The organism is Mesorhizobium sp. M7A.F.Ca.MR.176.00.0.0 (assembly GCF_004023165.1).
Classification (GTDB): Bacteria; Pseudomonadota; Alphaproteobacteria; order Rhizobiales; family Rhizobiaceae; genus Mesorhizobium.
The window spans coordinates 1-44927 of the sequence record NZ_RZTC01000030.1; the positions used below are offsets into that span (position 1 = coordinate 1).

43 protein-coding genes and 1 other RNA gene are annotated in these 44927 nt (G+C 63.4%); 14 read left to right on the top strand and 30 right to left on the bottom strand.

Annotation, left to right across the window (positions count from 1 at the left end; genetic code table 11):
* The 16 genes from ftsZ to mraZ form a co-directional block, all read right to left on the bottom strand.
* Positions 1-835 (bottom strand): cell division protein FtsZ (ftsZ, locus tag EOB59_RS12595; RefSeq protein ID WP_128288463.1); only part of this gene is annotated, 835 nt, incomplete at its 3' end.
* A 68-nt stretch (positions 836-903) separates the two neighbouring features.
* Positions 904-2211, bottom strand: coding sequence for a cell division protein FtsA (gene ftsA / locus EOB59_RS12600; protein WP_027034934.1), 1308 nt, complete (start codon positions 2209-2211; stop codon positions 904-906).
* Positions 2208-3149: a cell division protein FtsQ/DivIB gene (locus tag EOB59_RS12605; protein WP_128288464.1), complete on the bottom strand. Its 942-nt coding sequence runs from the start codon at positions 3147-3149 to the stop codon at positions 2208-2210. The genes ftsA and EOB59_RS12605 overlap by 4 nt, the downstream gene beginning before the upstream one ends.
* Complete coding sequence (locus EOB59_RS12610) at positions 3137-4063, bottom strand: D-alanine--D-alanine ligase (RefSeq protein WP_127328876.1); 927 nt, start codon at positions 4061-4063, stop codon at positions 3137-3139. Before EOB59_RS12610 ends, EOB59_RS12605 begins: the two co-directional genes overlap by 13 nt.
* A 448-nt stretch (positions 4064-4511) precedes the next feature.
* The gene (gene murB, locus EOB59_RS12615) at positions 4512-5477 is read right to left on the bottom strand and encodes a UDP-N-acetylmuramate dehydrogenase (protein ID WP_127322152.1); all 966 of its coding nucleotides are present in this window, start codon (positions 5475-5477) and stop codon (positions 4512-4514) included.
* On the bottom strand, positions 5474-6880 hold the full coding sequence (gene murC / locus EOB59_RS12620) for a UDP-N-acetylmuramate--L-alanine ligase (RefSeq protein WP_023813140.1): 1407 nt from the start codon (positions 6878-6880) through the stop codon (positions 5474-5476). The genes murB and murC overlap by 4 nt, the downstream gene beginning before the upstream one ends.
* Positions 6877-8004 carry an undecaprenyldiphospho-muramoylpentapeptide beta-N-acetylglucosaminyltransferase gene (murG, locus tag EOB59_RS12625; protein WP_128288465.1) on the bottom strand — a complete coding sequence of 376 codons (1128 nt, stop codon included), beginning with the start codon at positions 8002-8004 and terminating at the stop codon, positions 6877-6879. The genes murC and murG overlap by 4 nt, the downstream gene beginning before the upstream one ends.
* Before the next feature lies 1 nt (position 8005).
* The gene (ftsW, locus tag EOB59_RS12630; protein WP_128288466.1) at positions 8006-9157 is read right to left on the bottom strand and encodes a putative lipid II flippase FtsW; all 1152 of its coding nucleotides are present in this window, start codon (positions 9155-9157) and stop codon (positions 8006-8008) included.
* On the bottom strand, positions 9157-10557 hold the full coding sequence (gene murD, locus EOB59_RS12635) for a UDP-N-acetylmuramoyl-L-alanine--D-glutamate ligase (protein ID WP_128288467.1): 1401 nt from the start codon (positions 10555-10557) through the stop codon (positions 9157-9159). Before murD ends, ftsW begins: the two co-directional genes overlap by 1 nt.
* Before the next feature lie 8 nt (positions 10558-10565).
* Positions 10566-11648 (bottom strand): phospho-N-acetylmuramoyl-pentapeptide-transferase, encoded by a 1083-nt coding sequence (gene mraY, locus EOB59_RS12640; protein WP_013530954.1) that lies wholly within the window; start codon positions 11646-11648, stop codon positions 10566-10568.
* Between the two features lie 19 nt (positions 11649-11667).
* Positions 11668-13146 carry a UDP-N-acetylmuramoylalanyl-D-glutamyl-2,6-diaminopimelate--D-alanyl-D-alanine ligase gene (locus EOB59_RS12645; protein WP_128288468.1) on the bottom strand — a complete coding sequence of 493 codons (1479 nt, stop codon included), beginning with the start codon at positions 13144-13146 and terminating at the stop codon, positions 11668-11670.
* Positions 13143-14597 carry a UDP-N-acetylmuramoyl-L-alanyl-D-glutamate--2,6-diaminopimelate ligase gene (locus EOB59_RS12650; protein ID WP_128288469.1) on the bottom strand — a complete coding sequence of 485 codons (1455 nt, stop codon included), beginning with the start codon at positions 14595-14597 and terminating at the stop codon, positions 13143-13145. The genes EOB59_RS12645 and EOB59_RS12650 overlap by 4 nt, the downstream gene beginning before the upstream one ends.
* Positions 14598-14651: 54 nt before the next feature.
* Positions 14652-16361: a penicillin-binding protein 2 gene (locus EOB59_RS12655; protein WP_027034944.1), complete on the bottom strand. Its 1710-nt coding sequence runs from the start codon at positions 16359-16361 to the stop codon at positions 14652-14654.
* The gene (locus EOB59_RS12660) at positions 16358-16753 is read right to left on the bottom strand and encodes a hypothetical protein (protein ID WP_127271473.1); all 396 of its coding nucleotides are present in this window, start codon (positions 16751-16753) and stop codon (positions 16358-16360) included. The genes EOB59_RS12655 and EOB59_RS12660 overlap by 4 nt, the downstream gene beginning before the upstream one ends.
* A gap of 4 nt (positions 16754-16757) precedes the next feature.
* Complete coding sequence (rsmH, locus tag EOB59_RS12665; protein WP_128288470.1) at positions 16758-17807, bottom strand: 16S rRNA (cytosine(1402)-N(4))-methyltransferase RsmH; 1050 nt, start codon at positions 17805-17807, stop codon at positions 16758-16760.
* A complete protein-coding gene (gene mraZ, locus EOB59_RS12670) occupies positions 17804-18262 on the bottom strand; it encodes a division/cell wall cluster transcriptional repressor MraZ (RefSeq protein WP_128288471.1) in 459 nt (152 codons plus the stop codon). The genes rsmH and mraZ overlap by 4 nt, the downstream gene beginning before the upstream one ends.
* Positions 18263-18672: 410 nt before the next feature.
* Between mraZ and EOB59_RS12675 the strand changes: the two genes are divergently transcribed.
* Positions 18673-19788, top strand: coding sequence for a cystathionine gamma-lyase (locus EOB59_RS12675; RefSeq protein WP_128288472.1), 1116 nt, complete (start codon positions 18673-18675; stop codon positions 19786-19788).
* Positions 19789-19797: 9 nt separating this feature from the next.
* On the opposite strand, the gene EOB59_RS12680 is transcribed toward EOB59_RS12675, so the two are convergent.
* The 7 genes from EOB59_RS12680 to EOB59_RS12710 all read right to left on the bottom strand — a co-directional run bounded on the left by EOB59_RS12680 (position 19798) and on the right by EOB59_RS12710 (position 23843).
* Complete coding sequence (locus EOB59_RS12680; RefSeq protein WP_127809986.1) at positions 19798-20100, bottom strand: type II toxin-antitoxin system RelE/ParE family toxin; 303 nt, start codon at positions 20098-20100, stop codon at positions 19798-19800.
* Complete coding sequence (locus EOB59_RS12685; protein ID WP_027034949.1) at positions 20097-20372, bottom strand: type II toxin-antitoxin system ParD family antitoxin; 276 nt, start codon at positions 20370-20372, stop codon at positions 20097-20099. Before EOB59_RS12685 ends, EOB59_RS12680 begins: the two co-directional genes overlap by 4 nt.
* A 175-nt stretch (positions 20373-20547) precedes the next feature.
* Positions 20548-20957, bottom strand: an RNA gene (gene rnpB, locus EOB59_RS12690) — RNase P RNA component class A.
* 50 nt (positions 20958-21007) lie between these two features.
* Positions 21008-21736, bottom strand: a complete 729-nt coding sequence (locus tag EOB59_RS12695; protein ID WP_127809985.1) for a transglycosylase SLT domain-containing protein — start codon at positions 21734-21736, stop codon at positions 21008-21010.
* Positions 21737-21946: 210 nt separating this feature from the next.
* Positions 21947-22702, bottom strand: a complete 756-nt coding sequence (locus EOB59_RS12700; RefSeq protein ID WP_128288473.1) for an N-acetylmuramoyl-L-alanine amidase — start codon at positions 22700-22702, stop codon at positions 21947-21949.
* On the bottom strand, positions 22699-23418 hold the full coding sequence (locus EOB59_RS12705) for a DnaJ family molecular chaperone (protein ID WP_127268668.1): 720 nt from the start codon (positions 23416-23418) through the stop codon (positions 22699-22701). The genes EOB59_RS12700 and EOB59_RS12705 overlap by 4 nt, the downstream gene beginning before the upstream one ends.
* A 164-nt stretch (positions 23419-23582) precedes the next feature.
* Positions 23583-23843, bottom strand: coding sequence for a hypothetical protein (locus EOB59_RS12710; protein ID WP_081734943.1), 261 nt, complete (start codon positions 23841-23843; stop codon positions 23583-23585).
* A gap of 194 nt (positions 23844-24037) precedes the next feature.
* Here EOB59_RS12710 and EOB59_RS36220 point away from each other — a divergent pair, with 194 nt between their 5' ends.
* From EOB59_RS36220 to EOB59_RS12735, 6 genes are all read left to right on the top strand, one after another.
* Positions 24038-25816 (top strand): hydantoinase/oxoprolinase family protein, encoded by a 1779-nt coding sequence (locus EOB59_RS36220; RefSeq protein WP_245486608.1) that lies wholly within the window; start codon positions 24038-24040, stop codon positions 25814-25816.
* Positions 25767-27815 (top strand): hydantoinase B/oxoprolinase family protein, encoded by a 2049-nt coding sequence (locus EOB59_RS36225; RefSeq protein WP_245486609.1) that lies wholly within the window; start codon positions 25767-25769, stop codon positions 27813-27815. The genes EOB59_RS36220 and EOB59_RS36225 overlap by 50 nt, the downstream gene beginning before the upstream one ends.
* A gap of 31 nt (positions 27816-27846) precedes the next feature.
* Positions 27847-29145 carry a DUF3419 family protein gene (locus EOB59_RS12720; protein ID WP_128288474.1) on the top strand — a complete coding sequence of 433 codons (1299 nt, stop codon included), beginning with the start codon at positions 27847-27849 and terminating at the stop codon, positions 29143-29145.
* Positions 29142-29825 (top strand): class I SAM-dependent methyltransferase, encoded by a 684-nt coding sequence (locus EOB59_RS12725; protein WP_128288475.1) that lies wholly within the window; start codon positions 29142-29144, stop codon positions 29823-29825. Before EOB59_RS12720 ends, EOB59_RS12725 begins: the two co-directional genes overlap by 4 nt.
* Before the next feature lie 110 nt (positions 29826-29935).
* Positions 29936-30232, top strand: a complete 297-nt coding sequence (locus tag EOB59_RS12730) for a type II toxin-antitoxin system RelE/ParE family toxin (protein ID WP_128288476.1) — start codon at positions 29936-29938, stop codon at positions 30230-30232.
* Positions 30233-30241: 9 nt separating this feature from the next.
* The gene (locus EOB59_RS12735) at positions 30242-30550 is read left to right on the top strand and encodes a HigA family addiction module antitoxin (protein WP_023813159.1); all 309 of its coding nucleotides are present in this window, start codon (positions 30242-30244) and stop codon (positions 30548-30550) included.
* A gap of 17 nt (positions 30551-30567) precedes the next feature.
* Here EOB59_RS12735 and EOB59_RS12740 read toward each other — a convergent pair whose 3' ends face one another.
* Positions 30568-31947: a serine hydrolase gene (locus EOB59_RS12740; protein WP_128288477.1), complete on the bottom strand. Its 1380-nt coding sequence runs from the start codon at positions 31945-31947 to the stop codon at positions 30568-30570.
* A gap of 227 nt (positions 31948-32174) precedes the next feature.
* Between EOB59_RS12740 and EOB59_RS12745 the strand changes: the two genes are divergently transcribed.
* Both EOB59_RS12745 and EOB59_RS12750 read left to right on the top strand, forming a co-directional pair.
* Positions 32175-32975, top strand: coding sequence for a GH25 family lysozyme (locus EOB59_RS12745; protein WP_127321779.1), 801 nt, complete (start codon positions 32175-32177; stop codon positions 32973-32975).
* A gap of 409 nt (positions 32976-33384) precedes the next feature.
* Positions 33385-34566 (top strand): lytic murein transglycosylase, encoded by a 1182-nt coding sequence (locus tag EOB59_RS12750; protein WP_128288478.1) that lies wholly within the window; start codon positions 33385-33387, stop codon positions 34564-34566.
* A 91-nt stretch (positions 34567-34657) separates the two neighbouring features.
* Here EOB59_RS12750 and EOB59_RS12755 read toward each other — a convergent pair whose 3' ends face one another.
* Positions 34658-35878, bottom strand: coding sequence for an alanine racemase (locus EOB59_RS12755; RefSeq protein WP_013530936.1), 1221 nt, complete (start codon positions 35876-35878; stop codon positions 34658-34660).
* Positions 35879-36078: 200 nt separating this feature from the next.
* On the opposite strand from EOB59_RS12755, the gene EOB59_RS12760 reads away from it, so the two are divergent.
* Positions 36079-36996: a DMT family transporter gene (locus EOB59_RS12760; protein WP_128288479.1), complete on the top strand. Its 918-nt coding sequence runs from the start codon at positions 36079-36081 to the stop codon at positions 36994-36996.
* A gap of 474 nt (positions 36997-37470) precedes the next feature.
* Here EOB59_RS12760 and metF read toward each other — a convergent pair whose 3' ends face one another.
* Positions 37471-38388: a methylenetetrahydrofolate reductase [NAD(P)H] gene (gene metF / locus EOB59_RS12765; protein ID WP_023813165.1), complete on the bottom strand. Its 918-nt coding sequence runs from the start codon at positions 38386-38388 to the stop codon at positions 37471-37473.
* On the bottom strand, positions 38388-39395 hold the full coding sequence (locus EOB59_RS12770) for a metalloregulator ArsR/SmtB family transcription factor (protein ID WP_023813166.1): 1008 nt from the start codon (positions 39393-39395) through the stop codon (positions 38388-38390). The genes metF and EOB59_RS12770 overlap by 1 nt, the downstream gene beginning before the upstream one ends.
* 122 nt (positions 39396-39517) lie before the next feature.
* On the opposite strand from EOB59_RS12770, the gene tsaA reads away from it, so the two are divergent.
* Positions 39518-40057, top strand: a complete 540-nt coding sequence (gene tsaA, locus EOB59_RS12775) for a tRNA (N6-threonylcarbamoyladenosine(37)-N6)-methyltransferase TrmO (RefSeq protein ID WP_128288480.1) — start codon at positions 39518-39520, stop codon at positions 40055-40057.
* On the top strand, positions 40054-40368 hold the full coding sequence (locus EOB59_RS12780; protein ID WP_127322835.1) for a DUF2293 domain-containing protein: 315 nt from the start codon (positions 40054-40056) through the stop codon (positions 40366-40368). The genes tsaA and EOB59_RS12780 overlap by 4 nt, the downstream gene beginning before the upstream one ends.
* A 6-nt stretch (positions 40369-40374) precedes the next feature.
* Here the strand turns inward: EOB59_RS12780 and EOB59_RS12785 are convergent, their stop codons facing one another.
* A complete protein-coding gene (locus tag EOB59_RS12785; RefSeq protein ID WP_128288481.1) occupies positions 40375-40878 on the bottom strand; it encodes a hypothetical protein in 504 nt (167 codons plus the stop codon).
* Positions 40879-41028: 150 nt separating this feature from the next.
* Between EOB59_RS12785 and EOB59_RS12790 the strand changes: the two genes are divergently transcribed.
* Together EOB59_RS12790 and EOB59_RS12795 are read left to right on the top strand one after the other, a co-directional pair.
* On the top strand, positions 41029-41991 hold the full coding sequence (locus EOB59_RS12790; RefSeq protein ID WP_127809975.1) for a D-amino acid aminotransferase: 963 nt from the start codon (positions 41029-41031) through the stop codon (positions 41989-41991).
* 132 nt (positions 41992-42123) lie between these two features.
* Positions 42124-42969, top strand: coding sequence for an SDR family oxidoreductase (locus EOB59_RS12795; RefSeq protein ID WP_127272444.1), 846 nt, complete (start codon positions 42124-42126; stop codon positions 42967-42969).
* A gap of 56 nt (positions 42970-43025) precedes the next feature.
* Here EOB59_RS12795 and EOB59_RS12800 read toward each other — a convergent pair whose 3' ends face one another.
* Positions 43026-43643, bottom strand: a complete 618-nt coding sequence (locus tag EOB59_RS12800) for an MOSC domain-containing protein (protein WP_127809974.1) — start codon at positions 43641-43643, stop codon at positions 43026-43028.
* 273 nt (positions 43644-43916) lie between these two features.
* Positions 43917-44927, bottom strand: a 1011-nt coding sequence (locus EOB59_RS12805) for a beta-ketoacyl-ACP synthase III (RefSeq protein ID WP_245486610.1), incomplete at its 5' end; no start/stop codon positions are given.

Genomic DNA, 44927 nt, shown 5'->3' on the forward strand with positions numbered 1-44927 from the left:
CTTCGAACAGCGTCAGGTCGCGGCCGCCGGTGATCGAGATCAGCAAGCCCTTGGCACCCTTCATCGAGGTCTCGTCGAGCAGCGGGTTGGCGATCGCCGCTTCGGCGGCGGCCATCGCGCGGCCCTCGCCGGAAGCCTCGCCGGTGCCCATCATCGCCTTGCCCATCTCGCGCATGACGGAACGGACGTCGGCGAAGTCGAGATTGATCAGGCCTTCCTTGACCATCAGGTCGGTGATGCAGGCGACACCGGAATAGAGCACCTGGTCGGCCATGGCGAAGGCATCGGCGAAGGTGGTCTTGTCATTGGCCAGCCGGAACAGGTTCTGGTTGGGGATGACGATCAGCGTATCGACGCATTTCTGCAATTCCTCGATGCCGAAGTCGGCCGTCTTCATGCGGCGCTGGCCTTCGAAGTGGAACGGCTTGGTGACGACGCCGACCGTGAGGATGCCCTTTTCGCGCGCTGCGCGGGCAACGACCGGAGCAGCACCGGTACCGGTGCCGCCGCCCATGCCGGCGGTGACGAAGCACATATGGGTGTTGGTCAGGTGATCGAGGATTTCATCGATGCACTCTTCCGCCGCCGCACGGCCGACCTCCGGCTGCGAGCCGGCGCCAAGGCCTTCGGTGACGTGCGCGCCGAGCTGGATCAGGCGGCCGGCCTTCGACATGGTCAGCGCCTGCGCGTCGGTGTTGGCCACCACGAACTCGACACCGCGCAGACCGGCGGTGATCATGTTGTTGACGGCATTGCCGCCGCCGCCGCCGACACCGAACACGGTGATGCGCGGCTTAAGCTCGGTGATGTCCGGCTTTTGCAGATTGATGGTCATTGTCTCCGTCCTTTGCCTTTCACGCCGCTTCGCCGCCGCGGCCGCCTATGGGGCTGTCCCCGTCAATTTTAGAAACTGTCTCTCAACCACTGACTCATGCGATGCAGTTTTCCGCCCGTTCCGGTCATTTTGAGACCGGAAATTCCTTTCGCCGGATGGCTCTCGAAGCTCGCCATCTGCGGATAGATCAGAAGCCCCACCGCAGCCGAGAAGGCCGGCCCCTTCGCCGCTTCCGGCAGACCGGCCACGCCGAGCGGGCGGCCGATGCGCACATTGCGTCCCAGGATGCGGCGCGCCGCCTCCGGCAGGCCGGCAAGCTGGCTGGCGCCACCGGTAAGAACCACACGCTTGCCCACTGCATTGCCATAGCCGGACTTGTTCAGCCGGTCGCGCAGCAGTTCGAGCGTCTCGTCGATGCGGGCGCGCACGATGCGCGTCATCACCGAGCGCGGGATCTGCAAGGGCACGTCACCGTCGTCGCCGATCGGCTGGATCGAGACCAGGTCGCGGTCGTCGGCGCTGCCCGGCAGTGCCGAGCCATGCATCACCTTCAGCCGTTCGGCGGCATCGAGCGAGGTCGACAGCCCCTTGGCCATGTCCATCGTGACGTGGTTGCCGCCGATGGCGATGGCGTCGCCATGGACGAACTTGCCTTCCGAAAACACCGAGATCGTCGTCGTGCCGCCGCCCATGTCGATGCAGGCGGCGCCCATTTCCAGCTCGTCGTCGACCAAGGCCGCCAGGCCGCTGGCATAGGGCGTCGCCACCATGCGCTCGACCGACAGATGCGAACGGTTGATGGAAAGCTCCAGATTGCGCATCGGCGCGGCGTCGCCGGTCAGCACATGCATGTCGACGCCGAGTGCGTCGCCGACCATGCCCCGCGGATCGCGCACGCCGCGTTCGGCATCCAGCGAGAAACCGACGGGAAGCGAATGGATCACCTCGCGCTCGGCCTTCAGCGCCTGCTTGGCGCCAGCGCCGAGAACGCGCTTGATGTCGGCCTCGTCGGCCTCGTGACCGCCAAGATTGATGGTGGCGGAGAAGGCTTCGCTCTTCAGCCGGCCGGCGGTCATGTTGACGATGAGAGAATCGACCGTCAGCCCGGCCATGCGCTCGGCCGCGTCGACGGAAAGGCGGATGGCATGTTCCGCCCTATCGAGGTCAACCACGACACCCGACTTCACGCCTTGCGACTTCTGATGGCCGATGCCGATCACCTGGATCCGGTGCGAGCGGCCGCGCAGCAGCTTGCCGTCATCGCATGGCTTCAGCTTGGCCACCATGCAGCAGACCTTGCTCGAACCGACATCCAGCACCGTCAGGGTGCCGGACCGGCGCGACGCGGCATCGCCAGGACCGCCAAGCCAGCTCATATCTTCGTCTCCGGCTTGCGCTTCAGGCTCTTGGCTTTCTCGTTGAGGGCGGCTTCGCGCTGCGTCGCCGCTTCCGCCGTCAACTGCACGACCAGCCGGTCCGTCAGGCGCATGTCGACGGCGGCGATGTCGCGCGACAGCAAGCCGTTATCATGATCCATCTTGACGAGTTCGGCGAGCGCCTGTTCCTCGTCATCCTCGGGAAGCTTGATGGTGATGCCATTGTCCAGCTTCAGGTCCCAGCGCCGCTCGCCGACGCGGATATAACCTTTGATCCGGCTCGCGAGTTCGGGATATTTTTCGACCTTGGCCAGGAAATCGGGCGCGCTCGCCGGCGCGCCGGTGCCGATCAGCAGCGGCAGGAGCACCTGCTTGCCGCCCGAGAACGGCGCGATCATGGCGCCATTCCTCTCGATGACCGAAAGCGCGTCACCCTGCTGCCAGAGAGCGAAAGCCTCACGCTCCTCGACGCGCACTTCCAGAGTATGCGGGTAGACCTTGCGGACGGCCGCAACCTCGATCCACGGCAATGTCGCAATTCGTTCCCGCGCGGCCTCGGCATTAAAGCCGATCAGCGACGTCCAACCGTCGAGCTCAAGCCTGTCGAGTATGTCGATTTCCGAGGTCTGGCGATTGCCGACCACCTTAACCTGATCAACGGCAAATCCGGTACGGGCGGTGATGCTCTGCACGATACCCTCGACATGACCGCCGAGATAGGCGCCATAGGCACTGCTCGAGAAAATCAGCACGGCCGACATCATGGCCGCGGAAAAGCGCGGCGCCTGGAATTCCCCGACGCCCAGGCGCGCCAGAATGCGCACCGGGCGGCGCAGCATGCGCGGCAGCACGAAATGGCCCGACGACAATGGCAGGCCGAACAGCGCCGGCCCCGCCGCGCCCCTCTCCCAACCTTGTCTCCATTTCAACGCAGGCACGAAGCGTCCTCCACCATCCAACTCAACAAATCGCCAAACGAGTGCCCAGCCTGGGCGGCGATTTCAGGCACCAAGGACGTCGGCGTCATACCCGGCTGGGTGTTGACCTCGAGCCAGACAATCTCGCCGTTTTCGGAATGACGATCGTCATAACGGAAGTCCGAACGGGAAACGCCGCGACAGCCGATCGCTTGGTGAGCCTTGAGCGCCAGTGTTTGTATTTTTTGGTAAATATTCGGTGAAACTTTTGCGGGGCATTCGTGCTTTGATCCCCCGGCGACATATTTTGAATCATAGTCATAGAAGGAATGGCCGGTCGGGATGATCTCGCAGACCCCCAGCGCCACATCGCCCATCACCGCGCAGGTCAGCTCCCTGCCGTGGATGTAGCGCTCAACCATGACGGTATCGCCATATTTCCACTCGGACGAGCCGATCACCTGCGGCGGATGCGACTGGCCCTCATGCACGATGACGACACCGAAGCTCGAACCCTCATTGACCGGCTTGACCACATAGGGCGGCTTCATCGGATGCTTGCTCTGGATGGCGAAGCGGCTGGCGACCTTCGATTCGGCGACCACGATGCCGACCGACTTGGCAACCCGCTTGGCCTGCTCCTTGTTCATGGCCAGAGCCGAGGCGAGCACGCCGGAATGGGTGTAGGGAATGCCGAGATATTCAAGGATGCCCTGAATGGTGCCGTCCTCGCCAAAAGGGCCGTGCAGCGCATTGAAGGCGACATCGGGCTTGAGCTCGGCAAGCACGGAGCCGACATCGCGCCCGACATCGACACGGGTGACCTGGTAGCCTTCCTTCTCGAGTTCATCGGCACAAGCCTTTCCCGACGATAGAGACACGGGCCGCTCGGACGAAAAACCACCCAGCAGGACGGCCACATGCTTGTTTTTCATTCCCCGGCATCCCCTCTCTCACGGCGGACCAAAACCAGATTTTCCGCAACATTGAGTCAGAGTCTCCCGGCAGGTTGCCCCCCCCCAGACGGAAAACGCTGAAAACGCGTCGAACGACTCAAATCAGGAAACGCTTTCGAGCAGAGAATCAGAGAGTTGATTCACTGGCAAGTGCTTACGATTCCGAGAGATTCACTTTCTGAGAAAATGGATGCGAAAAGCGTGTCGTTGAGTCTTTGCGGCAACGGTCGCGGACCGTGTCGGCCGTGTTAAAGTTCATGCATCACATGAACTTCAACTCGCGCGAAGGTGTGTTGAGATTCAGGTCAGGCCGAGTCGAAAACGATGGCTTTCGAGAACCGGAGCGGAGCGTACTCAAAGTACGTGAGCACCGGAAGCGCAGGAAGCCGTCGTTTGCAGGCCGGCATCACCTGAATATCAACACACCTTAAAGGAGCTGCCCGAGAAACTCCTGAACCGCATGTCCCGGCCGGAAATTGCCGATGCGCTTGATTTCCCATTGCAGCCGGATACCGGAATTCTCCAGCACCCGCGTGCGCACCGTCTCGCCGAGATATTCTAGGTCGTAGCCGGTCGCGGTTCCCGTGTTGATCATGAAGTTGCAATGCATCGGCGACATCTGGGCGCCGCCGATCATCAGGCCGCGGCAGCCCGCTCTGTCGATCTCCTTCCAGGCCGACGTGCCTTCCGGATTCTTGAAGGTCGAGCCGCCGGTCTTCTCGCGGATCGGCTGCACGGTCTCGCGATGGTTCTGCACGGCCTCCATCGCCGCCTTGATCGCCGCTCTGTCCTCGGCAAAGCCCTCGAACACGGCCGAGGTGAAGATCAGCCCGGCAGGCGCCGCCGAATGGCGATAGGCGTAACCCATATCGGCATTGCTCAGCGTCTGCACATTGCCCTTGCGGTCGAGCGCTCGCACTTCGACGACCCGCTCGCGCGTCTCGACGCCGTTGGCGCCTGCGTTCATCCGCAGCGCACCGCCGATTGCACCCGGAATGCCGTGGTAGAAATGAAAGCCGCCAATGCCGGCCTCGAGCGCCACCGCTGCGACGCGCTTGTCGGGGGTCGCGGCTCCCGCCTTGATCCTGATCGGCGAAATCACCTCGGCCTCGCCGAAGCCCTTGGCTGAAAGGCGGATGACAAAGCCCTCGATGCCGCCATCGCGGACCAGAAGGTTCGAGCCGACGCCGACGACGGTCAGTGGTATCTCTTCGGGAACGGCTTTCAGGAACACCGCAAGATCTTCCTCGTCGGCCGGCTGGAACAGCACCTCAGCCAGACCCCCTGCACGGAACCAGGTGATCTTGTCCATCTCGGCGTTCGGCGTCAGGCGACCGCGCAGGCCGGCAAGCCGGTCGCCCAGTCTGTCGATCAGGGCCTGGCCGTGCATCATGAGACGGTCCCGCCAAGCTCCTTGGGCAATGCATAGGCCCATTGGGTGATGTTGCCGGCGCCCAGGAAGACGACGAAGTCACCCGGCTTTGCCAGATCACGGATGACGGGCGCGATCGCCGCCGGACCCTCGATGTAGCGTGCGTCGCGATGGCCGCCGGCGCGGATGCGCGACACCAGCGCGTCCGAGCTGACGCCGTCGATCGGCTCTTCGCCGGCCGCGTAGACCGGCGCCACCATCACTGTGTCGGCGTCGTTGAAGCAGGTGGAAAACTCGTTGAACAGATCATGCAGCCGGGTGAAGCGATGCGGCTGGGCAATGGCGATGACGCGACCTTGGGTGGCGCTGCGCGCCGCCTTCAGCACCGCCGAGATCTCGACCGGATGGTGGCCGTAATCGTCGAATATTTCGACGCCGTCCCACGAACCGGTATGGGTGAAGCGGCGCTTGACGCCGGCGAAGGACGACAGGCCCTTCTTGATCGCCTCGGCCGACAGGCCGAGCTCATGCGCGACCGCGATCGCTGCCGTCGCGTTGGAGACGTTGTGGCGGCCGGGCATCGGCAGGCGCAGGCCTGCTATGACAGTCTGACCGCCTGTCTTGCGGTCGCGGATCACCACGTCGAATTCCGAAATGGCACCTGCCATGCGGTGATTGGTAAAGCGCACGTCGGCCTGCGCATTCTCGCCATAGGTGATGACCCGGCGGTCCTCGATGCGGCTGACCAGTGCCTGCACCTCGGGGTGGTCGGTGCACATCACGCCAAAACCGTAGAACGGCACGTTCTCGACGAACTGGCGGAACGCCTCGCGCACCTTGTCGAAGCTGCCATAGTGATCGAGATGCTCGGGATCGATGTTGGTGACGACCGCGATCTCCGCCGGTAGTTTCAGGAAAGTGCCGTCGCTCTCGTCGGCCTCGACCACCATCCATTCGCCGTCGCCCATGCGCGCATTGGTGCCATAGGCATTGATGATGCCGCCATTGATGACGGTCGGATCGAGCCCGCCGGCATCGAGCAAGGTCGCCACCATCGAGGTCGTCGTCGTCTTGCCATGCGTGCCGCCGATCGCCACCGCCTGGCGAAAGCGCATCAGTTCGGCCAGCATTTCGGCCCGGCGCACGATCGGCAGCAGCTTTTCGCGCGCGGCCTTCAGCTCCGGATTGGATTTCTTGATCGCCGTCGAGACGACCACCACCTCGGCATCACCGAGATTTTCGGCCCTATGGCCGACGAAGCATTCGATGCCCTTGTCGCGCAGCCGCTGCACATTGGCGCTTTCGGCCTGGTCGGACCCTTGCACCTTGTAGCCGAGATTGTGCAGCACTTCGGCAATGCCGCTCATGCCGATGCCGCCAATGCCGATGAAATGCACAAGGCCGATGGTCTGCGGCATCTTCATGCTTGCGTCCCCTTCCTGAAATCCGAAACGGTTTTTTTGGACGCAATAGCCTCTGTAAGATCAGCGAGCAACCGTGCCGCGTCCGGCCTCCCGGCCGATTTCGCACCCGCCGCCATCGCCGTCAGCCGATCGGGGTCTTCCATCAGCTCGCCGATGAGCGCTGCGATGCGTTCGGACGAGAGCGAGGATTGCGGATGCACTTCGCCGCCGCCGGCAGCGGCAAGGGCCGCCGCGTTCGCCGCCTGATCGTGGTCGAGCGCATAGGGGTAAGGCACCAGCAGCGCCGGCCGGCCGATGACGGCGATCTCCGAGACGGTCGAGGCGCCGGAGCGCGAGATCACCAGGTGCGCAGCCGCCATGCGCTGCGCCATGTCGGTGAAGAAGGGCGAGACCTCGACGGCGACGCCAAGCGCGGCATAGGCTGCCTTGACCCGCGCCACGTCATCCGCGCGCGCTTGTTGGGTGATCACCAGCCGCTTGCGCTGTGCGTCGGAAAGCAGCGCGATGGCTCCCGGCACGGCATCGGAAAAGAACTGGGCGCCCTGGCTGCCGCCGAACACCAGCAGGCGGAACGGCTGTTCCCCGGTCGATGCCGCATAATTCATCCTGGCCGCTTCCAGCACGGCCGGCCTGACCGGATTGCCTGTCGTCACCGTCTTCACACCGGCAGCACTGGTGTCCTGCGGCAGGAAGCCGCCGGCGATGGCATCGACACGGCCGGCCAGCGCCCGGTTGGCGCGCCCCATCACCGCGTTCTGCTCATGGATCAGCGTCGGCACCTTGCGCCGTGTCGCCGCGTAGAGCGGCGGCAAGGTTGGATAGCCGCCGAAGCCGACGACGGCATCCGGCTTGATCCTGCCGATGACGGCGGAAGCCTGGCGCACGCCGCGCCAGATTTTCCAGAAGGCACCAAGCAGGGCAAAAGGGTTTTTCGAGCCCATCGTCGCCGACTGGATCGGGTGGACGGCGGCGGCCGGAAAATGGCCGGCGAAACGCTCCGCACGGTCGTCGGTTGCCAGATGCACCGACCAGCCGCGCTCGTTCAACTCATGCGCCAGCGCCTCGGCCGGGAAAAGATGCCCACCGGTGCCGCCTGCCGCGAGAAGGATGACGCCTCTGGCCATATCACTCCGCCGGCATGGCGCGTTGCGACAGGCCAAAGCCCACCTGCTTGCGCTTTTCCGGCCGCTTGCGTGTCAGCGCCAGCACCATGCCCATCGAGATGGCGATGGCGATCTGCGAGGAGCCGCCATAGGAGATGAACGGCAGCGTCATGCCCTTGGCCGGCACGAGCTGGAGGTTGACGCACATGTTGATGACCGCCTGCAGGCCGAACACGGTGACGAGACCGCCGACCGCATAGCGGGTGAAATCGTCATGCTCCTTCAGCGCCGTGTTGAGGCCGCGCAGAACGATGAAGGCGAAGATCGACATGATGAAGAAGCACATGATCAGCCCGAACTCTTCGCCGGCAACCGAGAAGACGAAGTCGGCATGGCTGTCGGGGATGACGCGCTTGACGGTGCCCTCGCCCGGTCCGACTCCGAACCAGCCGCCATTGATCAGCGCTTCGCGCCCCATGTCGACCTGGAACGTGTCGCCCTCGCCGGTGAGGAACTTGTCGATACGCAGGGCAACGTGCGGGAACACCGTATAGGCGGCAAAGACGCCGCCGACGCCGGCCGCACCCAGCGCGACGATCCACAGCCAGGGCAGCCCGGCCATGAAGAACATGATGCCCCAGGTGCCGGTCGTCAGCATGGTCTGGCCGAGGTCCGGTTGTGCCACCAGCAGCGACACGACCAGCACCAGCAGCAGCATGGCGAACAGATTGCCCGGAATGTCGGGCTGGCGCTTGTGCTCGGCGAAAAGCCACGCGCACATGATGACGAAGGCCGGCTTCAGGAATTCCGACGGCTGGATCGACAGGCCGGCAAGCGACACCCAGCGGCGCGCACCCTTCACCTCGACGCCGATGTAGAGCACCGCCACCATCAGCACCAGCATCAGGCACAGGATGACCAGCGCCATGCGCCGGATCTGCCTGGAATCGAGGAAGGAAACTGCCAGCATCACACCGAGCGCCGGCACGGTGAAGATGATCTGCCTGGTGGCAAAGTGGAAACTGTCGAGGCCGATGCGTTCGGCCACCGCCGGACTGGCGGCGAAGGACAAGACGATGCCGAGCCCCATCAGCGACAGGAACGCCGCGAGGAACCAGCGATCGATCGTCCACCACCAGGTTGCCACCGGGCTTTTGTCGAGACGGCTTTGCATTATCGTGCCCCTCCGATGGGTTTCACACCCTCGATAGCATCCGCAGCTTGCCTGAAGGCTTCGCCGCGGACTTCGAAATTCTTGAACTGGTCGAAACTGGCGCAGGCCGGCGACAGCAGCACCACCGCCTCGCCGCTGTCGTCCTTAGCGGCATCATGCGCGGCGTGCTCGACCGCGGCGGCCAGCGTGCCTGAGATCTCGTAGGGAACTGCCTCGCCCAGCGTCGCCGAAAAGGCCGGCGCCGCCTCGCCAATCAGATAGGCCTTGGCGATGCGCGGAAAGAAGCCGCGCAACGGCTCGATGCCGCCTTCCTTGGGCAGGCCGCCGGCGATCCAGTAGATGCGCGTAAAGCTGGATAGCGCGGGTGCTGCGGCATCGGCATTGGTCGCCTTGGAATCGTTGATGAACAGCACATGGTCCTTGCGGCCGACCTGCTCCATGCGGTGAGCGAGGCCGGGAAAGCTTTCCAGCCCCGACTGGATTTCGCCAAGCTCCAGTCCGACCTTGAGGCAAGCGGCGACCGCCGCCAGAGCGTTCTGGGCATTGTGCTGGCCGCGCAGCGAACCGATGCCTTCGAGGAAGGCGACACGGCTGTAACGGCCGTGCACGGCTTCCATCAGATTGCCGCCATCGGCGAAATAGCCATCGGTCAGCGGCAGGCGCTTGGAAATGCGGATGACAGGCCGGCCCGCCCGCTCCAGCCGCTCGGCGATCTGCGCACACCAGGAATCGTCGATGCCGACGATCGCCGTCTCGCTGCCGGCTACCAGCCGCTCCTTGATCGCGGCGTAGTGCTGCATGGTGCCGTGGCGGTCGAGATGATCGGGCGTCAGGTTAAGCAGGATGCCCGCCGTCGGATTGATCGAAGGCGCGAGGTCGATCTGGTAAGACGAGCATTCGACCACATAGTGCCGATCGGGCTCGGGCGGATCGAGCGTCATCACCGCGCGGCCGATATTGCCGCCCATCTGGGTATCGCGTCCCGCGGCCTTCAGGATATGCGCGGTCAGCGCGGTGGTCGTCGACTTGCCGTTGGTGCCGGTGATGGCGATGAAAGGCGAATTTGGCGCGCTCAGCGTCCGCTCGCGGCAGAAAAGCTCGATGTCGCCGATGATCTCGACGCCTGAACCGCGCGCCAGCTCCACCGTCCAATGCGGCTTGGGATGCGTCAGCGGGACGCCCGGCGACAGCACGAAAGCCGAGAATTTCGCCCAGTCGGCGCCGCGCAAATCAGCGGTCGCAATACCGGCAATAGCGGCCTTGGCAACGCTTTCGGGATTGTCGTCCCAGGCCAGCACGTCCGCGCCGCCCTCGATCAGCGCGCGCGCCGTCGCAATCCCAGAGCCACCGAGCCCGAAGAGGGAAACGCGCTTGCCTGAAAAGGATGCGGCGGGGATCAAAGGGCTTCCTATCTCAGCTTGAGGGTCGACAGGCCGACCAGCGCCAGGATGACGGCGATGATCCAGAAGCGGATCACCACCTGGCTTTCGGTCCAGCCGAGCTTTTCGAAATGATGGTGGATCGGCGCCATCAGGAACACCCGCTTGCCGGTCATCTTGAAGTAGCCGACCTGGATGATGACCGACAGGATTTCCACGACGAACAATCCGCCGACGATGACCAGCACGATCTCGTGCTTGGTGGCGACCGCGACGGTGCCGATCAGGCCGCCCATGGCCAACGATCCGGTGTCACCCATGAAGATCGCCGCCGGCGGCGCGTTGAACCAGAGGAAGCCGAGGCCGGCGCCGATGACCGCGCCGAGCACGACCGCCAGTTCACCGGTGCCGGGCACGAAATGTATCTGCAGATATTCGGCGAACACGGCGTTGCCTGAGAGATAGGCGATGACGCCGAAGGAGGCCGCCGCGATCATGATCGGCACGATCGCCAGCCCGTCCAGACCGTCGGTGAGGTTCACAGCATTGCCTGCTCCGACGATGACGAAGCAGGAGAACGGGATGAAGAACCAGCCGAGATTGACGATGAATTCCTTGGCGAAGGGAAATGTCAGCGAAGAAGAGAACGGCGCCTGGCCATTGTGCATGATCACCCAGGCGGCGATGCCGGCAATGACGAATTCCAGCGCCAGCCTTGCCTTGCCGGAAAAGCCGAGATGCGACTGCTTGGTCACCTTCAGATAGTCGTCGTAAAAGCCGATCGAGCCGAAGCCCAGCGTCACCAGCAGCACCACCCAGACATAGATGCTCGACAGGTTGGCCCACAAAAGCGACGAGCCGATAATGCCCGACAGGATCATCAGCCCGCCCATGGTCGGCGTGCCGGCCTTCTTGAAATGCGTCTGCGGTCCGTCGGCGCGGATCGGCTGGCCCTTGCCTTGCCGCAGCCGCAGCGAATTGATGATGGTCGGCCCGAAGATGAAGACGATCAGCGCCGACGTGATCAGCGCCCCGCCGGTGCGGAAGGTGATGTAGCGGAAGACATTGAAGACCGAGACCTTGTCCGCAAAATCGACGAGCAGTGTAAACATGCGCTTTTCGTCCCCCGACCTAGGTCTGTTTGGCTGTCGATTCAGCCGGGAATTTGCCCAGCAGCGCATCGACCAGTTTTGCAAAGCCGATGCCCTTCGACGATTTGATCATCACCACATCGCCCGGCTTCAGCGCGGCAAGCAGCACCGGCTTCAGCTCCTCGACACCGGCGCGGTATTCCGTCTTGATCTCAGCCGGCAGCGCTTCGGCCAGCGCCCGCATTTCCGGGCCGCCGAGAAAGACGGTCCGCGTGCCCGTGCCGACGATGAGATCGGCAAGGGCTGCATGCAGCTTGGCCGAGTGGTCGCCAAGTTCGAGCATGTCGCCGAGCACGGCGATGCGGCGGCCCTCGCCCGTCACAGGCGTCGCGTTGAGCAATGCCATGGCAGCAGCCATCGATGCCGGATTGGCGTTGTAGCTTTCGTCGATCAGCGTGATCAGTCCACCTGGGTAGCTCGAAGTCGAGCCACCTGGGTGGCTCGAAGTCGAGCCACCGGGATGGCGCAGCACATGGCGCTTGCCGCGCCCGCGTTCGGCCGAAAGATCGGCCAGTGCTGAAGCCACCTTGTCGAGATCGGCGCCGACCAGATGCGCCGCACCCAGCACCGCCAGCACGTTCTGCACCATATGGCGGCCGGGCGCGCCGATCCGCGCCGCCACTTCGTGGCCGCCGATCCTGGCGATGATGTCGGAATGATCCGCATGCAGTTCGCATTTGGTGAGCTTGAAGGTAGAGCGCGCATTCTCGCCGAAGCCGTAGACGTGCTCGACACCGGCGGCATGGGCCATCTTGTCGAGCAGCTTGAAGCGCGCATCGTCGCGGTTGAGGATGGCGGCCCCCTCGGGCTCCAGCCCTTCGAAAATCTCGGCCTTGGCCTTGGCAATCTCGTCGAGATTGCGGAAAAAGCCGAGATGCGCCGCCGCGATCATGGTGACGATGGCGACATGCGGCCTCACCATTTTTACCAGCGGCCGGATTTCGTCGGGATGGTTCATGCCGATCTCGAATACGGCATAGTCGCAATCATCAGGCATGCGCGCCAAGGTCAGCGGCACGCCCCAGTGATTGTTGAAGGACTGCGCCGAGGCATGCACCTTCCCGACGGCTTGAAGCACATGGCGCAGCGCTTCCTTGGTGGTGGTCTTGCCGGCCGAACCGGTCACAGCGATGATTTTCGCGCTCGAGCGGGCGCGCGACGCAACTCCAAGCTTTTCCAGTGCGACCAGCACGTCCTCGACGACGATGATCGGCGCTGTCAGCCGCCCGAGCGACGGCAGCTTGCCTTCGGCAACCACCAGCACGCCGGCGCCGGCCTTGATGGCCGCGGTGGCGAAATCATGGCCGTCCATCGCCTCGCCCTTGATGGCGAAGAAGGCGTCGCCCGGCTGCAGGCTGCGGCTGTCGATCGAAATGCCGGAAATGCCTTCCGGCATCGGCCCCAACGGCCGCCCGTCCATGGCGGCAACCAGCGCCTCGCAGGACCACAGCAAGCTCATGCGGCACGCTCCGTAAGTGCCGCGCGAACTTCCTCGTGATCGGAGAAATGCAAGGTTTCGGAGCCGATCGTCTGGCCTTCCTCGTGGCCCTTGCCGGCCACGATCAGCGTGTCGCCGGCATGCAGCATGGCGACCGCCTCGTGGATCGCCATGCGCCGGTCGCCGATCTCGATGGCGCCGGGGGCGGCGGCCAAAATAGCGGCGCGGATCGTTTCCGGCACTTCGGAGCGCGGATTATCGTCGGTGACGATGACGACATCTGCAAGTCGCGTCGCAATCTCGCCCATGATCGGTCGCTTGCCGCGGTCGCGGTCGCCGCCGCAGCCGAACACCACGATAACGCGGCCGGTGGTGAATGGGCGCACCGAGGACAGCACGTTTTCGAGCGCGTCGGGCTTGTGGGCGTAATCGACATAGACCGGAGCGCCATTGCCGGTGGTGCCGACGAGGTCGAGCCGGCCCGGCGCGCCCTTCAATTTCTCCAACGCTAGCAAGGCCTTGGCGACAGGTGTTCCCGTGGAAATGGCAAGACCCGCCGAAACCAGCGCGTTCGAAATCTGGAAATCACCGGCCAGCGGCAGGTCGATCTCGTAGAGCACGCCATCGGCCTCGACCTCGGCCCGCTGGCGGTGGCGCTCGTGCTCGACCCGCTTCAGCCTGAGGAAATCGCCATGGCGGCCAACCGTCAGCACTTCGAGCCCGGCGGCCCGCGCCGCCTGAAAAGTCGGTGCCGACCATGGATCGTCGGCGAAGATGACGGCCGGTGCGCCTTTCGGCAGCAGCGCGTCGAACAGACGCAGTTTGGCGCGGTGATAGTCCTCGATGGTCGGATGATAGTCCATATGGTCCCGGCCGAGATTGGTGAAGCCGCCGGCCGCCAGCTTCACACCGTCCAGACGGCGCTGGTCGAGCCCATGGCTGGAGGCCTCCATCGAAGCGTGGGTAACGCCGGCATCCGCCAATTCCCGCAGCAATTGATGCAGGGCGACCGGATCGGGCGTCGTCAGCGAGCCATAATCGTTGCGCCCAGGCGCCACCACGCCGGTGGTGCCGATCGAAGCGGCGGCATAACCGGACTGCTCCCAGATCTGCCTGGTGAAAGCCGCGACCGAGGTCTTGCCGCTGGTGCCGGTCACCGCGACCATGATCTCAGGCTGCTTGCCGAAATAGCGGGCCGCACTCAGCGCCAGCGCCAGGCGCGGATCGTCGACCGCCAATACCGGGACCGACAGCCCGGCAATGGTGCTGCCCTTGCCCGCCACGATCGCGGCCGCACCGCGCGCGGCGGCGTCGGCGGCATAAACGGCACCGTCGGCCTTGGTTCCCGCGAGCGCAAAGAAGACAACACCCGCTTTTACCTGGCGGGAATCCGAAGAAATCCCTGTAACCTCCAGATCGACGGAAGCTATTCCCTCGACGGGCAGGATACCGGCTAGATCTCTGAGCTTCATCGAGTCCCGTTCACCGCAACAAAATAGCGCGCTGTTGCCGGCGCGCCCTAAGAATCACTGATAGGAAACCAGCGTTGCACCATTTTCATGGCTGAAATCTGGCTTCACGCCAAGCATGGCAGCTGAACGCCTGATGATATTGCCGGCCATGACCCCCGCATTTGCGGCCGCGACATCCGTCATGCCGGGCTTTTCAGGGTGCGGGGCATCGGCAATGGTAAACACCAGATACTGCGGATCGTCCATCGGGAAGGCGGCGACGAAAGTGTTGAAATTCAAGTCCTTGGAGTAGCGGCCATTGACGACCTTCTCGGCCGTTCCGGTCTTGCCACCAACGCGGTAGCCGGGGACTCTGGCGTTTCGGGCAGAGCCCTTCTCGGCATTGAGCGAATAGAGGTAGCGCATGCCTTCGACGGTCTTTTCGCTCACCACTTTCTTGGCGGTGGCCATCGCTTCCGCCTGCGTGCGCACCAAAAAGGTAGGGTTCATCAGGAAGCCGCCATTCATCAACGCCGCGCAGCCCACAGCCGCTTGCAGCGGCGTCGTCGACACGCCGTGGCCGAAGGCGATGGTGAATGAATTGACCTGTTTCCAGACCTTCGGTTCAGTCGGACGGGCAGTCTCCGGCAATTCGGTCTGCATCCTGTCCAGAAGGCCAAGGCGATGCAGGAATTCGCGATGCCCCTCGATGCCGACCATCTCGGCTTCCCTGGCCGAGCCGATGTTGGACGAGTAGAGGAACACCTCCGGCAACGACAGCACACGGTTCTTGCCGTGGAAATCGTGAATGGCCTGATGGCCGACCCGGATTGGATGCGAAGCATCGAAGCGGCTCGCCATCGTCGCCTTACCGGAATCGAGCGCCATGGCTGAGGTGAAGCTCTTGAAGGTCGAGCCCATCTCGTAGAGGCCCGCCGACATGCGATTCAGCCGGTCCTTGTCCTGTGCATTGTAGGGATTGTTCGGATCGAAATCCGGCACCGAGGCCATGGCCACCACTTCGCCGGTCTTGACGTTGAGCACGACGGCGCCGGCGCCCATGGCACGATAGCGCTCCAGGCCGGCGGCGATCTCGTCGCGCACCACATGCTGCACGCGCAGATCGATCGAAAGCTTTACCGGCTTGAGATCCTTGGCAATGGCAAGGCCCGATGCCTGCAGGTCGCTCAAGCCTTGCTCGTCGACATATTTCTCCATTCCGGAGATGCCCTGGTTGTCGATGTTGGTGAGGCCGACAATGTAGGACGAGGTCTCGCCGCTCGGATAGAAGCGGCGCTTTTCGGTACGGAAGCCGAAACCGGGAATGCCGAGCTGCATGATGTCGGACTGTTGCTTGGGCGTCAGCTGCCGCTGCAGCCAGACGAAACCGGCGCCGCTCTTCAGCTTGTGGTAGGTCTGCTCATAGTCGATGTCCGGAAGCACCGTCGACAGCTTCTCGATCGCCTCGTCGGCGTCGACAATCCGGCGTGGTTCTGCAAACAGCGACGCCGTCTTGATATCCGTGGCCAGCACTTCGCCGTTGCGGTCGACGATGTCGGGCCGCGATGCCGTCACCCGGCTCTGCGGACCGCCCGACATGTCGGGGGTCTGGAAGCCGAGATAGACCAGCCGCCCTGATATGGTCGAGAAGATACCGAAGAACACCGCCATGGTCATGACGATGCGCGTCCTGCCCTTGCCGCCGGTCGCCTTGCGGGCGCCCTCGACCACGATCGATCCATCTTCACTCGTCCTGGCGCGACGCTTCAGCAGTTTGCCGATCATTGGGCGATGCCTCCGGTCACGACGGGATCCTTACTGTCCGAAGGCGCTTGGTCGGAATTGTCGGCCATGCCTCCCTGGCGTCCCGACAGGATGTCCTGGATGTCAAGGGATTTGGCCGGCAGGTCGCCGATGCCGCCGATCTGGCGAGCGCTGACCGGCTCGAGTTCGAGCTGCGATTTGTAGAGTTCGGCGAGCTTCTGCAGCCGCGACGGCTGGGTAAGCAGGCTCCAGTCGGCCTTGAGCAGGTCGATCGTGTCCTCCTCATAGCGTATCTGCGCATGGATCTTCTGCACCGCGGCCAATTGTTCCTCGGCCTCGCGCTTGGCCTTGTAGGTAAGGGCCGCGACCGCAACCATGACGGCGATCAGGACAATGTCGCTGGTACGAAACACTTAGCTACCTCTCCCCCGGCCGGCCTGTGCCGGGAAGTGTTGGGCCGGGAAGTTTTGGAAGGCCGAAAATCGAAAAATCGCTGCTGCGCGCTGGCGCATCCGTGCGGATTGCCGCGCGCAGCCTGGCCGAACGGGCGCGCGGATTGGCCGCCACCTCGGCGTCGCCGGCAGTCACGCCGCCACCCGCCTTGCGGAACGTCGCGGTGCGGGCATGCGCCTCGGGCAAATGCCGCGAGCCGGTCGCGACATCGGCCCGGTCGGCGATGAAACGCTTGACGATGCGGTCTTCCAGCGAATGGAAGGTGACCACGGCGAGCCGTCCGCCCGGCTTCAGCGCGCGTTCGGCCGCGAACAGGGCCTTGGCCAGTTCGCCAAGCTCGTCATTAACGAAGATGCGCAGCGCCTGGAAGACGCGCGTCGCCGGATGGATCTTGTCCTTCGGCGCACGGCCGATATGCGTCTCGATGGCGTCGGCCAGTTCCAGCGTGCGCTCGAACGGGCGCTTTTCGCGGCGAGCCTCGATCATGCGGGCGATGCGCCCGGCATGACGCTCCTCGCCGAGGAAGCCGAAGATGCGGGCAAGATCGCCCGGCTTGAAGGAATTGACGACGTCGGCGGCGCTGAGGCCCGATTGCGCCATGCGCATGTCGAGTGGCCCGTCGGCGCGGAACGAAAACCCGCGCTCCGCCTGGTCGAGCTGCATCGAGGACACACCGATGTCGAGCACGATCCCGTCGGCGCTCTCGACATGTTCGTCCAGCGTCGAGAACGGCGCCTGCACCAGCCGCAGCCGGCCGCCCGACTGCACTTCCAGATCGCGCCCGGCCGCAATGGCATCCGGATCGCGGTCGATCGCCACCACGGAAGCGCCCGTCGCCAGAATGGCCCTGGTGTAGCCGCCGGCGCCGAACGTGCCGTCGATGATGAGGTCGCCCTGCGCCGGCGCCAACGCTTCGAGCACCTCGGCAAGGAGGACCGGAATGTGGCGAGCCGATCCGCCAACGGCGTGCCCATCTACGGCGCGAGGAAGGTCATCGCCGTGGCCTGCCGTCATTCCGGTCGCTCCCCAGGCTTCGTCCCCTGCCGAAGCTGCAAAAGCCGTGCCCGCGCCTGCGCCCCATAGGCGGCAAGCCGTCCCGGCTCCCAGATCTGAAAGAAATTGCCGCGCCCGACAAAGGCCACTTCCGCCGAAATGCCGGTGTGTTCGCGAAGGAAATCGCTCATCGTGATGCGGCCGTCCTGGTCGAGTTTCAAGAAGGTTCCGTCGCCATGGCAGAAGAACGACATGTCGTCCGCCGTCTGCAGGAAGGGATCCTCGAGCGCGATGCGCTGCTCGTAGCGGTCGAGCAGATCGAGCCCGCCGACATCCATCGCCGGCAGATCCAGGCAGCGCAGCGCATAAAGTTCCGAATAGCCGCGCTTCTGCACGACCGCACGGAAATGCGCGGGAACGGACACCCGTCCCTTCGCATCGATCCTGCTCACCGTGGTTGACAGAAACCGGTCCATTAAACGCTACAGCCGCTTGCGCCGCCGCACCCCTCTCCATCTTGTCGCACGCGCCGCCGCAGCGCGCTCCCTGCCCCGTATCAGCCTCGTCCGCACGGGCAAAAACCGGCAAACGCGCAGCCGCCGCGGCTGCCCGATTGGCGTACGCTTTACCCTGACACGGAACGAAGGCTTTGATGTCTAGATGGGATATCATGGGGCACTATGGGCGTCAACGGGATTAGGCTTCACAAACACGCGCGCCGCGACCAATGAGAGCAGCCTCGCCGACACGTCTCGTCTTTATGGTCTATTAAGCCTAACGAACCGTTTAGAGCCGCCTGGCCCAACCGGACGCGCCTTGCCGAGCGCCGCTGCCGGGCATAGCGTCTCGCCACATCTCGTCGGTCGCAACCAGGGTTGGAAATTCGATGTCCGAAACTGCAAAGTCACGCGCTGCAGCGCTTCCTCACCTGCGTCGCAGCGGGCTTGCCATGGGCGATTCCATTCCCCTGCCACTGACCATGGCCGCCATCTTTCATGCGCCCGGCGACGCCACCGGTTTCAACCAGTACGGGCGATTCAGTAACCCGACCTGGGACGCGGTCGAACATATGCTGGCCCATCTGGAGGACGCGCCTTGCGTCGCCTTCCCTTCAGGAATGGCGGCAATCTCGGCGGCGTTTTTTACCGTGCTCAAGACTGGCGACCGTATCCTGCTGCCATCGGACGGCTACCACACGACAAGAGCGCTGGCCGATCGCTTCCTCAAGCCGCTCGGCATCGTCTACGATGTCAGGCCTACCTCGACCTTCCTCGACGGCGGCTTCGATGGCTATCGCCTCGCCTTTGTCGAAACCCCCGCCAATCCGGGGCTGGATATCTGCGATATCGCTGCCGTTGCCGATGCTGTTCACAAAGCCGGCGCGATCCTTGTGGTCGACAACACGACTATGACACCCTTCGGCCAGCGGCCGCTCGACCATGGCGCCGATATCGTCGTTGCCGCCGACACCAAGGCACCCAACGGCCATTCAGATGTGCTGTTCGGCCATGTCGCCAGCCGCAATGCCGAGATCATCGCCGCCGTGACCGGCTGGCGCGAAGTTTCCGGCAGCATTCCCGGACCATTCGAAGCCTGGCTGGTGCATCGCGGCCTGGAGACACTGGATGTGCGCTTCGATCGCATGTGTTCCTCGGCGGAAGTCATCGCGCGGCGGCTGCAGGGCCACCGGGCAATCAGCGGCCTGCGTTATCCCGGACTGGAAGGCGATCCGTCGCACAACCTTGCCCGTGCCCAGATGGAGCGCTTCGGCTTTCTGATCTCTTTCGAGCTCGCCTCGGAGGACAAGGCCGAGGATTTCATCAACAATTGCGCCTTGATGCAGGCCGCGACATCCTTCGGCGGCGTCCACACCTCCGCCGAGCGGCGCTTGAAGCGAGGCGATGCCGTTGCCGCCGGCTTCGTTCGCCTCTCGGTCGGCTGCGAGCCGGTGGAAGAGCTCTGTAAGGCAATCGAGACGTCGCTGGACAAGATCGGCGGCTGACCGGACCGATCACGGGCCGAGATCGTCGGCTTCTATGTTGCGATGGCCGTGCAGTACACGAATGATCTCGATCGCGTCGTCACCTACACGATACAAGGTGAGATAGTCGCCAACGAGCAGATGACGGATGCCGGGCGCGATGTCATCGCGCGGCGCGCCGGAGAAGGGATAGGTCTCCAGTTGCTGCCACCGTGCCTCGATGCGATCGAGCAACCTATCCGCTGCGACCTCGCTATCGCGTGCAACATGAAGCCAGATCGCGATCAAATCGTCTTCTGCGCGCGCGTTCCGGACGATGAATAGCGAATTCATGCTGCGTCGTCAGATCGCAAGCGCCTCCGCGCCTCGGCCTTGATTTCATCCATCGACGCAAATCGTCCCGGCCCGCTGTCTATCCCTTCCTGCACCAGCTTGCGCAACTCATCGAGCGTATAGCCGAAGAGATCGCGCCGATCCTTCCATTGCCGCAGCGCATCGCGGATCACTTCGCTGGCGGAGGCATATTCGCCGGCGGCGACGACATCATCCACCGCCTGCGCCAGTTCCGGCGACAGCGTGATGCTGCGTTTGTCGACCTGTCCCATGAGAGGCTCCCGATACCATTTCCCGATTCACGGTACGATTTAATCGCACCGGTTTCAAGCAATGGCCGACTCTCGCTCGCACGGATGAACGGCCGGGCAGGCTTGAATCAACAGGCGCGCCCGAGGGCGCAACCTGCTGAATTCAAGAGACTTCTCTTGATATCGGGGGAGAGAAATTGCCAGCTGGCCTGTAAGCCGGGTTCTGTATGGCCCCCGCCCCTTGCGGGGCGAGAACGTGGCGGCCATTCATCTTGGGCGCATGTTGCCATGCGCCTCACGCAACCTACCCGGACGGTGAGCCGGAAACAGCCCTCGAGGGTTTCCCCTCGCACCGCCCCTATTCGGTCTTGCTCCCGGTGGGGTTTGCCGTGCCGCTCCTGTTGCCAGTCGCGCGGTGGGCTCTTACCCCACCCTTTCACCCTTGCCCCGAATCCGGCAAGCCGGATCGTGGCGGTTTGCTTTCTGTGGCACTTTCCCTGGGGTCGCCCCCGCCGGCCATTAACCGGCACCGTGTTTCCATGGAGCCCGGACTTTCCTCACCCGCGGCCTTTCGGCGTTTGCGGGTGCGGCCGCCCAGCCAGCTGGCAGAGCGTATAAAGGGGTTCACGCCCGAAAACGCAAACGAAAAAGCAGACTTATGCGGGCGATCCAAGCGCAGCCATCTGCACCTTGACCTTGCCGCAATAGGCGGCCGACACCGGGTTCATCCGCGTTGCGGCGTGTCCGGCATTGTATTTCAGAATCGTGCCGCAGGTCGTGCCGCCGCCGAGGCTCCGCGCCATGGCAAGGTATTTCATGCCGTATTTGATGTTGGTGTCGGGATCGAACAGGCCCTTTGCGGAGCCGCTATAGCCCATCATCCGAGCCGTGGCCGGCTTGATCTGCATCAGGCCGATCTCGCCTGCGCCGCCGACGATGTTGGGCCGGTAGTTGCTTTCGATCTGGATGACCGCCGTGGCGAGCGACACCGGCACGCCTTCGATCGCCGCATAGCGGGCAACGATAGCGGAATACTGCCCACTGCTGGCCACCGCCGCCGTCGATGCCGCCGCGTTCTGGACTCCGATCGACGCTGTTCTCGTCATGTCGATGGTCTTTCGGCCACGCTTCGTCTGCTTTCTGGCGGACTTCTTCGGCTTGGACCAGCTTGCTTTTTCCATTTTCGCGGAAGCCCGCTTCGTCTCCGCTTTGGCGGAAGCCCGCTTTGTTGCCTTGGCGTCGTGGCCTGCCTTGCCGCTTTTCGCGGATACCACGGGAAACCCTTGATCGGCCCGCGGGCTGAATGATGCTGCATGCGCCGCACTGAAGGCAAAAGTCATTACACCGGCAGCAAGAGCTGCCGTTAAAACGGTAAATTTCTGCATGTGATCCTGTTCTGTCTGAACCGCGCGAAGATGTTCGCGCAGCAACGCCTAACCAACGTCGGAACAACCCGGGGGGCTTGGGGTCCGACATCTACACGTCAGCCGTTTGACGCCCGAATTGGTGTCAAACAAGGCCAGGCAAGTCACTTTGAGTGACAGCTTGTAACTTAAGGATGGGAAAGAATTGCTTGAGAGAGGCTCTCCCGGGGGTCAGCGCCTCACGGAAGCAAGCAGCCTTTGCAGCGTCCGCAGCGTCGAGCCGTCGGCAACGCCGTCCACCTTGCGCGGCCGGAAATGGCGCTGGAAGGCCTCGACCACCGCCTCCGTCTGCCGGTCGAAAACGCCGGATATTTCAACGCCATAGCCGTAGAGGGCCAGCATCGACTGCAACGCTTCGACGTCGCCGCCGGTATCGCCGGTTGTCAGAGTGGCGCCTCGCCTGACGGGCGCGGCCGCCACGAGATGGCCAACACCGGCCTCGAACAGCGTCCGCCACGGAAACTTCTCGCCGGGATCGATCTTGCGCCCCGGCGCAACATCGGAATGCGCGAGTACCCGCTCGGCGGCGATCGAATGCCGACCGGCGATCCCACGGCACAGCGCGATCACCGCATCGATCTGCCGCCGGGGAAAACCGGGATAGCCCAGCGAATGCCCTGGATTGACGATCTCGATGCCGACCGAACAGGAATTGATGTCGGCCCGTCCGAACCACGAACTCTTGCCGGCATGCCAAGCGCGGTCGCTTTCCCTGACCATCTGCACGATATGGCCATTCTCGTGGACGAGATAATGTGACGAGACCTCGCTGGCCGGGTCGCAAAGCCAGGCCTCGGCCCCGGCGCCGGTCGCCATACCGGTGTAGTGCAGCACGATCATGTCAGGCCTGGGCGTCTCGCGCCGCGGGCCGAAATTCGGCGATACCCTGACTTCGGCACGTGGCTCGTCGGGCAGAAAGCCGCTCATGCGTGGCGCAGGCCCCGCTCGATCATCTCGTAGGCAACGTTGATCGCCGCCACCCTGGTGGTCGCGATCTTGATGAATTCCTGAGGCAGGCCGCGCGCGATCAGCCGGTCCGGATGATTGTCGGAAACCAGCTTGCGATAGCGCTTCCTGACCTCTTCGAACGGCTTGCCGCGCTCGATGCCAAGCACGACATAAGGATCCCCGGCGCCCAGGTTGACATGTCGCGCCATGATGGTCTCGTAATGCGCTTCGTCGATGCGGAAAATCTCGGCGATGCGGTGCAGGAAATGGCCTTCGCGCTCGTGCACCAGCCCGTCGGCCTTGGCGATGTGGAACAGACCGTCGAGTATGTCTTCCAGCATCACACAATTGGAATGCCCGGAACCGCACATCTGCGCCATCCGCTCGGCATAGGTCTCGAAACCGGCCACGTCGCGCTGGGCGAGATCGAACAGACGCGCCACATTGCGCGTCTCCTTCGGCGGCACTTCGAATATTTCCTGGAAGGCGCGCACCTCGTCCTGGGTGACGATACCATCGGCCTTGGCCATCTTGGCCGACAGCGCGATCATCGCCACCGAAAAGGCGACACGCCGGCGCAAATCCGCATCGCCGGCGAAAACCGTGCGCACGGCCTCGACCACGTCGGCGACACCCGACGAGGCTGAGGATGAAACGCGGGTGATGAATTCGCCGAGGCGATCCCAAATGGACATGGCCTGCTTCTTAGAGCCACCGCCCGCTCCTATCAAGCCGGGACAGTGCCGCAGGCTTTGCGCGACAAATCGATCGGACTCCAACGCCATGGCGCTCGGACAATATGAGAAAGGCCAGCGCGAGCCGGCCTTTCTCATTCATCACACGAAGTACTGCTTGCTCACTACTGCGCGGGCGCAGGAGCTGGTGTTGCCGGAGCCGGCTCGGCAGGCTTCTCGGGTGTGATGCTCTTCGTGGTAGAATTATCCGTTGCCGGAGGCGTCGCGGCCGGCGGCGTGGCTTCCGGAGTAGCCGGCTTCATCGGTTCCTCGGCAGCCGGCGGATTGGTGCTCTGGGTAGTGGTATTGTCCGTACCGCTGTCACTGCAGGCGGCGACGCCAAGCAAGGCCAGAGCGGAAACGGAAGCGAGAATGAGCTTTTTCATTTGTCTCTCCTTCAACACACGCTCACGTTGCCGTGAGCGGTCGAAGGACAAATGCGTCAGACGGCCATGAGTTTCGTAACGTTGCGTTTCGACATGTAACATCGTCTGGTTCATTTGCGATTGCCGCTCAGGCCGTGGCGAACTAACAGAATGTGCCGAACCACCGATCGAACGTAAAAGCGCCAGGGGCTGTCATGACCGAAAAATGGGATTTCTGGATCGACCGCGGCGGCACATTCACCGATATCATCGGCCGAGATCCGGAAGGCGGGCTGCACCCGCGCAAGCTTCTCTCCGAAAATCCCGAAGCCTACAACGATGCTGCCATCCAGGGCATTCGCGACCTTCTTGGCTTGTCGGCCGGCGACACGATCCCGAGCGGCCTGATCGGCGACATCAAGATGGGCACCACGGTTGCAACCAATGCGCTGCTGGAGCGCAAGGGCGACCGCGTGCTTTTGCTCATCACCAAGGGCTTTCGCGACGCGCTGAAGATCGCCTACCAGGCGCGTCCGGACATCTTCGCCAAGGAGATCATCCTTCCCGAACAGCTCTACGAGCGCGTCATCGAAATCAACGAGCGCGTGCGCGCCGATGGCCGCGTCGAACAATTGCTCGACATCGCCGCCTGCCGGCCGGCGATCGAACAGGCCAGGGCCGATGGCATCGATGCGGTCGCCATCGTCTTCATGCACGCCTGGAAATACCCCGACCACGAGAAGGCGGTGGCAAAAGTCTGCCGCAAACTTGGTTTCAGCCAGGTCTCGGTCAGCCACGAAGTCTCGCCACTGATCAAGCTGGTCGGCCGCGGCGACACCGCGGTGGTCGACGCCTATTTGTCGCCGATCCTGTCGCGCTATGTGCAAAGGGTGGCGGGAGAGCTGGGCGCGGCGCCAAGCTCCCCCCTTGTGGGGGAGATCGGCCAATCGCCCCGCCTGATGTTCATGATGTCGTCGGGCGGTCTCACCGCTGCCGACATGTTCCAGGGCAAGGACGCACTACTGTCAGGACCGGCCGGCGGCGTCGTCGGCATGGTCGAGACGGCCAGGCTCGCCGGCTTCGACAAGGTCATCGGCTTCGACATGGGCGGCACCTCCACCGATGTCGCCCACTATGACGGCGAATACGAACGCGCCTTCGACACCGAGGTCGCCGGCGTGCGCATCCGCGCGCCGATGATGCGCATCCATACCGTCGCCGCCGGCGGCGGCTCGATCCTGCATTGCGAGGCCGGTCGCTTCCGGGCCGGACCTGACTCGGCTGGCGCCAATCCCGGCCCGGCAGCCTACCGGCGCGGCGGCCCGCTCGCCGTCACCGACGCCAACGTCATGCTTGGCAAGCTGCAGCCCGATTTCTTTCCGGCTATATTCGGACCCGGCCAGGACGAGCCGCTCGACGTCGAGACGGTGCGAGCAAAATTTGCGGCACTCGCCGCCGAAATCGGCGATGGCCGGTCGCCCGAGACTGTCGCCGAAGGGTTCGTCACCATCGCCGTGGAGAACATGGCCAACGCCATCAAGAAGATCTCTGTCCAGCGCGGCTACGACGTCACCGAATATCTCCTGAACTGTTTTGGCGGCGCCGGCGGCCAGCACGCTTGCCTGGTCGCCGATGCGCTCGGCATGGAGGCGGTGCTGATCCATCCCTTCTCCGGCCTGCTGTCGGCCTATGGTATCGGCCTGTCATCGGTCTTTGCCTCGCGCCAGCAGGCGCTGCTGAAACCGCTTGCCGAAGAGTCCAGAATGGAGATCGGCAACCTCATTGCCATTTTGAGAAAAGCCGTTGTCGCCGAACTCGCGGCGCAAGGCATCGGCGAGGATACGGTCGCCACGAAGCCGGTGCTGCACATTCGCTATGACGGCACCGACACGACACTGCCGGTGAATTTCGAGGCGGATTCGATTTTCCAGGCCAGGCGCGATTTTGAAAGCGCCCACAAGGCGCAGTTCGGTTTCGTCGGTTTTCGTCTATGACGACAAGCCGATGATCGTCGAGACCGTCGGCGTCGAAGGCACGGACACCGGCGGCACCGGGCGCGACGAAACTGAATCGCGAACCGAAGACCTTGCCGTAAGCCCTTCGCAAACCCGCGAAATCTTCACCGAGGGAGAGTGGCGCACTTCACCCATCTTCCGCCGCGAAGCGCTGAAGCCGGGAAACAGGGTTGCCGGACCTGCCTTGATTATCGAGCCGAACCAGACGATCGTCATCGAGCCGGGCTGGCTGGCCGAAATCACCGCCAGGAACCATGTGCTCCTGCGCCGTGTCGAGAAAAAGCGCCGGCAGGCAGCGCTCGGCACGGAGGCCGATCCGGTCATGCTGGAGGTCTTCAACAACCTGTTCATGTCGATCGCCGAGCAGATGGGCGTGACGCTGCAGAACACCGCCTATTCCGTCAACATCAAGGAAAGGCTGGATTTTTCCTGCGCCGTCTTCGATCGCCATGGCGCGCTGGTCGCCAATGCGCCGCACATGCCGGTGCATCTGGGCTCGATGGACCGCTCGGTCGAAACCATCATCCGGCTGAATTCCGGCGACATCCACCCCGGCGACGTCTTTGCCCTCAACGCGCCCTACAATGGCGGCACGCATCTGCCCGACATCACCGTGGTGACGCCGGTGTTTTCCCTCCCCCTCGAGGGGAGGGTGGCCGCGCAGCGGCCGGGTGGGGTCCTCTCGGAAGGCACCGCAAGAGCGTCGAACCCGGTCGATCCGACCCCCTCCGGCGGCTTCGCCGCCACCTCCCCCTCGAGGGGGGAGGAAATCCTGTTCTGGGCCGCCTCGCGCGGCCATCATGCCGATATCGGCGGCACGGCACCCGGCTCGATGACGCCGCTCGCCACCACGGTCGACGAGGAAGGCGTGCTGTTCGACAATTTCCGCATCGTCGACCGCGGAAAATTCCGCGAGAAGGAGCTGGAAACGCTGCTCACCGACCACCGCTATCCAGCTCGCAATCCGCACCAGAACATCGCCGACCTCAAGGCGCAGATCGCCGCCAACGAAAAGGGCGTCGCGGAACTGCGCAAGATGGTCGTGCATTTCGGCCTCGATGTCGTCGAGGCCTATATGGGCCATGTCCAGGACAATGCGGCCGAAAGCGTGCGCCGCGTGCTGGAGCGGCTGCCCGACAGTTCGCAGTACGAATACCCGACCGACACCGGCCAAATCATCAAGGTGAAGATCACGGTCGACCGGCAAAAGCGCGAGGCGACCGTCGACTTCACCGGCACCTCGCCGGTGATGAAGAACAATTTCAACGCGCCGGAACCCGTCGCCCGCGCCGCCGTGCTCTATGCCTTCCGCGTCATGGTCGAGGACATGATCCCGATGAATGCCGGGTGCCTGCGGCCCATCAACATCATCATTCCCGACGGCTGCATGCTGAAACCCGCCTACCCCGCCGCCGTCGTCGCCGGCAATGTCGAGACCTCGCAGCACGTCACCAACGCGCTGTTCGGCGCCATGGGCGCCATGGCCAACGCGCAAGGCACGATGAACAACCTGACCTTCGGCAACAAGACATACCAGTATTACGAGACGATCTGCTCCGGCTCGCCGGCCGGCCAGATGAATTCCGGCCGCGGCTTTGCCGGCACCTCCGGCGTCCACACCCACATGACCAATTCGCGCCTCACCGATCCGGAAGTGCTGGAGCTGCGCTTTCCCGTTCTGCTCGAGGATTTCCACATTCGGGAAGGATCCGGCGGCAAAGGCAAATGGAGCGCCGGCGACGGCACCAGGCGCACCATCCGCTTCCTCGAAAAGATGGAATGCGCGATCCTGTCCTCGCACCGCAACCGGCCGCCGCAAGGGCTGGACGGTGGCGGCGATGGCGAGGTCGGGTCGACCAAGGTCCGCCGCAAGGACGGTGCGATCGACGTGCTAAAAGCCTGCGACCAGACCCTGCTTCAGGCCGGCGACGCCGTCATCCTGACGACGCCGACGCCGGGGGGATTCGGCAAGCTGTAAGAAGGCGTCAACAGGCTGTCACCGGGCTGTCATGCCCCTGCGCTACCCGCTTGCGGCAAAGCAAATGGGGAATCATCTTGCCATGACGGACGTTTCCGCAGATCTGGTTTTTCGCCGCGGCAAGGAAGTTGGAAAGGCCGTCTACCAGAACCGCCCGCTGTCGAAGGCCGGCATTTCGGAGCGGCTGTTCGCCTTCCTGTTCTCCGGCCTCGTCTACCCCCAGATCTGGGAAGACCCCGATGTCGACATGGAGGCGATGCAGCTTGGCCAGGGCCACCGCGTCGTCACCATCGCCTCCGGCGGCTGCAACATTCTGGCCTACCTCACGCGCTCGCCGGCCCGGGTCGACGCCGTCGACCTCAACACCGCGCACATCGCGCTGAACCGCATGAAGCTGGAGGCGGTGCGCCGCCTGCCATCGCAGGGCGACCTGTTCCGCTTCTTCGGCGCCGCCGACACCAGCCACAATTCGAAATCGTATGACCGTTTCATCGCGCCGCATCTCGATCCTGTCAGCCGTCACTACTGGGAGCGCCGCAACTGGCGCGGTATCAGGCGCATCACTGTGTTCGACCGCAATTTTTACCAGACCGGCCTGCTCGGCCTGTTCATCGCCATGGGCCATCGCACGGCAAAGTTCTTCGGCGTCAATCCAGCCGCCATCATGCAGGCCAGGAACATCGGCGAGCAGCGCCGCTTCTTCAACGAGGAGCTGGCGCCGGTCTTCGACAAGAAGCTTTTGAAATGGGCGACGTCGCGCAAGGCCTCGCTATTCGGCCTCGGCATCCCGCCGGCGCAGTACGATTCGCTGATCACTTCTGGCGACGGCACCATGGCCAGCGTGCTGAAAGCCCGGCTGGAAAAGCTCGCTTGCGATTTTCCGCTTGAGAACAACTACTTCGCCTGGCAGGCCTTCGCCCGGCGCTATCCGAACCCCGGCGAGGCCGCCCTGCCCGCCTATCTCGAAAAACAGAATTACGAGACCATCCGCGGCAATGTCGACCGCGTCGCCATCCACCATGCCAATCTGATCGAATTCCTCGCCGGCAAGGATGCAGGCTCCGTCGACCGCTTCGTCCTGCTCGACGCGCAGGACTGGATGACCGATGACCAGCTCAACGCGCTGTGGGCGGAGATCACCCGCACCGCGTCAGCCGGCGCCCGCGTCATCTTCCGCACCGCCGCCGAACCCAGCCTGCTGCCGGGTCGCGTCTCCAACTCGCTGCTTGAGCAGTGGGATTATCAGGACGAGGCTTCGCGCGAATTTTCGGCCCGCGACCGCTCGGCCATCTATGGCGGCTTCCACCTCTACCTAAAGCGCGCGGCATGAGCACCAGCGAGCTGCCGGCCAGCCCCGAATTCAAGGCCAACCACGCCGAACTGATGGACGGCGTCTACCGCTGGCAGCGCCATATCTACGACCTGACCCGCAAATACTACCTGCTCGGCCGCGACCTAATGATCTCGGGGCTCGACGTGCCTGTCGGTGGTACCGTGCTGGAGCTCGGCTGCGGCACCGGCCGCAACATCATCCTGGCTGCCCGCCGCTATCCCGATGTCCTCTTCTACGGCCTCGATATCTCGGCCGAAATGCTGGAAACGGCCGGAAAGGCGATCGACCGCGAGGGCCTGTCCGGCCGCGTCGTGCTGGCAAGGGGCGATGCCACCGATTTCGATGCCCGTGCACTCTTCGGTGTCGAACGCTTCGACCGTGTCTTCGTGTCCTATTCGCTGTCGATGATCCCCGGTTGGGAAAAAACTGTGTCGGCAGCGCTTGCCGCCCTGTCGCCGAACGGTTCGCTGCACATCATCGATTTCGGCCAGCAGGAAGGCCTGCCCGGCTGGTTCCGGACCTTGCTGCGCGGCTGGCTGAAAAAATTCCACGTCGCGCCGCGTGAATCGTTGCGCGAAGTGCTGGAATCGGAATCTCGGCGAACCAGCGCAAGCTTCCGTTTCCGTACGCTTTATCGCGGCTATGCCTGGCTGGCGGTTATCAAGATCACTTCCTGAATATTGCCGTGGGAAAGGCACATAAAGGCGAAGCAGCCACGATCCGTTGGATCAACGTTGCCTTATGACCCCGAGAGCGGTACACTATCTCACATGCATGGAAGCATGTGGTGATCATCGGCTTCAGGGATGAATGGCTGCGCGCCTTCGTCGTGGAAGACACCCATTCTCGCAACATTCCGTCCGATCTCGAAAGCCGTTTGTTCCGCAAGCTCCAGATGATTGACGACGCGATGATCGATCAGGATTTGCGTGTGCCGCCCAGCAATCATTTCGAGAAGCTGCGCGGTATTCTCGAAGGCTTCCATTCAATACGCGTCAACAAGCAATGGCGGCTGATCTTCCGCTGGGACGGCGGCCGCGGTGAGGCGTCGGACATCTATCTCGACGACTACAGCTATAGATGAGGTGAGAACATGTTGATGACCGCACGCAAGCCGGCAACGGTTGGCGAAATTCTCACGGAAGAATTCATGCAGCCGCTTGGCCTGACGCAGGCGGCTTTGGCCGAGGCGATGGGGGTCCAGCGCAAGCATGTGAACGAATTGTGCAACGACCGCCGCAACGTGACGGCGGCGACCGCGCTTATTCTGGCGCGGGTGTTCGGCAACAGCCCGGACTTCTGGTTGAACGTCCAGCGCCGCAGCGATCTTTGGCAGGTCATGAACTCGCCCGACGAGCGGGCGCGAGTTGACCGCGCCAAGCCATTGGCGACAGCTGCATAGCAAGAGTTTGCGCCGCGCTAATGCAGCGCCTTGATCAGCGCCCCCACCATCGTCTGCGGCCGGTAGCCGAGCTTGGCAGGCGTTAGCCCCAGCCGCACCACCACCAACTGCTCCGAGGGGATGATGGCAACCGTCTGCCCGTCATGGCCTTCCATCCAGTACGTGTCCTTGGGCAGGCCTGCCGCGACGCCGGCGCCCGGGTTTTCCTCATCGCCCGGGGCCTCGATCCACAACTGGCCCTTGCCGTAGACCTTCGAGGCGGATGCCGGCTCGCGCATCCAGTCGACGAAGCCAACCGGCAGGATCTGGTTGCCGTCCCATACGCCGCCTTGCAGCAGGAACTGGCCGAAGCGCGCCCAGTCATGCGCGGTTGCGTAGAGATAGGACGAGCCGACGAAAGTGCCCTGCTCGTCGGTCTCGAGCACCGCGCTGTGCATGCCGAGCGGCTCGAACAGCGCCGTGCGCGGCCATGTCAGTGCCTTGGCCTTGTCGCCGATCGCGTCCTGCCAGAGCCGCGACAGCATCACCGCCGTACCGCTCGAATAGGAAAACACCTTGCCGACCTCGGCCGCCAGCGGCTTTGATTCGGCAAAGCCCGCCATGTCAGGTTCGAGATAGAGCATGCGCGTGACGTCGGCGACGTCGCCATAATCCTCGTTGAACTCCAGCCCGCTCGACATCGCCATCATCTCGGCAAGGCTGATGGCGGCGCGGCCGTCCGCCTTCCACGGCGCGAACAGGTTTTTGTCGTCGAAAGCCATCTTGCCGTCCTTGACCAACGTACCGACGATGGCGGCGTTCACCGTCTTGGTCATCGACCAGCCGAGCAGCGGCGTTTTGGCGGAAAAGCCCTCGCTGTAGCGCTCGGCGACGACGCGGCCATTCTTGACCACCACCACCGCCCGCATGCCGGTGCCGGTCAGCGCCGCATCGTCGAGCAGTTTGGCAACAACCGGATCCTGCGATGCCTCGACCCGCTCGCCTTCCGGCCACAGGTCGCCCATGGTGGCCGCCGACGGCTCCGCCTGGATCGCGGTCCGCCGCGCCTTGCCGACATCGCCGTCCGGAACCGAAGCGCAGCCAAGCCCGTCGCGGGCGACAGCGACGCTCTTGCCGAGAAACCCGAACAGGCCGGCAGACACCGTTCCCCTGTTCTTGTCCACCGAAACACGCATTAACCGCAGCAGGGGATGCCCGGGCGCCTGCACGTCGACGGCCAGCACCTCATTGGCGTCCCGGCCGGCGATGAAGACATTCGAGCAGACGATCTTGGCCGAATAGCCGGAACCGACGCGGATCAATTCGGGCGGCGCGATGTATAGCCACGCAAACAGCGCGGCGACCGCCAGCACGATCAGGCCAAGCAGCCATCTGACGATCTTGACGACGATCCGCATTTATTTCCTCCGGGCCCTGCGCGACCCTTATGTCATCGATTTGCCGCCATTGCTTCCGCAAATCACAATGCTTGTCGAGCGCCATCAACGGATTATCAACCATGATCGGCGATCACAGGATATGCTGAGCGATGCTGTGGGGCGATCGCTCGGAGGGGGCCCGATCACAAGCCGGCCATCAGGTATAGACCCATCAGCGACCGGCTGAATCCGGCTCGGGAATTGCGATGCGCCGTCTTGCGGGCCTCATTATGCTAGCGCTGCTTGGCGCGTGCTCGACAGTAGACGATCTCTCGCCACTGTCGCCGTCGGCGTCGAGCAGCCCGACGGTCACTGTCCGGGCGCCGCGCTTTGCCGATTCCAAGCCGCATGAATGGGAGAGCGGCGCGCCGTGGAACTATGCCGTCCACGGCACCGATGTTTCCAAATACCAGACCTCGGTCGACTGGCCGGCGGCCAAGGCCAGCGGCATCTCCTTCGCCTTCATCAAGGCGACCGAGGGCGGCGATCGCTTCGATGAATACTTCAACGAGCATTGGACCCGGACCAAAGCTACGGGCGTTCCCCGCGCCGCCTATCACTTCTACTATTTCTGCACCCCGGCTGCCGTGCAGGCGCGCTGGTTCATCCGCAACGTCCCCGTCGATCGCTCGGCGATGCCGCCGGTCCTCGACATGGAATGGAACCCACAATCGCCGACCTGCAGGCTGCGTCCCGACGCCGCCACGGTGCGCGCGGAGATGACCACCTTCCTCGAGATCGTCGAACGCCACTACGGCAAGAAGCCGATCATCTACACCTCGGTCGACTTCTTCGACGACAACGGCCTGGCGGGGTTTCGCGGCTATCCGTACTGGCTGCGTTCTGTCGCCGGCCATCCACGTGAGAAATACGGCAGCCACCCCTTCACATTCTGGCAGTACACAGGAACCGGGATCATTCCGGGCATGACCGGCAAGGCCGACATCAACGTCTTCAACGGCAGTGAAGCCACCTGGAACAAGTGGCTGCGGCAGAACACCCGTTGACACCGGTTCAACGGCAGCACCGCCCTGGATCAATCACTCCAGCAGAGCTTCCGTTGAACCGGTGCAACGGCAGCACCGCCATGGATCAATCACTCCAGCAGAGCTTCCGTTGAACCGGTTCAACGGCAGCACCGCCATGGATCAAATCACTCCAGCAGAGCTTCCGTTGAACCGGTGCAACGGCAGCGAGTCCGTCCGAGATAAGAAGCTCCGCAGAACACTGTTGACACCGTGCAACGGCAGAGAAGCTGGCGGAATAAGGGGCTGCGGCACAAGAACCGTTGACACCGGGCCTGCCGCCTGCTTTTCGACACAGCCAGCGGTGAAAAGTGCAACCGCCGGCAATTCAGGGCGTTGGGCCTCCGGGGGAGCACAACAACTGCCCGCTATTCGTTTCGAGAGGAAGCTGATGCGACTGCGTTCCAAAGTCCTCGCGGCTGCGCTGACCCTGTGTGCCACGGCCTTGCCGGCGATGGCGCAGGAATGCGGCGGCGACTTCGAGACGTGGAAGCAGGGCGTCGCCGCGGAAGCCAAGGCGGCCGGCGTCGGCACTGCCGGTCTCGACGCCCTTGAAGCGGCAACCTTCGACGACAAGGTGTTGGCACGCGACCGCGCCCAGGGCGTCTTCACCCAAACCTTTGTCGAGTTTTCCAACCGCATGATCTCGGCCTATCGCCTGAAGCAAGGTGCGGCGAACATGAAGAAATACGCGGATGTCTTCGCCCGCGCCGACCAGCAGTTCGGCGTCCAGGCGCCGATCATCGCCGCCTTCTGGGCGCTGGAGACCGATTTCGGCGCCGTGCAGGGCGACTTCCACACGCTGAGCGCCCTGGTGACGCTGTCGCATGATTGCCGGCGCCCGCAACTGTTTCGGCCTCAGTTGATACCGCTTCTGCAATTGATCGATCGCGGCGTGCTGCCGGCCGATGTCAGGGGCGCCTGGGCCGGCGAGATCGGGCAGACGCAGATCCTGCCCTCAGATTATCTGGCACGCGGCGTCGACGGCGACGGCGACGGCAAGATCGACCTGCGCGGCAGCGTGCCCGATGTGATCATGACCACCGCCAACAAAGTGCTGTCGCGCGGCTGGAAACGCGACCAGCCCTGGATCCAGGAAGTCCGCGTGCCCGAAGACATGCCGTGGGACCAGACCGGTCGCACCAACAAGCTGCCGCTGTCGCAGTGGGCGCAATGGGGCGTCACCTACCCCAGCGGCGCGCCGCTGGTCGACAACGGCCTCAAGGCAGGCTTGGCGCTGCCCATGGGCCGTAAGGGGCCCGCCTTCCTCGCTTATGACAATTTCGACGTCTATCTCGAGTGGAACCAGTCCTTCACCTATGCGCTGACCGCGGCCAACCTCGCCGCCAGGTTGGCGGGAGAAGAACAGTTCGATCCGCGCAATCCCGAGACCGGCCTCAACAACGAGCAGATGAAGGCGCTGCAGACCAAGCTCGAAGCCAGAGGCTACGATGTCGGCACTGTCGACGGCATTTTGGGTACCAACACCCGCGAGGCGATCCGCAAGGAGCAGATGCGGCTAGGCCTGCCGGTGGATGGCTGGCCGACGCCGGAGCTGCTGGGGAAATTGTAGGCAGTAGGCAGTAGGCAGTAGAAAATTACTCCGAAGCAGTGCCTGCCACCCTATCCCTATTCCCTATTCCCTATTCCCTATTCCCTATTCCCTAATCCGCCATTGTCTCCAAACTCGCAAACCCCTGCGGCGCGTCGCCCTCGTCGAACGGCGTCGTCACCTCGACGAAGGTGTCGGGGTAAAAGCCGTTGAAGCGGGTCCGCAGCGAGAGCGAATAGGCGCCGATATGGCCGATCTCGATCCAGTCGCCGGTATCGACCGTTTCCGGCAGCCAGAACGGCCGCGACAGGATGTCGACGGAATCGCAGGTCGCCCCGCAGACCTTGAACGGCACGATGTTCTTTTCCTCGCCATTGCGCGAGCGGATCGCCGGATCAGGAATGAAGCGGGCCGGCAGCGTGATCTTTCCGGTCCATGAATCCGACAGCGACGCCCAGATGCCGTCATTGATGTAGAGCCGCTTTCCCTTGCGCAGCAGCACCCGCACGATCAGCGACAGGCAGCGCGCCACGATTACGCGGCCCGGCTCGGCCACCAGCGGCATCTGGTCGAACTGATACTCTTTCAGATCGCCCGAAAGCCGCGACATGATCTGGCCGAGCGACGGCATCTCGATCTGCTTGCGGTTGGGGTCATGGCCGTATTCGGCGGGGAAACCGCCGCCGACGTCGAGCCCGGCAATATCGAAGGTCAGCCGGTTGCGCACCCAATCGGCGGAAGCCAGTGCCCGCTCATAGGTGTCGGGATCCTCGATCTGACTGCCGACATGGAAACACAGGCCAACCTTGTAGCCGGTGCGGTTCAGCCGCTCGGCCAGTTCGACGGCATAGGCCGGCCCGGCGCCGAACTTCTTCGACAACTCGTAAGCGGCATGGCCCTTGGTCTGCACCCGCACGAACACGCTGATCGAGCCCGGATCGATGTCGAGCGCCCGCACCACTCGCGTCAGCTTGGTGATCTCGTCCTCATGATCCAGCGAAATGACGCGGATGGCGTATTTCTCCAGCGCCAGCTTGATATCCGACTGCGCCTTGACCGGATGCATGTAGAGCATCTCGGCATCGGGAGAGACGGCACGCACGGCGGCGAACTCGCCCGGCGACGCGACGTCGAAAGCCTTGACGCCGGCTTCGACCAGCGTCTTCAGCACGATCTGCTCGCCATTGGTCTTGACCGCATAGGCGGTCTTGCCCGGGAACATGCCCATGAACTGCCTGGCATCCGCCATCAGCACCTGCGGGCGGAAGCAATAGACCGGATCGTCCGGGCGAAGCGCCAGTGCCGCCTCGCGGGCATTCTCGAATCGCTGCATCGACGAATCCTTGATCTAGCCTGCGCACAATTAATCCAAGCTAGCGGCTAATGAAAACAATTCTGTGTCTCGTACGGCTGACGCTGGGGCGCTAGGTCTTGGCGGCAGGCGTTTGCCATCAATCACGTTTCGGGTGGCCCTTGTCTCCGAACCGGATATGGCTTCTGCCTGACTGGCATACGTCTGGGAGGGCGACTCACATGGCAATGGCCGCGACATCCGCACCACGCGGACCGATGGTGCTCAAGGATTGGGGGCAACTCCTGCTGCTCGGCGCGATCTGGGGCGGCTCGTTCTTCTTTGCGCGCATCGCGGTGGCGGAACTCCCCCCGCTGGTGCTGGTGCTGTTTCGCGTCGCCATCGCCGCGATTGCGCTGCAGATCTATCTCGGTCTGCGTGGCCCGTCCTTTCGCCTCGCGCTTCCGCATGCCGGCCTGTTCTTCCTGCTGGCGCTCACCAACAATGTCGTGCCCTTCTCGCTGATCTTCGCCGGCCAGACGGAGCTCGGAGCCGGCATCGCCTCGGTGCTCAACGCGACAACGCCGTTCTGGACGTTGATCCTCGCCAACGCGCTGACATCGGACGAAAAGCTGTCCTGGAACAAGCTCGCCGGCATTGCGCTCGGCATCGCCGGCACGGCTGTCATGATCGGCCCCGGCCTGCTTGCCGGGCTCGGCGGCCCGGTCTGGGCCAAATTCGCGCTGATCGGGGCGTCGCTGTCCTATGCCGTCGCGCTGATGGTCGCCCGCCGCTTCACGGGCGTGCCCTCGCCGATCATCGCCACCGGACAGTTGACGGCATCGACCATCATCATGATCCCGATCGTGCTCTTTACCCACGGTCCATCCGGGTTGTTTTCGGCCTCGCCCCCGGTCTGGACGGCGGTGCTGGCGCTGGCGCTTCTGTCCACTGCCTTCGCCTACATCCTCTATTTCAACCTCGTCGCCTCGGCCGGCGTGACCAACGCTTCGCTGGTCACGCTTGTCGTACCGGCCAGCGCGATGCTGCTCGGCTTCCTGTTCCTTGGCGAGCGGCTGGAGCTGTTCGAAATCGGCGGCGTGGTGCTGATCGCGCTCGGCCTCGTCACCATTGACGGGCGGCTGTTCGGCCGACGTTAGAGCGCCGCGCGTCCACTGGACGCGCAAAGGATGCTCTAACCACCCAATTGCCCCCCGCATCGCGAAAGTTGAATTCGGCTTCCGCAGCGGTAGCGCTGCCATGACACGGCAGCGACACGAGTCGGCCACATTTTATTCACAGGCCTGAAGCTGGTTTTTGCTTAGGAGTTTCAAAGCCTAACGGCAAAAGACATGTCGCGGATTTCACAATCACGTCGCAATGCAGCACATTTTCCGCTTGCCTGTGGCACAAATGAACCTAGACTCCGTGACATAGCTCTTTAAGAGGAGGCTATGTCATGGGACTTACGAGGCCTATCAACGCATTGATGATCTGTGCTGCGTTCGCCTTTATCGGAGCCCTTATTATGGGCTTCCTTCCCTGACCGCCAAAGCGGGGAAGACCAGCACCCAAATAGTCCAACCAATTCAAAAGGCCGGGTTTTTCCCGGCCTTTTGTCGTTCAACCCACTCTCATGCCGCAGCTGATCCGGCGGCCGCCGCCTCGTGCGAGCGGATGCCGATCATATGACAGATGGCAAAGACCAGATCGGCGCGGTTCATGGTGTAGAAGTGGAAATCGCCGACACCGCGCTCGACCAGGTCCATCACCTGTTCGGCCGCCACCGCCGACGCCACCAGCGCATGCGTCTGCGGGTCCCGGTCGAGGCCTTCGAAACGCTCCGCCAGCCAGCCGGGCACATGCGCGCCCGCCCTCGCGGAAAAGTTCGCGACCTGCTTGAAACTGTGAACCGGCTGGATACCCGGCACGATCGGGATGTAGATGCCGGCGCGGCGGACGCGCTCGACATAGCGCTCGTAGAGATCGTTGTCGAAAAAGAACTGCGTGATGGCACGCGTCGCGCCATTGTCGACCTTGCGCTTCAGCATCTCGATGTCGGTGGCGAAATCGGGGCTTTGCGGATGTTTTTCCGGATAGGCCGCGACGGAGATGTCGAAATCAGCAATCGCTTTGAGCCCGGCGACCAGCTCCGCGCCGTTCTCGTATCCACCGGGATGCGGCCGATACGGTCCGCCGACGCCGGAAGCCGGATCGCCGCGCAGCGCCACGAACCGGTTGATGCCGATCGATTTGTAATCCTGGATGACCGCGTCGACCTCGTCGCGCGTTGCCCCGACACAGGTCAGATGCGCCGCTGCAGGAATACCGGTTTCCGTCAGGATGCGCTTTACAGTGCGCGCGGTGCGCTCTCGCGTCGAGCCGCCGGCGCCGTAGGTCACCGAGACGAATTTCGGCTTCAGCGGCTCCAGCCTTGTCACCGTCTCCCACAGCCTCGCTTCCATCTCGTCGGTCTTCGGCGGGAAGAATTCGAAGGAAACCCTGACCTTGTCGCCAATGTCGGGGCGGCGGGAAAAGCGGAACTGGTTCATCAGGCGGTTTCCCTTATCTGCCTTGTGTCGTTGGAAGGATCGGCGATCAAGAGGCGCCGGTCGCGGCCAAGCCAGAGTTTTACGGTGAGCCTGGCCTCGTTGCCGCCGCGCGGCTCGAATTCCTGACTGTCTTCAAGATCGAGGCCGGCTTCCGAAAACCAGTCGGCGATCTGCCGGTCGGAAAAGCCGAGCCGCATATGCGCGTGCTCCTCACGCAGGAATTCCAGCGCATGCGGCGCGAAATCGACGATGACCAGGCGTCCGGCCGGACGCAAAAGCCGCGCCGCCTCGTGGATGGCACGGGCGGGATCGTCGAGGTAGTGCAGCACCTGATGGATGGTGACGAGATCGAAGGCATCGCGCTCGACCGGCGGCGCGAAGATGTCGCCCTGCCGAACCTGCGCATTCGAAACGCCGGCCTTGTCCAGATTGGCGCGCGCCACGGTCAGCATCTCGCGCGACATGTCGATGCCGACACCACGCCGATAAAGCGGCGAGAAGATTTCAAGCAGCCGCCCGGTGCCGGTGCCGAGATCGAGCATCGACTGGAACGGCCGCTTGCCGACCAGTTTCAGCATTGCGGCTTCGACGGCGCGGTCCGGCACATGCAGCGATCGGATATGGTCCCAGCTTGCCGCATTCACGGAAAAATACGCGACCGCCCGGTCCTGCCGCTTGCGCTTGACCGAGGCCAGGCGCTCAAGATCGCGTTCGACCTGCGGATCGGCGCCGCGAATGCCGGAAACCAGCCCCATGACGAAGTCACGCGCGGAATCCGCATCCGACAGGCGGAAGAAGGCCCACGACCCTTCCTGATAGCGGCCGATCAGTCCGGCCTCCAGAAGCAGCTTCAGGTGCCGCGAAACGCGCGGCTGCGACTGGCCGAGAATTTCGGTAAGATCGGAAACGGTGAGGTCACCGCGCGACAGAAGTGCCAGTATGCGCAATCGGCTGGATTCGGCCGCCGCCTTTAACGTATCCACCATAGTGTCGAGCGAGACATGCATCAGCGTATTCTCTTTGAAAAGATATAAACATATGTTTATGTCGATTTTCGAGACCTTGCAAGCGCAATGTCGCTTGCGGACAAGAAAATGCCGTTTGTGTGGCGCTTTAAGAGACGTGGACCATGACTGAAACGCGTGAGATGTTCGAGGCGCGCGAAGGCGAGCAGAGGCTGGAGAACGATCCGGCCTTGATGCCGCCTGATGGCGGGATCGTCTTCATCGGCCGCATTGCCTCGCCATGGACGACGCGCGAAACCTGCCCGAAGAACATGCGCGCCGCGCGCGAGACCGGGCAGAAGGCGGTGCTGACCATCGACGCAGCCTACCGAAGTGGCCTGCAGGGGCTGGAGCGCGCCAGCCACGTCATTATCCTGTCCTGGCTGCATCATGCGCCGCGAGACCTGATTGTGCAGAAACCGCGCCATGCCGCTGAAGCGAAAGGCGTATTTTCGCTGCGCTCCCCTGCCCGCCCCAACCCCATCGGGCTGCATGTGGTCCGGCTCGTCGCGCTCGACCAACGCACCGGCCGCATCGATCTCGACGCCATTGACGTGCTCGACGGCACGCCGGTCATCGACATCAAACCTTATTTCGCCTCGACCGACGCTATTGCCGAGGCGACCATCGAAGGGCGCGACGAGCCCGATCGGACCCGGCGATGACAGCGCCGACCGGCCGCCGCCGCGCCATCGCCAAGGCGCTGACCGCTCTTCTGCCGCTGGCGCCCTATGCCGACATGGAGAAGATCCGCGGCGACGCCGGCGCGGTCCACATGAAGACCTTGCCGCCGGGCATCGCCGTATGGTTGGCGACGATTGCCCATATCCGCCACATGCACACCGATTACGAAAAACTGCTGAGCGAAGGCTATGACCGCGACTCGGCGCGTTTCTTTGTCATCGAGCAGACCAACATCGTGCTCACCCGCTGGCGCGCAACCCGCCTGCTCGACGCCGACGACGAGGAGGAATGACCACGGCTACTTCCGCTTCAGCACGGCGACCGCATTGTAGGGCTGGCCATCGGCGTGGCCGACCCAAATCCAGGACAGATTGCCCTTGTAAAACCTTACGGTGATGTTGCCGCCGTCGATGCACTTGTCCTGACCGTAGGTGATGCTCTCGTGGTATTCCGCTGAAATGTCGTCCCTGGACGTCTGTGACAGCGATCCGCCGCAGCCGAGTGACGGATAGTCGATCGACGCGCTGCCATCGTTGATGGTCATGGCAATCGCCCAGTCGGCGCCGGCATCGCCAGCCGGGCTCTGGTGGCCATTGCCTACCCAGGTGCCGCTCAGCGACGGCACGTTCACCGCGCAAGGCACATTCTGGAAGGTCGCCGTCAATTCGCCGCCGGTTTTCTCGCAGCGATAGGTCTGGCCGCTCTGGCACAATTCCTCGCCTTCGCGCGCGCACTGGGCGCGGGCGTCGCCCGCAGCGGCGAACATCATCATTGCCGCTGTGACGGCCCCAAACCTACCCATTTTCCCCTCCCGTTCAGACCCGGAACGATAGGGCAATCGCGATCGAATGTATCGGCCAGATCGTCATGGAGGCCGAACAACGCCGGGCGGGTGGCTCTATGCCTTCTGCCCAGCGCCGCTAGCCTCTCGCCTGCGTGACAGGAGGCCCCGATGAGCCGGACAATGGCAACACAGGACGAGAAGCAACTGCCCGTGGTTGGCGACCGCCATGTCGACCCGCACTCCTATCCCGAGGGCGTCGCCTTCCTCGATGGCCAATACCTGCCGATGTCGCAGGCCAAGATCTCGGTGCTGGACTGGGGTTTTCTGCATTCCGACGCCACCTACGACACCGTGCATGTCTGGAATGGCCGCTTCTTCCGCCTCGATTTGCATCTCGAGCGCTTCTTCGGCGGGCTGGAAAAGCTGCGCATGACCATTCCCTTCGATCGCGACAGCGTGACAGAAATCCTGCACAATTGCGTGGCGCTGTCCGGTCATCACGCCGCCTATGTCGAAATGCTGTGCACACGCGGCGCCTCGCCGACTTTCAGCCGCGACCCGCGCCAGGCGGTCAACCGCTTCATGGCGTTCGCCGTGCCGTTCGGCTCGGTCGCCAATGCCGAGCAGTTGCAGCGCGGCCTGCGTGTCGCCATCAGCGACAAGATGCGCATTCCGCCGGCCTCGATCGACCCGGCGATCAAGAACTACCACTGGCTCGATCTGGTGCGCGGCCTCTACGATGCCTATGATCGCGGCGCCGAGACCGCGTTGATCCTCGACTTCAACGGCAATGTCGCCGAGGGTCCGGGCTTCAACGTCTTCTGCGTCAGGGACGGCAAGCTGTCGACGCCTTCCATTGGCGTGCTGCCGGGCATAACCCGCCGCACCGTCTTCGATCTCTGCGCCGAACAAGGTCTTGCCGCCACCGCGGCCGATGTCAGCGTCACTGCATTGCGCGAGGCCGACGAGGTCTTCATCACCTCGACCGCGGGCGGCATCATGCCGGTGACCGAGATCGACGGCGCGGCGATCGCCAACGGCAAGGTCGGACCGATCACCAGCCGGCTGATGGCGCTCTATTGGGAGAAGCACGAGGATCCGGCGTGGTCGTCTCAGGTGAATTATCCCTGATAATTCAGGCGTCTTTTTCGAAAGATTCCGGTCGCCTCTGGAAAATCAGAGGACGGACCGTATATGCCCGAAAGCGGAGAAGCCTCCGCTTTCACGCAAAATCACGCCCGCAGGGGCAAGGACTCCAAGATCATGACATCAAAGGTTTGGTTCATCACCGGATCGTCGAAGGGCTTTGGTCGCGTCTGGGCCGAGGCTGCACTCGCGCGCGGCGACAGCGTCGCGGCCACCGCCCGCGATGCCGGCACGCTCGCCGATCTCGTCGAGAAATACGGCGACAGGATTGCCGCGATAAAGCTCGACGTCACCGACAAGAAAGCCGTCGATGCCGCAGTCGCCGAGGCGCACAAGCGTTTTGGCCGGCTCGACGTCGTCGTCAACAATGCCGGCTACGGCCATTTCGGCGCCATCGAGGAGGTCAGCGAACAGGAAGCTCGCGACCAGATCGAAACCAATGTCTTCGGCGCGCTGTGGGTCACTCAGGCCGCACTGCCGATCATGCGGGCGCAGCGTTCCGGCCACATCATCCAGATTTCGTCGATCGGCGGCGTCAATGCCTTTGCCTCGCTCGGCCTCTACCACGCCTCGAAATGGGCGCTGGAGGCCTTCAGCCAGTCGCTGAGCATCGAGGTCGCGGAATTCGGCATCCATGTGACGCTGGTCGAACCGGGCGGCTTCTCCACCGACTGGGCCGGCCCGTCGGCCAAGATCTCTCAGCCGATCGAGGCCTATGCGCCCGCCCGTGCGAAGATGGCAGAGCGCCGCGCCAATTCCGTTGCCGGCGATCCAGAGGCCACCGGGCCGGCGATGCTGGCCATTGTCGACGCCGCCGAGCCACCGCTCAGGGTGTTCTTCGGCGACGGCGGCCTGCCGATGATACGCCAGGAATACGCCAACCGACTCGCCACATGGGACAAGTGGGACCACGTTTCCGTTATGGCGCAAGGCGCCAAGAAGAACCGCAAAGCTAACGCCTAGTGAGCTTGGCTACGCCGCCACGGCGGCGTAGCTCCTGCCCTCTGGTTGCCGCACAGCTATGCCGAATAGATCCACTGCTCCGGCACGCGCACCGAGATTTCTTCGCGGACCCTGACCGTTCCGGGCTTCTCGACCCAGGCGACGACGCCGCGCAGCCGTTTCGCGACTTTTGGGAACAACAGCGCGCCGGCTTCGACGTCGGCCATTCCGGCGTTTTCGGCGAGCGACCGGCCGGCGATGCGGCAAGGTCCGTTCTGTGCGTCAATCTTGATGGTGACGCCGCCCTTGAAGAACAGCAGCGTGCCGGCCGGCAGCATCGAGAGGTTCGGCACCCCTTCGATCACAAGATTGGCGCCGATCCACTCCGGCCTGATCTCGGCCAGGCCCATGCGTTGGGCAACAACCGCCAGTTCGTCCGCTGCCACTATGGACAATTGCCGTTCGTTGCGCATTTCGGTGCCGCGCGGATACCAGGGCTCGCGCCCGCCCGCGCGGCGTGTCGGTCCGGCATGAAAATCGCCTGCTATGCCATCGAAATCCAGCAGCAATTCGTCCACCGGGCGCGTCTGAAAATGATCCGCCGGCGCCACGTAAAGCGCTGCCGCCTTGGCGGCAAGCTTTCGCGCGGGGATGATTTCGATCGGCTTTTCAGCCTCGGGGAAGAGATCCAGCATGGCGTTCTTTTCTCTCGTCATCCAGCGAATTAGCCGGGCGGACTTCGCGGCGTCCAGTCGAAAGTGCTGATCGTCCGATCAACGTCACCGATGGGATGGCGATCGCCAGGCGAGTGCCGTTCGCACCAGCCTAACGCAACAAGGCGTATTGAGCGCCAAAGTGTATTCCGAGCACAGGAACGGAGCGTACTTTTGGGTACGTGAGTTCAGCCCTACCGCGACGCGGGGAAGCGTAGCCATTCGCCGGGCGGCCTCACCTGAATATCGACATAGCTAGAGCATCCGCAGCAGCGCACCGCCTATCGAATACCCCGCGCCAAAGGCGCAGATCAGGCCGAAATCGCCAGGCTTCATGTCGGCGTGGTTTTCCGACAGCGCGACGATGGCGCCGGCGCCCGCCGTGTTGCCCAGCCGCTCCAGCACCATCGGCGCGCGGTCGTGGTCGACCTCGTGGCCGAACGACAGTTTCAGGATCATCGCATTCATGCGTGCATTGGCCTGATGCAGCCAGAAGCGCCTGATCGCCTGCGGCGTCAGCCCGTGCTCGGCCAGGAATTCGACGATGAATTTCTGCCCGGCAACGGTGACTTCCTTGAACACCTTGTTGCCGACCTGCTTGATCAGATTGCCTTCCAGATTGATCATGTAAGGATCATCCTGGGCGGTGCGGGTGTGATAGCCCAGATTGGTGCGGATGTTGTTCGACATCTGCGTCCAGACGCGCGTGTCGAGCACTTCGAAGCGCCCCGGCCGCTTGTCGCCCTTGGCCAGCCCTTCGACCACCATCGACACCGAAGCGTCGCCGAAGATGAAATGCGTCTGCCGGTCGCGAAAATTGAGATGGCCGGTGATGATCTCGGGCGTCGTCACCAGAATGCGCTTGTGCGCGCCCGACCGCACCAAATTGACGGCTATGTGCAAGGCGGCCGCCGCCGAAGAACAGCCAAGCCCCATGTCAAAGCCCGCGCCCTTCGTCCCCAGCGCCTCCTGCATTTCGATGGCGATCGCCGGATAGGGCCGCTGGTGATGCGAGGCCGAGCAGATCACCAGGTCTATATCCGACGGCTGCAGCCCGGCATGGTCGAGGGCCTTCTTCGCCGAGGCTATGCCGAACTCGGCCTCCAGCGACAGCGCATCGTCGGGCCGTGCGGGAATGCGCGGCGCCATCCGAGTCGGGTCGAGGATGCCCTCGCGCTCGATCACATGACGGGTGCGCACGCCCGAGGCGTGGACGATGAAGTCGCTGTCCGATTTCGGCAGCGGCGGCTCGCCAGTATCCTGGCG

Bases quoted from the DNA above. Each gene is read 5' to 3' on its own strand.
- ftsA (WP_027034934.1), bottom strand. From the start codon at position 2,211: ATGAGCTGGCTTGGCGGTCCTGGCGATGCCGCGTCGCGCCGGTCCGGC.
- EOB59_RS12610 (WP_127328876.1), bottom strand. From the start codon at position 4,063: ATGAAAAACAAGCATGTGGCCGTCCTGCTGGGTGGTTTTTCGTCCGAG.
- murB (WP_127322152.1), bottom strand. From the start codon at position 5,477: ATGATGCACGGCCAGGCCCTGATCGACAGACTGGGCGACCGGCTTGCC.
- murC (WP_023813140.1), bottom strand. From the start codon at position 6,880: ATGAAGATGCCGCAGACCATCGGCCTTGTGCATTTCATCGGCATTGGC.
- murG (WP_128288465.1), bottom strand. From the start codon at position 8,004: ATGGCCAGAGGCGTCATCCTTCTCGCGGCAGGCGGCACCGGTGGGCAT.
- ftsW (WP_128288466.1), bottom strand. From the start codon at position 9,157: ATGCAAAGCCGTCTCGACAAAAGCCCGGTGGCAACCTGGTGGTGGACG.
- mraY (WP_013530954.1), bottom strand. From the start codon at position 11,648: ATGTTTACACTGCTCGTCGATTTTGCGGACAAGGTCTCGGTCTTCAAT.
- EOB59_RS12645 (WP_128288468.1), bottom strand. From the start codon at position 13,146: ATGAGCTTGCTGTGGTCCTGCGAGGCGCTGGTTGCCGCCATGGACGGG.
- EOB59_RS12650 (WP_128288469.1), bottom strand. From the start codon at position 14,597: ATGAAGCTCAGAGATCTAGCCGGTATCCTGCCCGTCGAGGGAATAGCT.
- EOB59_RS12655 (WP_027034944.1), bottom strand. From the start codon at position 16,361: ATGATCGGCAAACTGCTGAAGCGTCGCGCCAGGACGAGTGAAGATGGA.
- rsmH (WP_128288470.1), bottom strand. From the start codon at position 17,807: ATGACGGCAGGCCACGGCGATGACCTTCCTCGCGCCGTAGATGGGCAC.
- mraZ (WP_128288471.1), bottom strand. From the start codon at position 18,262: ATGGACCGGTTTCTGTCAACCACGGTGAGCAGGATCGATGCGAAGGGA.
- EOB59_RS12675 (WP_128288472.1), top strand. From the start codon at position 18,673: ATGTCCGAAACTGCAAAGTCACGCGCTGCAGCGCTTCCTCACCTGCGT.
- EOB59_RS12680 (WP_127809986.1), bottom strand. From the start codon at position 20,100: ATGAATTCGCTATTCATCGTCCGGAACGCGCGCGCAGAAGACGATTTG.
- EOB59_RS12685 (WP_027034949.1), bottom strand. From the start codon at position 20,372: ATGGGACAGGTCGACAAACGCAGCATCACGCTGTCGCCGGAACTGGCG.
- EOB59_RS12695 (WP_127809985.1), bottom strand. From the start codon at position 21,736: ATGCAGAAATTTACCGTTTTAACGGCAGCTCTTGCTGCCGGTGTAATG.
- EOB59_RS12700 (WP_128288473.1), bottom strand. From the start codon at position 22,702: ATGAGCGGCTTTCTGCCCGACGAGCCACGTGCCGAAGTCAGGGTATCG.
- EOB59_RS12705 (WP_127268668.1), bottom strand. From the start codon at position 23,418: ATGTCCATTTGGGATCGCCTCGGCGAATTCATCACCCGCGTTTCATCC.
- EOB59_RS12710 (WP_081734943.1), bottom strand. From the start codon at position 23,843: ATGAAAAAGCTCATTCTCGCTTCCGTTTCCGCTCTGGCCTTGCTTGGC.
- EOB59_RS36220 (WP_245486608.1), top strand. From the start codon at position 24,038: ATGACCGAAAAATGGGATTTCTGGATCGACCGCGGCGGCACATTCACC.
- EOB59_RS12720 (WP_128288474.1), top strand. From the start codon at position 27,847: ATGCCCCTGCGCTACCCGCTTGCGGCAAAGCAAATGGGGAATCATCTT.
- EOB59_RS12725 (WP_128288475.1), top strand. From the start codon at position 29,142: ATGAGCACCAGCGAGCTGCCGGCCAGCCCCGAATTCAAGGCCAACCAC.
- EOB59_RS12735 (WP_023813159.1), top strand. From the start codon at position 30,242: ATGTTGATGACCGCACGCAAGCCGGCAACGGTTGGCGAAATTCTCACG.
- EOB59_RS12740 (WP_128288477.1), bottom strand. From the start codon at position 31,947: ATGCGGATCGTCGTCAAGATCGTCAGATGGCTGCTTGGCCTGATCGTG.
- EOB59_RS12745 (WP_127321779.1), top strand. From the start codon at position 32,175: ATGCGCCGTCTTGCGGGCCTCATTATGCTAGCGCTGCTTGGCGCGTGC.
- EOB59_RS12750 (WP_128288478.1), top strand. From the start codon at position 33,385: ATGCGACTGCGTTCCAAAGTCCTCGCGGCTGCGCTGACCCTGTGTGCC.
- EOB59_RS12755 (WP_013530936.1), bottom strand. From the start codon at position 35,878: ATGCAGCGATTCGAGAATGCCCGCGAGGCGGCACTGGCGCTTCGCCCG.
- EOB59_RS12760 (WP_128288479.1), top strand. From the start codon at position 36,079: ATGGCAATGGCCGCGACATCCGCACCACGCGGACCGATGGTGCTCAAG.
- metF (WP_023813165.1), bottom strand. From the start codon at position 38,388: ATGAACCAGTTCCGCTTTTCCCGCCGCCCCGACATTGGCGACAAGGTC.
- EOB59_RS12770 (WP_023813166.1), bottom strand. From the start codon at position 39,395: ATGCATGTCTCGCTCGACACTATGGTGGATACGTTAAAGGCGGCGGCC.
- tsaA (WP_128288480.1), top strand. From the start codon at position 39,518: ATGACTGAAACGCGTGAGATGTTCGAGGCGCGCGAAGGCGAGCAGAGG.
- EOB59_RS12780 (WP_127322835.1), top strand. From the start codon at position 40,054: ATGACAGCGCCGACCGGCCGCCGCCGCGCCATCGCCAAGGCGCTGACC.
- EOB59_RS12785 (WP_128288481.1), bottom strand. From the start codon at position 40,878: ATGGGTAGGTTTGGGGCCGTCACAGCGGCAATGATGATGTTCGCCGCT.
- EOB59_RS12790 (WP_127809975.1), top strand. From the start codon at position 41,029: ATGAGCCGGACAATGGCAACACAGGACGAGAAGCAACTGCCCGTGGTT.
- EOB59_RS12795 (WP_127272444.1), top strand. From the start codon at position 42,124: ATGACATCAAAGGTTTGGTTCATCACCGGATCGTCGAAGGGCTTTGGT.
- EOB59_RS12800 (WP_127809974.1), bottom strand. From the start codon at position 43,643: ATGCTGGATCTCTTCCCCGAGGCTGAAAAGCCGATCGAAATCATCCCC.